The sequence below is a fragment of the Streptomyces sp. NPDC097619 genome (assembly GCF_040302735.1).
Taxonomy (GTDB): Bacteria; Actinomycetota; Actinomycetes; order Streptomycetales; family Streptomycetaceae; genus Streptomyces.
The window spans coordinates 1-49,953 of the sequence record NZ_JBEOSD010000048.1 but is presented as its reverse complement, the minus strand read 5'-3'; the positions used below and the strand labels follow the sequence as shown (position 1 = coordinate 49,953).

The following is a 49,953-nucleotide window of genomic DNA, read 5'->3' as shown; positions in this document are numbered from 1 at the left end:
TGTGACTGGAGTTCAGACGTTGTGCTCTTCCGATCTGGCTGCCTATGTTGGTCCCATGGACGCCGTGCCCGACAGGGATGCCCCCACCCCCAGCACCACCGTCACCCCCGCCGCCGCCCCGGCCGCACCCACCGGTGCCGCCCCCGGCCCCGAGGACCTGCCCCGCTCCGCCACCGGCCCCGACGGCTCCGCCGTGATCAGGGTCCTCAGCTACAACATCCGCTCCCTCCGCGACGACGAGGACGCCGTGGCCCGGGTCGTCCGGGCCTGCGCCCCCGACCTGGTCCTCGTCCAGGAAGCACCGATCTTCTTCCGCTGGCGCAAGCACGCCGCCCGCCTCGCCGCCAAGAGCGACCTCGTGGTCCTCTCCGGCGGCGGCACCGCCGCCGGGCCCCTGCTGCTGTGCTCCCTGCGCGCCACCGTCGAACGCACCGAGGACGTCCTGCTGCCCCGCACCCCCGGACTCCACCGGCGGGGCTTCGCCACCGCCGTGGTCCGCTTCGGCGGGGCCCGCCTCGGCGTCCTCTCCACCCACCTCTCCCTCCAGGCCGCCGAACGTCGCACCCAGGCCGGGATGCTCCTCGACCGGCTCGCCGGCCTCGGCGCCCCGCACGCGGTGGCCGCCGGGGACATCAACGAGGAGCCCGGCGGCGGGGCCTTCCGGCTGCTGGCCGACAGCCTCCAGGACTGCGCGGCCGTACGGCCCTGGGGCGGCTCGCCGACCTGGCCGGCCACCGCACCCCGCAAACGCATCGACGCCGTCTTCGCCACCCCCGGCATCGAGGTCCTGGGCTGCGGGGTACCCGCGCTGCCCCGCGCCGACCTGACCGCCGCCACCGACCACCTGCCGGTCCTCGCCGCCCTCCGCCTCCCCGCCGGCTGATCCGTTCCCGGTCCCGGAACGACGACCGGCCCCGCCCCCTCCTCGAAGGGGAGCGGGGCCGGTGAAGCCCTCCGCGGAAGGGGTCAGACCACCGCGCCGCGGCCCGGGTCGTCCCCGTCCACGTCGTCGTCGTGCTGCATCCGCGCCACCAACGTGGCGAAGCCCCCCAGGAAACCGCCCACCCCGAGGGTGGTCAGCCACCAGGTCATCTCCCACTGGAGCAGCACCGCCAGCAACAGCAGCAGCGGACCGCCCACCACCGCCAGCCAGGCGAACTTGGCCGTGGTGTCGGCCTCCGGCAGCGGCGGCGGCTCCGGCGGCACGAAGTGCCCCTCGTCGCTCGCGTCGAGGTCCTCCTCGGAGGGCTCGGCCAACGAGTGGTCCCGCGGGCCCACCCCCGGCGCGAACACCACGGAGCTGCCCAGCGGCGGCTTCGCCGCGCCCGGGTCCTCCGGTTCCTTCTCCTTCGTGGCCCCGGCCGCCGGGAGCGGGTTGACGTCCGCCTCCGGCAGCAACAGGTCCTCGATCGGCTTGAACGGCTTGGAGCCCGGCGGGTCCGCCGGCTCCTCCCCGTACCCCGCGACGATGGCGGCCCAGGCCGCCTCCTCGTCGAGCGGTTCACCGCTCCCGGACGTCTGGGGATCGCGGTCCTCGTGTTCAGCCACCGGTGGCCGTCCCCTCCCTGCCGACACTCGGAGAGAGGCGGCCGATGAAAGCGAAACTGTCCTCGAAGATCTGCCCTGCGTCATGGTCCAACGTCGCGACGTGGTAGCTGTGTTCCAGCAGGGTCTCCGTGACATCGGTGGAGGAGATCCGGCTGAGCACCCGCGCCGAGTCCGCCGGCGGCACCACGTGGTCCTGCGGGCTGTGCAGCAGCAGCACCGGCTGCGTCACCTGCGGCAGTTCGGCGTCCACCAACCGCAGGAAATCGCGCAGCGAGTGCGCGGCCCGGGTCGGCACCCGGTCGTACCCCACCTCGGCCACCCCCTCCTTGGCGATGTCACTGGCGATGCCCGGCGTGGACCTTATGAAGTGCTTCGCCACGGGCAGCGCCACCGCCAGCGGGTCGTGCACCTTGTTCGCCGGATTGACCAGCACGATCCCGCGGACCGCGTCCCCGTGCCGGGCGGCCAGCCGCAGGGTCAGCGCACCACCCATCGACAGACCGAACACGAACACCTCGGAGCAGCGCTCCAGCAGCTCCCGCAGCGCCCGGTCCACCTCGGCGTACCAGTCCTGCCAGCCGGTCAGCTGCATGTCCTCCCAGCGCGTGCCGTGCCCTGGGAGCAGCGGCAGGGACACCGTCAGGCCCCGCTCGGCCAGGTACTCGGCCCAGGGGCGCAGGGACTGCGGGGAACCGGTGAAACCGTGGCAGAGGAGCACGCCGACCTTTCCGCCCTCGTGGCGGAACGGCTCGGCTCCAGGGAGGACGGGCACGCGGGATCTCCTGTTCGATCGGGCACGGATGCAGGCACGGATGGAGGGGTGCGCGCAGTGTGTACTTCACGGTACGCGACCGGGCCGACACCGACCAGGGTCGTCGTGCCCGACGGTGCCCGTCCGCGCCCCGCCACGGGCCGGACGTGGGCGGGAGGGCGGGCCCCTCAGGGGTTAAGGTCTGTTCGACGGACACAGGAAGGCATTCGAGTTGATCTACGGCGCAATGAAGTTCTCCATCGGGGGATCCCTGAAGCTCGCCTTCAGGCCCTGGGTGGAGGGCCTCGAGAACATTCCCGCCGAGGGGCCGGCGATCCTCGCGAGCAACCACCTCTCCTTCTCCGACTCCTTCTTCCTCCCCGCGGTGCTGGACCGGAAGGTCACCTTCATCGCCAAGGCGGAGTACTTCACCTCCCCCGGGGTCAAGGGCAAGCTGACGGCCGCCTTCTTCAAGGGCGTGGGCCAGCTCCCCGTGGACCGGTCCGGGGCCCGCGGCGCCGGCGAGGCCGCGATCAAGAGCGGCATCGAGGTCATCGAGCGCGGTGAGCTGTTCGGCATCTATCCGGAGGGCACCCGCTCCCCGGACGGCCGCCTCTACCGCGGCAAGCCCGGCGGGCTGGCCCGGGTGGCCCTGGCCACCGGCGCCCCGGTGATCCCGATCGCCATGATCGACACCGAGAAGATCCAGCCCCCCGGCAAGGTCGTCCCCAAGCTGATGCGCCCCGGCATCCGGATCGGCAAGCCCCTGGACTTCAGTCGCTACCACGGCATGGACGGGGACCGCTTCATCCTGCGCTCGGTGACCGACGAGGTCATGTACGAGATCATGAAGCTCTCCGGCCAGGAGTACGTGGACGTCTACGCCACGGCCGCCAAGCGCCAGATCGCCGAGGCCGAGAAGGCCGCCAAGGCGGAGAAGGCCGAGCAGGCCAAGGCCGAGAAGGCCGAGAAGGCCGAACTGGCGAAGACCGAGAAGGCCGCGCAGGCGGAGGCGAAGGCCGAGCAGGCCGAGAAGGCGGAGACGGACCCGGACCGCTAGGTCGGGCGGGTCCGGCGGTACGTCCGGGGGTGGGGGATGGCCAAGCGCGAGCGGGTCGTGAGGATGTCGGTCGAGCAGCCGCTGTGGCGCGCCCTGACCGCCTACCGCGTCCTGACCATGGTCTACGCGGTGCTGCTGTTCGCCTCCGCGTACCGGCAGTTCCAGCGGCCGGCCGTGGCCGTCGGCTACCTGGCGGTGCTGGCGGTCTGGACCCTGGCCACCCTGCCCCGGGTGGCCTCCGCGACGGCCTGCACCCGCCGGTTCCTGGGCTGCGACCTGGCCCTGGCCCTCGTCGGGATCCTGCTGACCCCGCTCGTGGACTCGACGGAGCGGATCACCTCGGGCGGTCCCACCCTGCCCTCCATCTGGACGGCCGGCTCCGTGCTCGCCTTCGCCCTCAAGGGCGGCTGGCGCTGGGCCCTGTTCGCCTCCACCTTCGTCGCCGTCGCCAACGTCGCCCAGCGCGGGGAGATCACCCGGGACACCGCGCACAACGTCCTGCTCGTGTGGGTGGCCTCCATCGCCATCGGCTACGTGGTCGAGGTGGCCCGCGCCAGTGAGGCCACCCTCGCCCGCGCCCTGGAGATCGAGGCCGCCACCCGCGAGCGGGAGCGCCTGGCCCGCGACATCCACGACGGGGTCCTCCAGGTCCTCGCCATGGTCCAGCGGCGCGGCACCGAGATCGGCGGCGAGGCCGCCGAGCTGGGCCGGATGGCCGGGGAGCAGGAGGTGGCCCTGCGCACCCTGGTGACCGGCGGTCTGCTGCCGGCCTCCCGGGTCTCCGCGGACGCCTCCCGGGGCGCCCTGGTGCGGGCCGTGGAGGAGGACGGTCCGGAGGAGCCGGAGGGCGGCACCGATCTGCGGACCCTGCTCGCCCCGTACGCCTGCTCCCGGGTCACCTTCGCCGAGCCCGGTGCGCCGGTGCCGCTGCCCGGTCCGGCCGCCCGCGAGCTGGCCGCGGCGGTGGGCGCGGCCCTGGACAACGTCCGCCGGCACGCCGGCGAGGAGGCCCGGGCCTGGATCCTCGTGGAGGACGAGCCCGACGAGGTGATCGTCACGGTCCGCGACGACGGGCCGGGCATCCCGGCCGGACGGCTGGAGCAGGCCGCGGGGGAGGGGCGCCTCGGGGTGGCCCAGTCCATCCGCGGCCGGCTGCGGGACCTGGGCGGCACCGCCGACTTGGTCTCGGTGCCCGGACAGGGCACGGAAGTGGAACTGAAGGTGCCGAAGGCGCCCAGGGGGAGGACGCACACCCGATGAACGAGCACGACACGGCCGCGGAGGCCGCCCCGGTCCGGGTGATGGTGGTCGACGACCACCCGATGTGGCGGGACGCGGTCGCCCGCGACCTGGCGGCCGCCGGCTGCGAGGTGGTGGCCACCGCCGGTGACGGCCCCCAGGCCGTCCGCCGGGCGCGCGCCGTCCGCCCCGAGGTCCTGGTGCTGGACCTGAACCTGCCCGGCATGCCCGGGGCGCAGGTCTGCCGGGAGCTGGTCGGCTCCGACCCCGCGCCGCGGGTGCTGGTGCTGTCCGCGAGCGGGGAGCACGCCGACGTGCTGGAGGCCGTGAAGGCCGGGGCCACCGGCTACCTCCTGAAGTCCGCCGGGGCCGAGGAGCTGATCGACGCCGTCCGCCGCACCGCGGCCGGCGACCCGGTGTTCACCCCGGGCCTGGCGGGCCTGGTGCTGGGCGAGTACCGGCGGCTGGCGGCGGGCCCGGCCCCCGCCGCCCCCGACGAGCCCACCGCCCCCCGGCTCACCGACCGGGAGACCGAGGTGCTCCGCCTGGTCGCGAAGGGGCTGTCGTACAAGCAGATCGCCGAGCGGCTGGTGATCTCGCACCGCACCGTGCAGAACCACGTCCAGAACACCCTGGGCAAGCTCCAGCTGCACAACCGCGTCGAGCTCGTCCGGTACGCCATCGAGCGCGGACTCGACGACGAGTAGTTCCCCGTACGAGTGAACGGGTGGGGCCCAACCCCCCGCCCGCCTCGCGGAGTTCACCTTCCCTCACCCTCCGGTGTGATCCCCGGCGCCCCTAGCGTGACCGGCGTGCGGCCCGCCCCAGGGCCCCGCTCGGTGCTGTGGTGAAGGGAAGGTCCATTGAAGGTCGGAGTGCTGACCGGCGGCGGCGACTGCCCCGGTCTCAACGCGGTCGTCCGCGGGCTCGTCCGCAAGGGCGTCCAGGAGTACGGGTACGGGTTCGTCGGGTTCCGGGACGGCTGGCGCGGCCCCCTGGAGTGCGACGCCGTCCCCCTGGGCATCCCGGAGGTCCGCGGCATCCTGCCGCGCGGCGGGACCGTCCTCGGCTCCTCGCGCACCGACCCCTTCGCCGCCCCGGACGGCGTCCGCCGGATCCGGGAGAACCTCGACAAGCACGAGGTGGAGGCGCTGGTCGTGATCGGCGGGGAGGACACCCTCGGGGTGGCGGCCCGGCTGCACGCCGAGTACGGGCTGCCCTGCGTGGGCGTGCCGAAGAACATCGACAACGAGCTGGCCGCCACCGACCGCACCTTCGGCTTCGACACGGCCGTCGGCATCGCCACCGAGGCCATCGACCGCCTCCACACCACCGCCGAGTCCCACATGCGGGTGCTGGTCGTGGAGGTCATGGGGCGCCGCACCGGCTGGATCGCCCTGCACTCCGGACTCGCGGGCGGGGCCAACGCCATCCTCATCCCCGAGCAGCGCTTCGACCCCGGCCGTGTCTGCGCCTGGGTGGAGTCCCGCTTCCGGTCCAGCTACGCGCCGATCGTGGTGGTCGCCGAGGGGGCGCTGCCCGTGGAGGGGCAGATGGTCCCCCGGCCGGGCGCCCCCGACCCCTTCGGCCACGTCAGGCCCTCGGGCATCGGGGAGCGGCTGGCCGCGGAGATCGAGTCCCGGACCGGCGAGGAGGCCCGCACCACCGTGCTCGGGCACGTCCAGCGCGGCGGCACCCCCAGCCCCTTCGACCGGTGGCTGGCCACCCGGTTCGGCCTGCACGCCGTGGACGCCGTCCGCGACCGGGACTTCGGCACGATGGTGGCCCTGCGCGGGGACGACGTGGTGCGGGTCCCGCTCTCCTCGGTGACCGCGAAGCGCCGCACCGTGCCGCCGGCCCTCTACCGGGAGGCCGGGGTCTTCTTCGGGTGATCCGCGGGGCGGCCGGCCCGAGGGGCCGCGCTCCCGCCCGGCCGGCGGCCGTCCCCCGGCCGCCGGACACCGCCGGGCGCACCCGGAGCACGGGCCTTATCGTGACAAAAGGTTCGAGTCCCTTGGTCCGAGGTGCGCGCCGTCCGGGCGCGCGCCGCCGCGAGGCGGGAGCACACGTGGAGATCCTGGCGTTCGGGGTGACCGCCGACGAGAAGCCCCTCCTGGAGGAGGCCTTCCGCGACGGTCACGAGGTCCGCTGCGTGGAGGTCTTCCTCAGCGAGGACACCGCGCCCATCGCGGCCGGGTACGAGATCGTCTCCTCCAGCGTCAACGCCGACCTCAACGGCCGGGTCCTGCGGACCCTGCACGCGGGCGGCACCCGGATGATCGCGCAGCGCTCCACCGGCTTCAACAACATCGACCTGGACGTGGCCCGCCGGCTCGGCATGACCGTCAGCCGGGTCTCGTACTACTCGCCCTACTCGGTCGCCGAGTTCGCGTGGACCCTGGCCATGGCCGTGAACCGCAGGATCGTGCGGGCCTCCAACCGCACCCGCGACTTCGACTTCCGCCTCAACGGCCTCCTCGGCCGCGACATGCGCGGCCGCACCGCCGGGGTCCTGGGCACCGGCAAGATCGGCGAGGCCTTCGCCCGGATCGCGCACGGCTTCGGCATGAACCTGCTCGGCTGGGACGTCACGCAGAACCCGGCCTGCCTCGACCTCGGCATGGAGTACGTGGACAAGGACCGGCTGCTCGCCGAGTCCGACCTGATCAGCCTGCACGTGCCGCTGCTGGACTCCACCCGCCGCATCATCGACTCCGCCGCCCTGAAGACCATGAAGGACGACGCGATCCTGGTGAACTCCAGCCGCGGCGGCCTCGTGGACACCGACGCCCTGGTCGACGAGCTGCGCGCGGGCCGCTTCGAGGGAGTGGGCCTGGACGTGTACGAGGCCGAGGCCGGCGTGTTCTTCCTGGACAAGTCCCTGGAGGCGGTCCCCGACGACACCCTCGCCCGACTGATCACCTTCCCGAACGTGGTCGTCACCTCTCACCAGGCGTACTACACCCACGACGCGGTGGGCCAGATCATCGCCACCACCGTCGCGAACGTCGCCGACTACCTCTCCGGGCGCCGCTCCGAGAACACCCTCTCGCCCGCCGCGTGACGTTCGGCCCCCGTTCAGCCGGGGCCCCTACGCTCGCGGCGTGCAGATACCGCAGTGGGTCCAGTGGGTCTTCCTGGTCTGGGGGCTGGTCATGCTCCTGGGCACCGCCGACCACCTCCGCCGGGCGGTCCGGGCCCGCCCCGGCAGCCCGGACCGCAGCGGCCGGATCGCGGAGGCCGCCGACTGGGGCGGCTCCACCGCCTTCGCCCTCGGGGTGGCCGCCGAATCCCTGCCCGCCGCCCTCGCCGGCATGGTCGTCTACGGGGCCTTCTCGCTGCGCCGCCGGCTGCGCGGCCGCCCGCGGCGCCGGACCGCCGTCCGGCACCGCGGCTGACCCCTGCCGGCCCACCCCGTCGACCCCGACGGGGTGGGAGCCGGGTGGGTCAGGCCGGGGCCGTGCGGATCAGGTCCGGGCCGCCGGCGCCCGCAGCCCCGACACCAGCTCCCGCACCAGCTCCGCCCCGCGCAGGGTCAGCACCGACTCCGGGTGGAACTGGAGCCCGGCGAAGCCCCCGGCGGCCGAGCGCAGCGCGTGCACCTCGCCGGTGGCCGGGTCCCGGGACACCTCCACCCCGCGGGCGGCCAGCGCGGCCTCCGCCGCCGCGTCGCAGGCGGCCGTGAAGGTGTTGTAGAAGCCGACTGTCTCCTCGTTGCCGAAGAGGTCGATCCGGATCTGCGCCCCCTGGGCCGGCTCCGCCTTGCGGACCAGCGGCAGCCCCAGCGCGTCCGCGAGCAGTTCGTGGCCCAGGCAGACCCCGAGCAGTCCGTGCCGGTGCTCCTCCAGGAGGGCGGCGGCCAGCGGCCGGAGCAGCCGCATCCGCGGATCGGCCGGGTCCGCGGGGTCCCCGGGGCCGGGCCCCAGCACCACCGGGCCGGTCCCCGCGGCGTGCGCGCGCACCGCCTCGGCGAGCCCCGGCTCGTCCCAGCGCCGCACGGTCACGGTCAGCCCCGCCGAGCGCAGCACGTGGGCGAGCATGGCGGTGAAGGTGTCCTCGGCGTCCACCACGAGGGCGTGCCCGGCGGAGCCGGGGGCCGCCGCCGTCCGGTCCCGCATCCGCAGCCAGAAGGGCGCCAGGTCCGCCCGGCGGGCCGCCAGGGCCGCCGCCACCCGCGGGTCGCGGCCCAGGGCGGGCGCCTGCCGGGGGTCCGGTCCCGGCGCGGCCTCCCGCACCCCCAGGGCGGTGAGTACGGCGGCCGCCTTGGCGTGGGTCTCGGCCACCTCGCCCGCCGGGTCGGAGTGCCGCACCAGGGTGGCGCCGACCGGTACCCGAAGCCGTCCGTCCACGGCCACGTCGGCGGTCCGGATCAGGATGGGGGAGTCCAGGCTCTGGGTGCCGTCGGCCTCCTGCCGGAGCAGGGCCAGCGCGCCCGCGTAGTAGCCGCGACCGACCCCGTCCGGTCCGAGGGGTTCGTGACGTTCGATGACGCGGCAGGCGTTCTGCACGGGGGAGCCGGTGACGGTGGCGGCGAACATGGTCTCCCGCAGCACCTCCCGCACGTCCAGCGAGGACCGGCCGCGCAGCTCGTACTCGGTGTGCGCCAGGTGGGACATCTCCTTCAAGCGGGGCCCGACGACGACCCCGCCGCGGTTCCCGACCGTGCACATCATCTTCAGCTCCTCGTCCACCACCATGGAGAGCTCCTCGGTCTCCTTGCGGTCGGCGAGGAAGGCGAGCAGGGACTCGGCGGTGGGGCCGCCCGCCGGGTAGCGGTAGGTGCCGCTGATCGGGTTCATCACCACGGTGCCCTCCCGGCCGGCCCCGCCGCCGGTCATCCGGACGTGCACCTCCGGGCTGGCCCCGACGAGGGTCCGGTCCCCGGTGTGGACCACGTACGTCCAGTAGGCCCCGCGCTCGGCCGCGAGCAGCCGCCGGAACAGGGCGAGGGCGTCGGCCGGGCCGAAGTCGGGGATCCGCCCGGCGTAGGTGCGGCGGATGACGAAGTTGGCGCCCTCGCCGCGGCCGATCTCCTCGCGCACCACCCGCTCCACGATCCGGGCGTACTCCTCGTCGGGGACGTCGAACCCGCCGTCCTCCACCCGCACCCGGTGTCCGGGCAGCGCGGCCATCACCTCCGCGAGGGGCAGGACGTGCGACTCCTCGGCGGTGAGCACGGCCAGCGGGGTGCCGTCGTCCCGCACGTCGAAGCCGCGTTCGCGGATCTGCCGGAAGGGCACCAGGGCCAGGGTCGGGGCGGGCCCCACGGGCAGCTCGGCCAGGGAACCGGCCTCGTGGACCGGGCCGAGCAGCAGCTCGACCAGGTCGTGGTCCCGGCCGGGGGTGCGGCGGCGCAGCAGGGCGAAGGGCGGGCAGCCGGGGCGGGCGAGCCGGTCCAGCAGTGCCTCGGTGGTGCGGCCGGGGGTCTTCGGGGAGGTCATCGGGCGTTCCTTCCGGGATGTCCGGTGGGGAGGAACGGCCCGGCCGATGGCACGGAAAAGGCCGCCCCTCGGGCGGCCTGTGCGTCGGTGTCTCGGGTACGCGCAGTCAGTGGGCCGCCGGAAGAGCGGGCCACCACCAGTTCTGGTTCGAGTGCGCGTACATGGCGGCGATCGTAGCCCATGGCCCGGCCCGGCGGTGTGCGGATTCCGGACGCCGTCTCGGGATCCTGAGAACTCCGTCTCACCCAGCGGTCACGGGCGAATCGGACGGTGGTGAACCCGTAGGGTGGTCCCGTGACCGTGAACAGTGAGACCCACGCCCCCGCCTTCAAGGCGACCTGGCGAGACCTTCCCGCGGCGCAGCAGCCTGTGTACCCCGATGCCGAGGCTCTGCGCGATGTGATCGCGGACCTCGAATCGTATCCGCCGCTCGTCTTCGCGGGCGAGTGCGACCAGCTGCGCACCCGCCTGGGAGCGGTCGCCCGGGGCGAGGCCTTCCTGCTCCAGGGCGGCGACTGCGCCGAAGCGTTCGACGCGGTGTCCGCCGACCACATCCGGGCCAAGCTGAAGACGCTGCTCCAGATGAGCGCCGTCCTCACCTACGCCGCCTCGGTGCCGGTGGTCAAGGTCGGCCGCATCGCCGGCCAGTACTCGAAGCCCCGCTCCAAGGACACCGAGACCCGCGACGGCGTCACCCTGCCGACCTACCGCGGCGACTCCGTCAACGGCTTCGCCTTCGACGAGGCATCCCGGATCCCGGACCCCGAGCGCCTGAAGCGGATGTACAACGCCTCCGCCTCCACGCTCAACCTGGTCCGCGCCTTCACCACGGGTGGCTACGCCGACCTGCGCCAGGTGCACGCCTGGAACCAGGACTTCGTGAAGTCCTCCCCGTCGGGCCAGCGCTACGAGCAGCTCGCGCGGGAGATCGACAACGCCCTCAACTTCATGAAGGCGTGCGGCACCGACCCGGCCGAGTTCAAGGCGGTGGAGTTCTACGCCTCGCACGAGGCGCTGCTGCTGGACTACGAGTCGGCGCTGACCCGCGTGGACTCCCGCACCGGCAAGCTGTACGACACCTCCGGCCACATGGTGTGGATCGGCGAGCGCACCCGCCAGCTGGACCACGCGCACATCGAGTTCTGCTCGCAGATCGCGAACCCGATCGGCATCAAGCTGGGCCCGACCACCACGGTGGACGAGGCGCTCACCTACATCGACCGCCTCGACCCCGAGCGCGAGCCGGGCCGGCTGACCTTCGTGGTCCGCATGGGCGCCGACAAGGTCCGGGACAAGCTCCCGGAGCTGGTGGAGAAGGTCACCGCCTCGGGCGCGACCGTCGCCTGGGTGACCGACCCGATGCACGGCAACACCTTCGAGGCGGCGTCCGGCCACAAGACCCGCCGCTTCGACGACGTGCTCGACGAGGTCAAGGGCTTCTTCGAGGTCCACAAGGCGCTGGGCACCCACCCGGGCGGCATCCACGTGGAGCTGACCGGTGACGACGTCACCGAGTGCGTGGGCGGCGGCGACGAGATCTTCGTCGACGACCTGCACCAGCGCTACGAGACGGCCTGCGACCCGCGGCTCAACCGCAGCCAGTCGCTGGACCTGGCCTTCCTGGTCGCGGAGATGTACCGCGATCAGTAGGGAGCTTCCTACGACGGTGGGGCGCGGATCGATGTGATCCGCGCCCCATCGTCGTTTTCCGGTCTTTCACGGCCGGAACCTGCCGGGTAAGGTTAGGTTAGCCTCACCGAAAGACGGGAAGGCATACCGTACGTTTCCCACTGCCTGCCCGGGAGGTGAACCGCGTGTACGTCTGCTCTTGCTTCGGCATCACCGACAAGCAGGTCAAGGAGCACGCGGAGGCCGGAGCCTGCACCCCCCGGCAGATCGCCTCGGCGACCAAGGCCGGCACGGACTGCGGTTCCTGCGTCCGGGCCATCCAGGGGATCCTCGGACGGGGCGGTTGCCCCCGTCGCCAACTGCTGGACCAGGGGCGCACCGGGGCCGTCCTCGCCGCCGATCCGGTGCCGGATGTCGTGGCGGCCGGACCGGAGCTGGCCCCCGCCGCCTAGGGCGCGCCCCGCCGGGCGCGCGGCCCGCGTCAGCTGGGCTGCTCGACCAGCTGCGCGATGTACAGCGGCTCGCCGAGGCTCTCGATGAGCTCCAGCTGCGTGTCCAGGTAGTCGATGTGGTGCTCCTCGTCGGCCAGGATCTCCTCGAAGAGGTTGGCCGAGGTGAAGTCGCCCTTGCCGCGCATGACCTCGATGCCCCGCTTCAGGCGGTCGATGGCCTCGACCTCGACCTGCCGGTCCGCCTGGAACATCTCCGTGAGCGTCTGGCCGACGCGCACGTGGAAGAGTCGCTGGTAGTTCGGCAGCCCGTCCAGCATCAGGATGCGCTCGGTGATCTTGTCCGCGTGCTTCATCTCGTCGATGGATTCTTCACGCGTGTACTTGGCGAGCTTGGTCCAGCCCTTGTTGTCCTGGATGCGGTAGTGCAGCCAGTACTGGTTGATCGCCGTGAGCTCACCGGTGAGCTGTTCGTTCAGGAACTCGAGGACTTCGGGGTCGCCCTGCATCGCAGAGGCTCCTTCCACATTCCAAAAGAGTGACGGGCAGTGGGCGCATCCTTGCACCGCGTCGCGAAGTGCGTCCAGTAAGTGTTTCCTTAGTGGGAGATGGCTGGAGTTGCCCCGAATCGGGGTCCGGGATCGGGACCTGCCTGGTCACGACCACCCCGGCCCGTCTGTCACCATGGAGACATGGGTCAGCCGGAAAGCCGGGAATCTCCGGGAGTGGATCAGCTGGAGCTTCCCCCGGGGCAGCGGCTCCAGCGGGGCTGGCCGGTCACCCACTACGGGCCCGTACCCAAGTTCAAGCCGGACCGCTGGGAGTTCAGGGTCTTCGGCGCCACCGCGGACGGCGAGAAGCACTGCTGGAACCACGAGGAGTTCGGGGCCCTGCCCTTCTCCACGGTCGTGGCCGACCTGCACTGCGTGACCAAGTTCAGCATGATCGGCGCCGAATGGGGCGGGGTCTCCGCCCGCACCCTCCTCGAACTGGCCCCGCCCGCCGCCGACGCCACCCACGTCATGGTGTGGGCCGAGTACGGCTTCAGCTCCAACATGCGCCTGTCGGACTTCGCCGCCGAGCGCACCGTCTTCGCCACCCACCAGGGCGGCGAGCCCCTGACCGCCGAACACGGCTTCCCGCTGCGGCTGGTCGTGCCGCACCTGTACGCGTGGAAGGGCCCCAAGTGGGTCCGCGGCGTGGAGTACATGACCGCCGACCGCCGCGGCTTCTGGGAGGAGCGCGGCTACCACAACATCGGCGACCCCTGGCGGGAGCAGCGCTTCTCCTATCAGGAGGTGCCGGGCGACGGCCCGGAGTTGTAGACCCCCGAAACGGTCAGAAGGAGTCCCTGAGCTCCTTCAGCCGGGCCACGTCCGCGGCGTGCCCCTCCTTGCCGCCCGGGGTCTCGATCACCAGCGGCACCCCGGCCGTCTCCGGGTGACCGAACAGCTCCCGGAAGGCCCCCTCGCCGATGTGCCCGGCGCCGATGTTGGCGTGCCGGTCCTTGTGCGCGCCCACGCCCTCCTTGGAGTCGTTGGCGTGGATCAGCTTCAGCCGGCCCGGCCCCACCGTCTCCGTCAGCAGGTCCAGGGTCTCCTTCACCCCGCCCGGCGCCGACAGGTCGTGTCCGGCGGCGAACACGTGGCAGGTGTCGAGGCAGATGCCCAGCTTCGGATGGGCGTCCAGGGCCTCGAAGTACGGGCCGAAGTCCCAGGTCCGCGAGCACAGCGAGGAGCCCTGGCCGGCCGTGGACTCCAGCAGCAGGAACGGGTCGTCCTCGTGGTCCAGCTCCTCCAACAGCGGCAGCATGTGCTGCCTGACCTGCGCGAACGCCAGCTCGCGGGGGCGGCCCCCGGTGGCCGAACCGGTGTGCACCACCACGCCGAGCGCCCCGATCGCCCGCGCCCGGCGCAGCGAGTGCCGCAGCGACTCCACCGACTTCTCCACCGTGGCCTCGGTGTGCGAGCCGAAGTTGATCAGGTACGGGGCGTGGACGTACGCCGGGACGCCCTCCTCGGCGCAGGCGGCCCGGAACAGCTCGTCCTGTGCCGGGTTCCCGGTGGGCGTGGCCCAGCCCCGCGGGTTCGCGACGAAGACCTGCACGGCCTCCGCCCCCATCTCGCGGGCGTAGGACAGGCCCACGGTGGCCAGGCCGCCGGCGACGGGCACGTGCCCGCCGACCGGATTGCGGAGGGCGGCGCTGTCGTTGCTGCTCACGTGCGGGTCACAGTCCCTTGAGTCGGATGGTGATCGTGCTGCCCTCGGGGGCGTTCTCGCCGCCCTTCACGGACTGGGCGGCCACGTCGTCGCTGAAGCTGAGGAACGGCCGGTCGACCTTGACCGCGAACCCGGCGGCCTCCAGCAGCCGCTTGGCCTCCTTGACCTCCCGGCCGGTGACGTCCGGCACCGCGACCATGCGCGGGCCCTCGGACACGGTCAGGGTCACGGAGTCGCCGGCGGCGGCCCGGGCCCCCGCGGTCAGGGACTGACCGGCCACCGAGCCCGCGGGCTGCGGGGAGTTCACCTGCTCGGGGGCGACCGAGACCTTCAGCCCCAGGTCCTCCAGGACCCGCCGGGCCTGCTCCTGCGGGGTGCCGACCACCGAGGGCACGGTCACCGGGCGGCCCTTGCTGACCACGAGGGCCACGGCCGTGTCCGGGGAGCGGGAGCTGCCTGCCGCGGGATCGGTGGAGATCACCGCGCCCGCCGGGACCTCCTGGCTGAAGGCGCGGGTCACCACCCCGGGGGCGAGTCCGGCCCCGGCCAGCTCCGCCTTCGCCGCCGCCAGCGGCAGCCCCTTGAGCTTCGGCACGGTGACGGTCTCGGGCCCGCGCGACACCACCAGGGTCACCGCGCCGTTGCCGCGGATCCGCGCGCCGCCCTCCGGGTCGGTGCCCATCACCGTGCCCCGCTCGTACGCGTCGCTGAACTCCTTGCGGGTGCCCTTGACCGCCAGCCCCTCACCGGTCAGCCGTTCCCGGGCCGCCGCCTCCGTCTTGCCGAGCAGGCTCGGCACCCGCGTGAACTGCCCGGAGCTGATGTACCAGACGCCGGTGCCCAGCCCGAGCGCCAGCACCGCCGCCACGAGCACCAGCAGCGGGCTCCGGCCGGGAAGCGCGGGCCGCCGGCCGCGCCGGCCGGGCCGCACCGGGGGAGCGGGCGGCTCCGCGGGCGCCGTCGAGAGGCGGGCCGTGTGGTGCACGGACGGCCCCGGAGCGGGCCGCGGCACCACGCTGGTGCGGTCCTCGGCGGCCGACCGCTCGGCGGACCGGGCCTGCGGGGGCAGCGCGTCGAGCTGTTCCTCCGTGGCCGCGGCCCGGGCCGCGCGGGCCAGCCCGAGCAGGGCCACCGCGTCGGCGGGCCGCAGCTCCGCCCGGCGGGCCGTGGCCGCGGCCACCAGCGCGTCCAGCTCGGCGGGCAGGCCGGGCACGGTCGCGGAGGGCGCGGGCACGTCCTCGTTGAGGTGCCGGTACAGCACCTGCGCGGGGCTGTCCCCGGAGTGCGGCTTGGTGCCCGTGAGCATCTCGTACAGCACCACGCCGCAGGCGTACACGTCGACGCGGGTGTCGGTGGCGCCGTTCTCGATCTGTTCCGGAGCCAGGTAGGAGACCGTGCCGAGCACCGCTCCGGTGGTGGCCGTCTCGCTGCCCACCGCCCGGACCAGCCCGAAGTCGGCCACCTTGACCCGGCCGTCGTCCCCGATGAGCACGTTCTCGGGCTTCATGTCCCGGTGCACGAAACCGGCCCGGTGCGCCGCCCCCAGCGCGGCGAGCACCGGCTCCAGGATGTCCAGGGCGGCCCGCGGCTGGAGCGCCCCGCGCTCGCGCAGCACGTCCCGCAGGGTGCAGCCCGGCACGTACTCCATCGCCAGGTACACGAACGGGCCGTCCGCACCCTGGTCGAACACGGCCACCACGTTGGGGTGCGCCAGCCGCGCCACCGACTTCGCCTCGCGGATGAACCGCTCCACGAAGGCCGTGTCGGCGGCGAGCGCCGGATGCATCACCTTCAGCGCGAGCACGCGGTCGAGGCGGGTGTCCACGGCCCGGTAGACCGTGGCCATCCCGCCGACCGCGATACGGGCGTCGATGCGGTACCGGCCGTCGAGCAGGCGCCCGACGAGGGGGTCTTCAAGGGTCGTGTCCACCGGTGAAGTCTACGAGCCCCCCTCGGGCCCCCGACCTGCCCGTCCCCCGCTTGCAGCCGACCTGTGACGGGGACCCGGTCCCCGCGGGCGCCGGTGCCGGGCCCCGGGATCGGGCAGGGGCCGGCCGGGCCGGGGCTCAGAAGGCGGGTCGCTCCGGATCCAGCACCGCCCGCCCCTCCACCGGCGAGGACGCCTCCGCGAAGTGCCGCCGCGGGATCCGCCCCGCCCGCCGGGCCAGCCGCCCCGCCTCCACCGCGTGCCGCATCGCCTCCGCCATCAGCACCGGCACCTGCGCCCGGGTCACCGCCGAGGCCAGCATCACCCCGGCGCACCCGAGCTCCATCGCCAGCGCCGCGTCGGAGGCGGTGCCCGCGCCCGCGTCGAGGATCACGGGGACCGATGCCCGTTCCACGATCAGCTCGAAGTTGTGCGGGTTGCGGATGCCCAGCCCGGAGCCGATGGGGGAGCCCAGCGGCATGATCGCCGCGCAGCCCACGTCCTCCAGCTTCCGGGCCAGCACCGGATCGTCGTTGGTGTACGGCAGCACCGTGAAGCCCTCGTCGACCAGGGTCTCGGCGGCGTCGAGCAGCTCCTCCCCGTCGGGCAGGAGGGTCCGCTCGTCCGCGACCACCTCCAGCTTGACCAGTTCGGTGCCCAGGGCCTCGCGGGCCAGCCGGGCGGTGAGCACGGCCTCGCCGGCGGTGAAGCAGCCCGCCGTGTTCGGCAGCACCTCGATGCCCAGCCGTTCCAGGACGGACAGCACCGAACCCTGCACGGTCGGGTCCAGCCGTCGCATGGCCACCGTGGTGAGCTGCGTGCCGGAGGCCACCAGCGAGCGCTCCAGCACGTCCAGGCTCGGGGCCCCGCCGGTGCCCATGATCAGGCGGGAGGAGTAGGTCCGGCCGCCCAGCAGGAACAGGTCGTCGGCCATCGCTCAGCCCCCCTGCACCGCGGTGAGGACCTCGACCCGGTCCCCGTCCGCGACCTCGGTCAGTGGCCAGCGGCCGCGCGGCACCACCGTCTCGTTGAGGGCGGCCGCCACCCCGGAGGGGGCGGAGGTCAGACCCGCGACGACGGCGTCGAGGGTGGTGCCGGCCGCGACCTCGCGCGGCTCGCCGTTGACGGAGATGGTCATGCGAAGGACTCCTCACGGGCGGCGGCGAACCGCCGCGGACTGAACGGACGGGCCAGGTCCGGGACTTCACCGGTGGCCAGGACCTCGGCGAGCACCTCACCGGTCAGCGGGGTCAGCAACACCCCGTTCCGGTAGTGCCCGGTGGCCAGGTGCAGGCCCGGCAGGGTGGACGGGCCCAGCAGCGGGGCGTTGTCGGGGGTGGCGGGCCGCAGCCCGGCCCGGGTCTCGGTGAGCGGCAGTTCGGTGATGCCGGGCACCAGCTCGTGCGCGTCGCGGAGCAGTTCGTACACCCCGCCCGCGGTCACCGTGGTGTCCCAGCCCTGCTCCTCGCTGGTGGCCCCGACCACCAGCTCGCCGTTCTCGCGGGGCACCAGGTAGATCTGGCCGCCGCGGACCACCGCCCGTACCGTCCGGCTCAGGAACGGCGCGTACGCGGGCGGCACGGTCAGCCGCAGCACCTGCCCCTTCACGGGACGCACCGGCGGCAGGGCCTCCGGGGGCACCCCCGCCAGCCGCCCGCTGAGGGAGCCCGCGGCCAGCACGGTCTGATCGGCGGCCACCACCGTGCCGTCGGCGAGTTCGGCCCCGGTGGCCCGGTCCGCGGCCACCGTCAACCGGACGGCGGCGCTCCGGTGGAAGAGGACCCCGGCCCGCTCGCAGGCCACGAGCAGCGCCGCGGCCAGCCGCCGTGGATCGACCTGGTGGTCCCCGTCCACCCGCAGCCCGCCCCGCACCCCGGGCGCGAGCATCGGCTCCAGCCGGCGGCACTCCCGGCCGGTCAGCCACTGGGCCTCCAGCCCGCAGCGCTGTTGGAGGGCGTGCAGCTCGCGCAGGTGCGCCCGGTCGTCGGCGTCGAGCGCCACGGCGAGGGTGCCGCACTCCCGGAAGCCGATGTCGAGCCCCCCGGACGCCTCGGCCAGCTCCTCCGCGAACCGCGGATACCGCTGCGCGGAGGCCAGGTTGAGACCCAGCAGGGTCTCCTCCCCGTAGTGCAGCTCGGTGACGGCGGCCAGCATGCCCGCCGCGACCTGCGCGGCCCCGCCGCCGGGCGCCGGGTCCGCCAGGGCGGTCCGCAGTCCCCGCTGCGCCGCCCGCCAGGCCGTCACCAGACCGATGATCCCGCCCCCGATGACGAGGACGTCCGACCCCGGGTTCCCCGGTGGTCGTCGTACGGATGCGTGCATGGGCGTCCAGCCCCTCCCTTCGCCGGCATGACCCGGATCAGGTTCGTACGGTCGGAGGCCGGTCAGCCTCCCTCTCAGCCCGGTGCGCCCGGACTCCCGCGATGGATGTGTCGGCCAGCCTAGCCCCCGCCCTCCGCGCCGTTAAGGCACCCCGGCCCGGACCTCCCCCCGCACCCCCGCCGCGCACCCCCTCCCCGCCTCTCCCTCACGGCCCGTCAGCCCGACTAGGGTGACGGGGTGAGCGAGCAGCGGACAGAGCAGGCCCGGGACGCGGGTACGGACCGGCACGTCGTGGTCGTCGGCGCGGGCATGGCCGGGGTGCAGACCGCCGTGGCCCTCCGGGAACGGGGCTTCACCGGCCCCGTCACCGTGCTCGGGGCCGAACCCCACCAGCCCTACGACCGACCCCCGCTGTCCAAGGCGGTCCTCCTCGGCAAGGCCGAGGACTCCGCCTTCGACGTGGACTTCGCGGAGCTGGACGTCACCCTCCGCCTCGGGGTCGAGGCCACCGGCCTCCGCCCGGCCGAACGTGTCCTGGACACCTCCGCCGGCCCCGTCCCCTACGAGGCCCTCGTGCTGGCCACCGGGGCCGAACCGCTGACCCTGCCCGGCTCCGAAGGGGTCCCCGGGGTGCACCTGCTGCGGACCCTCGACGACGCCGCCCGGCTCCGTCCGGTGCTCGCGGCCAAGCACCGGATCGTGGTGGCCGGGGCGGGCTGGATCGGCGCCGAGTTCGCCACCGCCGCCCGCGAGGCCGGCTGCGAGGTCACGGTGGTCGAGGCCGCCGGGCAGCCGCTCGCCGGGGCCCTCCCCGCCGAGGTCGCCGCCCCCATGGCCCGCTGGTACGAGCAGGCGGGCGCCGTCCTCCTCACCGGCACCCGGGTGGCCGCCGTGCAGGAGGGCCGGGTCCTGCTCTCCGACGGCCGGGAACTGCCCGCCGACGCCGTCGTCGTCGGCATCGGGGCCCGCCCCGCCACCGGCTGGCTCGCCGGGTCCGGGATCGAGCGCGGCCCGGACGGCTCCGTCACCGCCGACGCCCGGCTGCGCACCTCGCTGCCCGGGGTGTACGCCGTCGGGGACTGCGCCTCTTTCCCCTCCGCCCGCTTCGGGGAGCGGCTCCTCGTCCACCACTGGGACAACGCCCTCCAGGGGCCCCGCACGGTGGCCGCCGACGTCCTCGCGGACACGGCCGGCGCGCCGGCCGCCGGCGCCGCGGTGGTCGGGGTGCCCGTCGAGGCCCCGGACTACGACCCCGTGCCCTACTTCTGGTCCGAGCAGTTCGGCCGCTTCGTGCAGTACGCCGGCCACCACCGCCCCGAGGACACCCTGCTGTGGCGGGGCGACCCGGCCGAGGACACCTGGTCGGTGTGCTGGCTGCGCGGGGGGATCCTCACCGCGGTGCTCGCCGTGGGCCGCCCGCGCGACCTGGCCCAGGGCCGCAAGCTGATCGAGGCGGGTGCCCGGGTGGACCCGGACCGGGCCGCCGACCCGGCCGTTCCGCTGAAGTCGGTGGCGCTGCCCGAGCCCGTCTGACCACGGGAGCGGACCCGGGCGGACCCCGTCGGGCCGGGGCGGCGGGGACCCGTCCGCCCGCCTCGGGTACCGGCTGTCCGTTCGGGATGGCAGGCTTGTCCACGTGACCGAGATCGACGCAAAGACCGATGCCCTCGTACCCGGCTGGCTCTACCTCCCCGACATCGCCGAAATGCTCGGCGTCGAAGTGACCCGGGTCCGCCAGCTGGTCAAGGAGGGCCAGCTCCTCGCCATCCGCCGGGGCGAGAACCGCTCCCTGCAGGTGCCCGCCGCCTTCATCGACGGGGACAAGGTGACCAAGGGCCTCAGCGGCCTCCTCACCGTGCTCCGGGACGACGGCTTCTCCGACGAGGAGATGCTGGAGTGGCTGTTCACTCCGGACCCGACCCTGCCGGGCACCCCCGCCCAGGCGCTGAGCGAGAATCGCGGCACGGAGGTCAAGCGCCGGGCTCAGGCGCTCGCCCTCTGACCTGATCCGCTCCACGCGGTGCGCGGTCCGCCCCGGCCCGCGCACCGCCCGCCCCGGGGGGTTGTTCCGATGTCCCAGCCAGCTGCGGTGACCGCAGACCTCCGTGCCCGGCTCGCCGGCGCCCGGCTCTACCTGTGCACCGACGCCCGCAAGCGCCAGGGCGACCTGCCCGAGTTCCTCGACGCGGTCCTCGCCAACGGCGTGGACGTCGTCCAGCTCCGCGACAAGGGCATGGAAGCCGGTGAGGAGCTGGAGCACCTCGCCGTCTTCGCCGAGGCCGCCCGCCGGCACGGCCGGCTCCTCGCCGTGAACGATCGCGCGGACGTGGCCCACGCCATCGGCTCCGACGTGCTGCACCTGGGCCAGGGCGACCTGCCCGTGCCCGCCGCCCGCGCCGTCCTCGGATCCGCGGTGCTCATCGGCCGGTCCTGCCACGCCGAGTCCGAGGTGGCCGCGGCCGCCGCCGAGCCGGGTGTGGACTACTTCTGCACCGGCCCCTGCTGGCCCACCCCCACCAAGCCCGGCCGGCACGCCCCCGGCCTGGACCTCGTCCGGTACGCGGCCTCCCTGGAACAGGACCGCCCCTGGTTCGCCATCGGCGGCATCGACGAGGGCAACCTCGACGAGGTCCTGGACGCCGGGGCCCGCCGGGTGGTCGTGGTCCGTGCCCTCACCGAGGCCGCCGACCCGGCCGCCGCCGCCGCTTCCCTGGCCCGCCGGATCCGCGCCCGCACCGCCTGATCCGCCCGGTCCGGCCCCGAGGGCGCCCGGAGGAGCGGGTCCGCACACCTGCTCCCGGCCCTTCCGGAGGGTCTGGTTCCGGGGCGTTTTCCGGCCCGAGTGTCCAAAGTGGTGTCCGAAAGGTGGACGCGTCTTTGGAGGATCATGGACCGCGTCTAACCTGCCGGTATGGCCCTAGGTACCGCTTCCACCCGCCCGGACCGCGCTCGCACGGTCCGCGAGATCCTGGCGTCCGGGGAGCCCTCGTACTCCTTCGAGTTCTACGCGCCGCGTACCGAGAAGGGCGAGCGCAGCCTGTGGAACGCGCTGCGCCGCGTCGAGGCCGTCGGGCCGAGCTTCGTCTCCGTGACCTACGGGGCGGGCGGTTCCACCCGCGTCGGCACCGTCAAGTCCACCCGGGACATCGCCGCCGACACCATCCTCACCCCGGTCGCCCACCTCACCGCCGTGGACCACTCCGTGGCCGAGGTGCGCCAGGTGCTCCGGCAGTACGCCGACGCCGGCATCCGGAACATGCTCGCCGTGCGCGGGGACCCGCCCGGCGACCCGATGGGGGAGTGGGTGCAGCACCCCGAGGGCCTGCTGTACGCCGCCGACCTGGTCCGCCTGATCAAGGAGTCCGGGGACTTCTGCGTGGGCGTCGCCGCCTTCCCCGAGATGCACCCCCGCTCCACCGACTGGGACACGGACATCCGGCACTTCGTCGACAAATGCCGTGCGGGTGCGGATTATGCGATCACACAGATGTTCTTCCACCCGGAGAGCTACCTGCGGCTGCGCGACGCGGTCGAGAAGGCCGGCTGCGACACCCCGATCATCCCTGAAGTCATGGCCGTTGTGAACGCCCGGACCCTGGACCGGCTGCCGCAACTCAGCACCGCGGTCTTCCCCGCGGACGTGAAAGAGCGCATCCTCGCCGTCAAGGACGATCCGGCCGCTGTACGCTCCATTGGCATCGAGTTCGCCACGGAGTTCTGCGCGCGACTGCTGTCCGAGGGTGTCCCGGGGCTGCACTTCATCACGAACAACTCCACGGCGACTCTCGAAATCTACGAGAACCTGGGCCTGCACCAGCGGGCCTAGCCCGGCCGTACCCGTGGGCGGCCGTACCGAGAGGGGCCATGCATGGGCTTGACGGTCCTCTACATCGCGTTCGGCTTCGTCGCGTTGTGGCTGCTCGCCGAGGTGCTGCTGCAGAACAAGGCCCGCCTGCGCTGGCGGTTGCTGGCGTTCGCGGGCTTCTCGGGAGTGGTCGCCGGGGTGCTCCTGCCCTCGGTGATCGTGATCGGGGTCGGCGCGGCCGCCTTCGCGGTCGGCCAGACCCTCGTCACGCTGTCCTTCCGGCGCGGCTTCGAGGCGGGCTGGGCGCTGCGCCGCCGGTCCGGCGCGAAGGGCGGCAAGCCGGGCAAGGGCGCCAAGGGCGGCAAGGGCACGGGCGGGAAGAAGAAGCCCGCGCGCCGGGAACCGGCCCTGGAGGTCTCCGGGCTGGAGTACGGCCCCGGGGAGCCGGCCGCGGCCGGGGACCCGAGCGGTCCCGCCGACACCGCCGTGTTCGCCGCCGTGGACGCCGACCCGGCCGCCGGCACCGGCTCCTGGGAGCCCGAGGGACAGCCCGCCTTCGCGGACGCGGGTGCCCCGCAGGGCGGCTACCAGTACTCCGGCTACTACGACCCGCAGGGCCGGGAGAGCCCGGAGCCGTACGCCGACAGCCCGTACGCCGCCTCCTACGAGGGCGGCTACGCCGAGCAGCAGTACCCGCAGCAGGGCGGCTACGACTACGGCACCGGCCCGCAGCCCGTCCACCCCGGCTACCAGGACCCGTACCCGGGCACCGACGGCCAGGGCCACCCGTACGCCGCGCAGCACGACGGCTACCTCGGAGCCGGCCAGGAGACGTACGCCAACCACCAGGACCCGTACACCAGCCACCAGTACGCCATGGACACCCCGCCGGGCGGGGTGTGGGTGCCGCAGCAGCGCGACGTGCACCAGCCCCAGGCCCAGCCGTACGGGCAGCAGCCCGCGGCCGAGGGCGAGCAGGCGTACCCGTACCAGGGCACGGGCGAGTACGAGCAGTACCGGTACTAGAACCGGGCCCGAGGCGTCACGACGGAGGGGGCGGCCGCCCGTGGTGAGGACCGCGAGCGGCCGCCCCCTCCGCGCGTCCGCCACGGATCCCCGACCACCGGCCGGGGCCCGTCGGCCGGGGTCCGCCGTCAGCGGGAGCCGCGGAAGTCCGCGCCCTCCACGATCAGCCCGGCCACCAGGGCCCCGGTCATCCCGGCGTGGGCCAGCCCGCCGCCGGGGTGCGCCCCGCCGCCCGCCAGGTACAGGCCGGGCAGGGAGGTGGTGTTCGCCGGGTGCAGCAGTCGGCCGCCCGCCGAGCCGGCCAGGGCCGGGGCGGGCACCTGGCCCCCGGGGGCGCCGGTGTGGGCGGCCACGTCGGCGGGGGTGCGGGTCTCGTGCCACAGCAGGCGGTCCCGCAGACCGGGCACCTCGGCCTCGGCGGCCGCGAGCAGGGTCGCGGTCAGTCGGCCGTCGGGGTCCCCGCTGCCGGCGGGCACGACCGCGGTCAGGGTGACGGCCTCGTGGTCGGGGTCGGGCCGGGTCCCGGGGTCGTCCGGGCGGACCACGGTCACCTGGGCCGGTCCGGTCCCGCCGGCGCCGTGCACCAGGGTGCGGTGGGCGGCGCCGGCCGGCCGGGGGCCGCGCAGGGCGCAGAAGACGGTGAGCCGGGAGGGTCGGGGTTCCCCGGGGCCCTTGGCGCCCTCCGGCCACAGCGCGCGGTCGGGCAGCAGACCGGCGAGCACCCGCGGGTCCACGCCCGCCACCACGGCGTCGGCGGGCACCTCGGTGCCGTCGGCGAGCAGCAGCCCGCTCGCCTTCCCGTCGGATTCCAGGACCCGGTCGACCGCCGAGCCGAAGCGGAACTCCACTCGCCGCTCCCGGCAGCGGTCGTGGACGGCGTCGGCGAGGACCCTCAGGCCGCCCCGCGGGTACCAGCTGCCGAAGGTCTGCTCCATGTAGGGCAGGACGGCGGCCGCGGCGGGGGAGGCGGCGGGGTCCAGTCCGTAGGCGAGGACGCGGTGCTCCAGCAGGGAGCCGAGGGGGCCGCCGAGCTCGTGCCGGGCCACCTCGGCGAGGGTGGGCGGGCGGCGGCGCAGCAGTCCGCCCTTGCGCAGGGCGGGGTACGGGTCCCGGGCGAGGACCTGCCAGTCCGGCCACAGGGGTTCTTCGAGCAGCGGGCGGCGGGTGGCGTCCCAGGCGTCGCGGGCCCGGTTCAGGACGGCCGCCCAGCGGTCCCCGGCACCGGTGCCGAAGGCCGCGTCGAGGGCGGTGGCGGCGCCGCCTCGGGAGGCGCCGGGCAGGGAGACCACGGTCCCGTCGGGCAGGACGTGCCGGACGGCCGGGTCCACCTGCTCCAGGGGGACGAGGTCCTCCAGGGGCTTCCTGCCGGTCTTCACGAACAGGTCGCGGTAGACGGCGGGCAGATGGAGGAGGGTCGGGCCGGTGTCGAAGGCGAAGCCTTCGCGGGCGAAGCGGCCGACCGCCCCGCCGTGGGTGTCGGACCGCTCGTACACCGTCACCGTGTGCCCGGCCACGGCGAGCCGGGCGGCCGTCGCCATCGCGCCCATACCGGCGCCGATCACCGCAATTCTTGCCATGACCGCGACTGTAGCGGCCGGGGCGGGCCGGTCCGGCCGCCGGGTCAGCCGCCGGGTGGGCCGCCCGGGCCGCCGGGCCCGCCGGGTCCGCTCCGGGCCGCGTGGGCGATCCGGCGTTCCTCCTTGCGCTGGGCCCGACGGCGCAGGAACCGACGGATCCGGCTCCACATGAACACCAGCAGGGCCAGTCCGATCAGCAGCAGCGCACCGGCGATGATCGCGGCGGCCACGGGGTGGAACATGGCGAAGGTGATGATCCCGGCCACGCCCAGGTCCTCGGCGGTGCTGGCGGCGATGTTGGTGACCGGTTCGGGGGAGGTGTTGATGGCCATGCGGGTGCCGGCCTTCACGAAGTGGCTGGCCAGCGCGGTGCTGCCGCCGACGGCCCCGGCGGCCAGGTCGGAGAGGGAGCCGCTCTGCCCCGCGAGCAGGGCGCCGACCACGGCTCCGGACACGGGTCGGATCACCGTGTGCACGGCGTCCCAGGCGGAGTCCAGGTACGGGATCTTGTCGGCGACGGCCTCGCACAGGAACAGCGCGGCGGCCACCAGGAGCACGTCGGTGCGCTGGAGGGAGGCCGGGACCTCGTCGGTGATGCCCGTCGCGCCGAAGATGCCGAGCAGCAGGACCACGGCGTACGCGTTGATCCCGCTGGCCCAGCCGCTGGTGAAGACCAGGGGGAGCACACTCACCGGATCATCATGCCGCACGGAGGTGCCTGAGGGGTGCCCGTCCGTGGCGGACGGGCACCCCTCAGGTCAAAGACGGCCGGGCGCTACTGGCCCTGTTCGTCGCGGCGGCGCTGCCACCGGTCCTCGATGCGGTTCATCACGGAGCGGCGCTGACGCCCCTGGCCCCCGCGGGCCGCGCCGGGCGCGGCCTGTTCTCCCGGCTTGGGCGCCTTGCGCCATCCGGTGACCGCGAGTACCGCACAGCCGAGCATGACGAGGAATCCCACCACGCTGATCCAGAGGAGGTTCGGCGCGACCATTCCGGTCATGAGGAGCGCGATACCCACCAGAAAGCCTGCGACTGCCTGGTAGACCCGTCGTCGGGTGTACGTACGCAGCCCGCTTCCCTCAAGCGCTGTCGCGAACTTGGGATCTTCGGCGTACAGCGCTCGCTCCATCTGCTCGAGCATTCGCTGCTCGTGCTCCGAGAGCGGCACGGGAGTCCTCCTCATCCGTCGGTCGCGAAGGGTGGCGACCGGGGGTCCCCTCCAGGATAGGCAGGGATGCGCCCCCGTGAAACCCGCCCCTCTACGCCACGTTCTCTCTTTAGGGCACTGCTCCGGGAACTGAGCACTGCGCCTGACCGTACCGTCGGGGGGCGGTCGCTGAGGCGCTTATTCCCCGACCACCGCTCCGCCATGCGGGCCGGTGTCCCCCGATCATACGGCGCGGACCGGCGTAACGGAGGTTCTGTGGCCTACTCCATCCGGGACAGCGCCGCAGATCAGGCGTGCTTGGTCCCCAGGACGTGCAGCTGGGTGGCCACGGCGTGGAAGGCGGGCAGCTCGGCGGCGGCCTCCTCCAGCTTCAGGAGGGCCTCCACGGCGCCCGGCTCGGTGTCCACGAGGACCCCCGGGACCAGGTCGGCGAAGACCCGGACCCCGTGCACGGAGCCGACCTCCAGGCCGGCTCCGGCGACGAGCTCGGAGAGCTGCTCGGCGGTGAAGCGCCGGGGTACCGGGTCCCCGGAGCCCCAGCGACCGGCCGGGTCGGTGAGGGCGGTGCGGGCCTCGGTGAAGTGTCCGGCGAGGGCGCGGGCCAGGACGGCCCCGCCGAGGCCGGCGGCGAGCAGGCTGAGGACGCCGCCGGACCGCAGGGCGGCGACGGCGTTGGCCGCGCCCTCGGCCGGGTCGTCCACGTACTCCAGCACGCCGTGGCAGAGGACCACGTCGTAGCTCTCCCGGCCGACGACGTCGAGCAGGCCCTGGGCGTCGCCCTGGACCCCGGTGACGAGATCGGCGACCCCGGCCTCGGCGACCCGGCGTTCCAGGCCGAAGAGGGCGTTGGGGCTGGGGTCGACCACGGTGACCCGGTGGCCGAGCCGGGCGAGCGGCACCGCGAACCTGCCGGTGCCGCCGCCGGTGTCCAGCACGTCCAGGGCCTCCCGACCGGTGGCCTTGACCCGGTTGTCCAGGGCCTCCTTCAGGACCTCCCACACCACGGCGGTGCGGAGGGAGGCACGGGGGCGGGAAGTGTCCGACACGGCTGATGACTCCTCGGCGCGGAACCGCCAGGGGCGGCGGGGTGGGAAACGGATCTCGCGCCCACCCTATTGCCTCCGGCGGCCGGGCCGGTCATCCCGCGTCGGGGCGCTCCGTACGGGGCGTCGGAAGGGTCGGGGGCAGGGCCAGCATCCGCTCCACCAGGCGGAGGAACATGCCCGCGGAGCGGAGCAGGTCGTCGGCTTCGCGGGGCCCGGCGGCCTCGCGTATGCCCGCTTCCGCGCGGGCCCGGCGGGCCGCTCCGGAGGCGAACAGGGCGCTCCACTCGGCGAGCTCGGGGGCTATCTCGGGCAGCAGCTCCCAGGCGCTGCGGATGGCGGGCCTGCGGCGGCGGCCCGGGGGCTCCGGTCGGGCCCGGGCGGCGAGGACCGCCGCGGCGGTGCGCAGGGCGGCGAGGTGGGCGGTGGCGTAGCGCTCGTGGGGCGGTTCGAGGCGGGCGGCCTCGTCGAGGCCGTTCCGTGCCTTGGTGAGCAGGTCGAGGGCGGCCGGCGGGGCCGTGGCCCGGCGGAGGACGGGGTGGACATCGGCGGCGGGTGTTGCCATGACGTACCTCCTGTCATCTTCCTGACTACTTCTCAACTTTCTGGCGGTGCCGTTGCCTCCATGGTGAAGGTGCCCACTGACAATGCACCTGAACTGCGCTTTTCCTCACAGAGTGGGGGCGGTTTTGACGGGGCGGAGGGTTGCGCCCTAGTTTTTGTACTGACCAGTCAGTTCAAAGGGGAGGGACAGGGGAGTGGACATTCCGCACGGCGCGGCCGTCAGGGCCCGGGACTTCGGACTCAAGGGTCCGCGGGGCTGGGCCTTCCGGAGCGTGGACCTGGACGCGGAACCCGGCACGCTGATCGCCGTCGAGGGCCCCTCGGGCTCCGGGCGGACCTGTCTGCTGCTGGCCCTGACCGGCCGGATGAAGCCGACCGAGGGCCACGCGGAAGTCGGGCGCTTCCGACTGCCGAAGAAGATGGCCGCGGTCCGGCGGATCGCGGGCCTCGGCCCGGTCCCCGGGGTCACCGACCTGGACGCCTCCCTCACGGTGGGGGAGCACCTGCGCGAGCGGGCCCTGCTCCAGGGCCGGTACGACGCCCCGGTGCGCGGCCTGTTCCGCTCCCCGGCGGAGCGGTCCCGGCAGGTCGCCGCGCGCGTGGACGAGGCCCTGGCCGCGGTCGGCCTGGACCCGGCGGCCCTGCCCCGGGGCCCCCGCACCCCGGTCCGGGAGGTGGAGCGGCTCGATGAGCTGCGGCTCTCCCTGGCCCTGGCCCTGATCGGCCGTCCCCGGCTGCTGGCCCTGGACGACACGGACCTGAAGCTCTCGGACCCCGAACGGGCCGAGGCGTGGGCCCTGCTGCGCTCGCTCGCGGACCGGGGGACCACCGTCCTGGCGGTGTGCAGCGAGGCGCCCGAGGGCGCCCTGGTCGTCCGCACCGGGCCCGCGGCCCGTCCGGAGACCGTGGCGACCGCCGCGGCGGTCCCGGCGGCGGAGGAGCCGCCGAAGGTCCTCCTCCCCAAGCGGGTCCGCAAGGCCCGGGCCACCGCCGCGGCCGGGGGGAAGCCCGAGGGCGCGGTCGGCACCGCGAGCGCCGACGGGGCCGTGGCCACCGAGGAGGACCGGCCGGGCGGAGGCCCCGGACGCGCCGGGAGCGCCGAGGACGCCGAGCGCCCGGAGGAGACCGACGGCACCGGCACCACCGAGACCGCCCGGAACACCGAGCACGACGACGACACCGCAGACACCGCAGACACCGCAGACGTCACCGACACCGCGGACGCCTCGGACACCGCGAACCCCGGGGAGTCCGGGGCGGCCGAGCGGGCCGACGGGGCGGAGAAGGCCGGAACGGCCGGAAAGGGGGCAGGCGATGCGCTCGCCTAGGCTGGCCGTACTGGAGCTGCGGAAGTTCGGGCGGGGCAGGCTGCCCCGGGCCGCGCTGGTGGCGCTCCTCCTCCTGCCGCTGCTCTACGGCGCCCTGTACCTGTGGTCCTTCTGGGACCCGTACAGCCGCCTGGACAAGGTGCCCGTGGCCCTGGTCAACGAGGACACCGGGACCACCGTCGACGGCAAGCGGATCGAGGCCGGCGACGAGATCACCAAGGGCCTCCACGAGAGCCGCACCTTCGACTGGCGCGAGGTCAGCGCCGCCGAGGCCAAGAAGGGCCTGGAGGACGGGCGTTACTACCTGAGCCTCACCATGCCCACCGACTTCAGCGCCAAGATCGCCTCCAGCTCCGGCGACGACCCCACCACCAGCGCCCTCCAGGTGCGCACCAACGACTCCAACAACTACGTCGTCGGCTCCATCTCCAAGACCGTCTTCTCCGAGGTCCGCGCCTCCGCCTCCAGCAACGCCTCGCGCGGCTTCCTCGACAAGATCTTCATCTCCTTCTCCGACATCCACGGCAAGACCAAGGAGGCCGCGGACGGCGCGGACCGCCTCAGCGACGGCATCGGCGAGGCCAAGAAGGGCTCCAAGGACCTGGCCGCGGGGCTGGACACCGCCAAGGAGAAGACCGGCGAACTGACCGCCGGGCTCCGCAAGCTGGAGCGCGCCGCCGTCAAGCTGGAGGCCGGCTCCGACAGCGTCGCCGACGGCAACGAGGTCCTGGCCGGGAAGGTCAACTCCTACGCCGACAAGGCCCGCCCGATCCTCAGCGAGAACGTCAAGGAGATCGCCGCCGGCGCCGAACTCGTCGCGGACACCGCCCGGACCGTCCGCAAGCACCTCGACACCTTCGTCAAGGCCGCCCCCGCCGCCGAGCGCGCCGCCAAGGCCGCCGCCGAGGACCTGGACGCCGTGTACGAGCAGCTGTGCACCGGCGGCGAACAGAACGCCGCCTGCCCGCAGCTGAAGAAGGCCAAGGACTCCGCCGCCGAGGCCGCCGAGCTCGCCACCGACGTCAACGACCTGGTCAAGACCTCCGGCGGGGACCTCGACAAGCTGGAGGAGCAGCTCAAGACCCTGGAGAAGCAGGCCCGCAACCTCGCCGCGAAGGCCCCCGGCCTCGCCGGTGAGCTCGACGAGGCCGTGGCCAAGGTCGACGCCCTCAGCACCGGCGCCCGCAAGGTCGCCACCGGCATGGCGCAGCTCCACACCGGCATCAGCAAGGCCGGCAACGGCTCCGCGGGCATCGACGACGGCGTCGGCCGGCTCGGCGACGGCGCGCACAGCCTCGACGGCGGCATGTTCAAGCTCGTGGACGGCTCCGGGGAACTCGCCGGCGGCCTCCACGACGGGGTCGCCAAGATCCCCGACTACGACAAGCAGCAGCGCGACCAGCGCACCGAGGTGATGGCCGATCCGGTCCAGCTCGCCGCGCAGTCCCTGCACAAGGCCCCGAACTACGGCACCGGCTTCGCCCCGTACTTCATCCCGCTGTCCCTCTGGGTCGGCGCGATGGTCGCCTACATGCTGGTCCAGCCGCTGAACCGGCGCGCCCTGGCCGCCGGCGCCTCCCCCTGGCGGATCGCGCTGGCGGGCTGGCTGCCCGTGCTGGCCATCGGCACCCTCCAGGTGGGCGCCCTGATGTCGGTCCTGCACTGGGGACTCGGACTGGAGATGTCCGCGCCCGCCCTCACCGTGGCCTTCCTGGTGCTCGTCACCGGCTGCTTCGCGGCCATCGTGCAGTGGCTCAACGCCAAGTTCGGGGCGGCCGGCCGCATCCTGGTCCTGGTCGTGCTGATGCTCCAGCTGACCTCGGCGGGCGGCACCTACCCGGTGCAGACCAGCCCCGGATTCTTCAACGCCATCCACCCCTACCTGCCCATGTCGTACGTGGTGGAGAGCCTGCGCCGGCTCATCACCGGCGGCGACCTCACCCCGGTCTTCCAGGGCGGCGCGGTGCTCGTCGCCTTCACCGCCGGCGCCCTGGCCCTCACCGCCCTCGCCGCCCGCGGCAAGCAGGTGTGGACCATGGACCGGCTGCACCCGGATCTGAGCCTGTAGACCTGTGAGAATCAGCGCCATGGACAGCACCAGCACCACGCGGCGGCAGGCCACCCGGCAGAAGCTGTACGAGGCCGCCGTCACCCTGATCGCGGAGCAGGGCTTCTCCGCCACGACGGTGGACGAGATCGCCGAGCGCGCCGGGGTCGCGAAGGGCACGGTCTACTACAACTTCGCGAGCAAGACCGTGCTCTTCGAGGAGCTGCTGCGGCACGGAGTCGGACTCCTCACCGCCTCCCTGAAGGAGGCCGCCGAGGGCACCGAGGCCCGCGGCGGCACCAGGGTCGAGGCCCTGGACGCGATGATCCGGGCCGGGCTCGTCTTCATCGACGCCTACCCCGCCTTCACCCAGCTGTACGTGGCCGAGCTCTGGCGCACCAACCGGGCCTGGCAGTCCACGCTGATGGTGGTGCGCGGGGAGGCGGTGGCGGTCGTCGAGACGGTCCTGCGGGAAGGCGTCGAGCGCGGTGAGCTGAGCTCCGAGATCGACGTGCCGCTGACGGCGGCGGCGCTGGTCGGCATGGTGCTGGTGGCCGCCCTGGACTGGCAGTCCTTCCAGCGCGAACGGTCCCTCGACGACGTGCACTCGGCGCTGTCGCTGCTGTTGCGGGGCAGGGTCAGCGGGGGCTGACTCCGGCCGGTCCGGCCGGGCCCGTTCCCCCGGGGTCCCGCCGGACCGGCGGCCCGCTCGTCGAGACGGGAACGGCAGAGGGCCCGGTCCCGTCCGCCGCCCCGTGTCGGCGGTCGGGGTGCCGGGCGCCCCTTCCGTGGCCACCACTCTTCCGTCCTCGCAGGTGGGAGCCCATCCGTGCGGATACTCAGATGTGCCTCTGAGTACGGATACTCAGTTCTACGCCGCAGGTGGGGTGGGGTGGCACCGCCGACCGGGCGAGCCCGTGCCCGCGCGTGCGGGGGCCTCCTCCCCGTCCCGCCCCTCCCCGAAACCGAGTGCCGCGCCCCGGCCCCGCCGGTGTGCGAGGCGGGCCGGGGCCCCGGGGGTGGGAGGCCCCCGGGAAGCCCGGGTGGGTCAGGACGGGCGGCGGAGCGGGAGACGGAGGCGGTCGCGGGCCTTGGCGGCCCGGGCCGTGAGGGCCGCCCACCGGTCGGCGGCGCCCCACAGGACGCGCACCGCGGACCGCGGGAAGAGTCGCGCCCGCAGTCGGGCCCGTCGTCCCACCCCGGCCAGCAGCCCGGCCCGGGCGAGCAGGACGTCCTCCCGAAGCCCGGAGACCCCGGGAGCCGTCGGCGCGTACAGGTGGCGCTCCACCGCCCCGGCGACCCGGTGCACGGCGGCCGCGTGCTCCCCGTCGAGTCGTCCCTCGCGGACGATCCGTTCGGCGGCCCGCCGCGGGGACAGCGCCTCGTCGGGCGGGATCCCCACGTCCCAGGCGGCGTCGGTGAGCTCCTGCCAGACCGGCATGACCCCGCCCTCGCGGGGTCCGCCCCCCGGCCGGCCGGAGCCGGTCGCGGCCGGGGGACCGGCCGCCGCGGACGGGGCGCGGGCGGAGAGCCTTCGGCGTCGGGCCGCCAGCCGCCACAGCAGCGGCAGGGCCGCGAGGAGGAGCAGCGGGACGGCCACCGCCAGGCCCACCAGGACCCGGGTCCACCAGGGCGTGCCCCGGTCGGTGGCGCCGGCCGCGGTCCGCGGGTCGGGCCCGCAGTCGCCGAGCCGCCGCATCTGCGGGGTGCACGCGGCCGAGGAGCTCGGCGCGGGCACGGCGCCGGCGGTCTCGTTGCGCGGGGCCTCCGTGGTGGGGCCGGCGGTCCGGCCCGGGGTGACGGTGCGGACCGAGTAGCCGGGGGTGCTGCCCCGGGACGGGGTGGGCTCGAAGCGGATCCAGCCCGCGCCCTCGAAATACAGCTCCGGCCAGGCGTGCGCGTCGCGCAGGCCCACCGAGACCGTGCCGTCCGGCTGCTGCGTGCCCGGGGTGAAGCCCACCGCGACCCGCGCCGGGATCCCCAGCTCGCGGGCCATCGCGGCCATCGAGAAGGAGAAGTGCACGCAGAAGCCCCGCTTGTCCTTCAGGAAGCGCGCGATGGCCTGCGAGCCGGTCCCCGAGGAGACGTTCGTGTCATAGGTGAAGCCGCCCGTGGAGGAGAACCACTCCTGGAGGGCCACCGCCCGCGCGTAGTCGGTGCGGGCGGTCCGGGTGACGAACCGGGCGGTCTGCCGCACCACGTCGGGCAGGTTGTCGGGCAGCGCGGTGTAGGGCCGCAGCTCGGCCGGGGCCGGCGGGGCCGCCTCCAGCTGGGCCGGGGTGGGCTCCACGCGCAGGCTGCGCACGGTGTACCGGGCCCCGCGGGTGTCCTGGTCGTGGTCGCCGACGACGGTGCGGCCCTCGGGCTCGTACCGCCAGTCCCCGTCGATCTCGATCCGGGTGGCCGGGTACGGCATCGGCAGGTACGTCTGCCCGTACCAGCCCGCCGCGGACAGGCTGGTCCGCACCTCGGTGGTCTTCACCTGCGGGCCCAGCCCGGCCGGGGCCGGGAGCTGGTCCGGCACCGCGGTGATCTTGCGGTCGGAGGTCTTCCAGGAGGTGCCGTCGAAGGAGTCGAGGGCCACGATCCGCAGGTACTGGCCGGAGGGGTCGGTGCCGTCGGTGCGGTAGCGCAGCACCTCGCGGTTGTCCGGCTGGTTGAGGTTGTCCCGCAGGGAGACCAGCGGGTTGACGGCGGAGATGGTGCCCCCGCCCAGGACGGAGCCCTCGCCGCCGTCGCCGGCGCCGAGCATCCCGCCGTCCAGGCCGGGCAGCACCAGCGGTACGGACACGGCGATGCCCAGGGCCGCGGCGCCGAGCCGGCGGCCGGTCCGCGCGGGCGCCGAGACCCCGCCGGAGCCCAGCCCGGCGTTCGAGCGGCCGCGTCCGGCCGCGCCGAACACCCGCCCCCACTGGGCGAGCCGGTCCCGGCTCTCCGCGAGGAGCAGCAACAGGTAGCCCGCGGCGGCCAGCAGGAAGAAGCCCCAGGCGGCGCCGCCGTCGGTGAGGCCCGCCGCCACCGAGTACAGGGCGAGCAGCGGCAGACCGGCCGCGGCGGCGCTGCGGAAGGTCACCGCGAGCAGGTCCACCAGCAGGCCGATGGCCAGGACCCCGGAGACGAGCAGCAGTCCGATGCCGTCGGTCAGCGGGGCGGGGCTCGCGTAGTGGCTCACGTCCTGCACGCCCTGCTCGTACAGGGCGGCCAGGTCCCGCAGGACCCCGGGGCCGGGCAGGACCCCGGCCAGGGCCCGCTCGCCCGCGTAGAACAGCGTCAGCAGGACCACCGAGACCAGCAGCTGGGCGGCCACCGTCAGGGTGCGGGGCAGCGGCACCCGCCGGGCCAGGGCGCCCGCGCCGGACTGCGCGGCCAGCAGCAGCGCCGCCCGCAACAGCCAGGTGTCCGGGTGCACCAGCGGGATCAGCGAGCAGGCCGTCATCAGGACGGCCAGCAGCGCGAACAGTGTCAGTCGTGCCCGGCCGCTCATGACCAGCCCCCCGTACCCGAGGCGGAGCCGTGGCCGCCGCGTTCGTCCGCCGCCTGTCGCCACGCCTCGCCGAAGCCGGTGCCCGGCGGCACCGCCAGCACCGTCCAGCCGGATTCGCGCAGCCGGTTCAGGTGCTCGCCGTCCTTCGGGCCGGCCGCGGCGGGCGCGCCGTCCGCGGGCTCCTCCCAGGTCGTCGGGTCCAGGACGAAGGCCAGCGCGGCCCCGCCGCGCTGCCGCATCCGCGCGGCCAGTTCCGCCTGCTGCTCGTCGAGCCCGCCGAAGAAGGCCACGATCAGTCCCTCGTTCCCGCCGCGCAGGGCGTCGCCCGCGCGGGAGAGCCCCGCCCCGTCGGAGTGCCCGACCACGGCCAGGGCGTCCATCAGCAGTCCGGCCGCTTCCGCGGACTCCGGACCGCCGGAGGTGAAGCCGCCCTCGCCCTCGGCGGGCACGGACAGCCCGGCGTCCGTCAGGAGCCGTACCGAGAAGCCGCGTTCCAGCAGGTGCACCAGGACCGAGGCCGCCCCCGACACCGCCCATTCGAAGGCCGAGTCGGGTCCCGCGCCCCGGTAGCCGACCCGACGGGTGTCGAGCAGGACGGTGGCCCGGGAGCGCTGCGGCTGCTCCTCGCGGCGCACCATCAGCTCGCCGTAGCGGGCGGTGGAGCGCCAGTGCACCCGGCGCAGGTCGTCGCCGTAGCGGTAGCCGCGCGGGATCACGTCGTCGTCCCCGGCCAGCGCCAGGGACCGCTGCCGGCCCTCGCCGTAGCCGGAGGACTCGCCGGTCAGCCGGACCGCGGGCAGGGGTTCGGTGCGCGGCACCACCGTCAGGGTGTCGTACGCGCTGAAGGAACGGGTCAGCTCCACCATCCCGAAGGGATCGGCCAGCCGGAGCTGGAGCGGGCCCAGCGGGTAGCGGCCGCGCAGGTCGGAACGGACCCGGTAGGACACCTCCCGCTTGCCGCCCGCCTCGACCCGGTCCAGGACGAAGCGGGGCCGCGGCCCCAGTACGTACGGGACGCGGTCCTGGAGCATCAGGAGCCCGGTGGGCAGCCGGGAGACGTTGTCCATCCGCAGTCGCACCCGTGCCTCGGCGCCGGCCGGGACCCGCAACGGGGTCAGCCGGCGGCTCGCCGCGACCCGGTAGCGGGTCCGGTGCAGGGCCACCGCGCACAGCAGCGGCAGCACCATCAGCAGCACGCCGACCCGCAGCAGGTCGCCCTGGCCGAGCACGTACGCGCAGGCGGCGGCCGCGCCGCCCGCGGCCAGGAAGGACCGGCCGCGGGTGGTGGTGCCCGACAGGGCCTCGCGGAGCCCGGCCCGCTCGCCGGAGTCGGGTCTCCCGGCGGGGGCGGGGGACGCCCCGGCCGCCATCAGAAGCCCCGGACGCCGGGCGCGCGCTCACCGGCGCGGGCGGGGGAGCCGATGCCCCCGCCGCCCGCGGCCGCGGTGGGTACCGGGGTGCGCTGGAGGATCTCCGCGACCACCTGCTCGGCGGTGCGGCGGTTCAGCTGGGCCTGCGATGTGGGCAGCAGGCGGTGCGCGAGGACCGGGGCGGCCAGCGCCTGCACGTCGTCGGGCAGCACGTAGTCCCGGCCGGCCAGCGCGGCGGCGGCCTTCACGGCGCGCAGCAGGTGCAGGGTGGCCCGCGGGGAGGCGCCGAGCCGCAGGTCGGGGTGGGTGCGGGTGGCGGAGACCAGGTCGACCACGTAGCGGCGGACCGGCTCGGCCACGTACACCTCGCGGACGGCGTCTATCAGCTTCACGATGTCGTCGGCGTGGGCCACCGCCTGGAGCCCGTCCAGGGGCGAGGTGCCGCCGTGCACGTCGAGCATCTGGAGCTCGGCCTCGGGGCTGGGGTAGCCCACCGAGACCCGGGCCATGAAGCGGTCGCGCTGGGCCTCGGGGAGGGGGTAGGTGCCCTCCATCTCCACCGGGTTCTGGGTGGCGACGACCATGAAGGGGCTCGGCAGCCGGTAGGTCTGCCCGTCGGAGGTGACCTGCCGCTCCTCCATGGACTCCAGGAGCGCCGACTGCGTCTTGGGGGAGGCGCGGTTGATCTCGTCCCCGATGACGATCTGGGCGAAGATCGCGCCCGGCTTGAACTCGAACTCGTGGCGCTGCTGGTCGTAGATGCTGACGCCGGTGATGTCCGAGGGCAGCAGGTCGGGCGTGAACTGGATGCGCTGCACGGAACAGTCGATGGACTTGGCCAGGGTCTTGGCCAGCATCGTCTTGCCCACCCCGGGCACGTCCTCGATCAGGAGGTGCCCTTCCGCGAGCAGCACGGTCAGCGCGAGCCGGACGACCTCGGGCTTGCCCTCGATCACGCTCTCCACCGACCGGCGCACCCGGTCGGCGGTGGTGGTCAGATCAGCGAGGCTGCTCGCACGATCGTCATAGGTGGTCACCCGGCCCTCCTCGGCCCTTTCCCGGGCCGACACCTCTGCGCATGACCGGCCCACCCCGAAAAAACTGCGGACACCGGCCGAAAGGGATTCGTTTCCCCGGGGGCGTCACACCGCATTCTTGACGGCGGAACGCCCCCGTGTCACTCAGGAACGGGGATCGATCTCCCGGAGCAGGCCCGTGCTCACGTCGAAGACGAAGCCTCGCACGTCATCGACGTGGAGGAGGAACGGGGAGGTCCGGACGCGCTGCAGGGACTGCCGGACGTCCTGGTCCACGTCCCGGAAGGCCTCCACGGCCCAGGCGGGGCGCTGGCCCACCTCGTCCTCCAGTTCGTGCCGGAAGTCCTCCGTCAGCGACTCGAGTCCGCAGCCGGTGTGGTGGATGAGGACCACGGCGCGGGTGCCGAGCGCGCGCTGGCTGATGGTGAGGGAGCGGATGGTGTCGTCGGTGACGACCCCGCCCGCGTTGCGGATGGTGTGGCAGTCGCCGAGCCGGAGGCCGAGTGCGGCGTGCAGGTCGATCCGGGCGTCCATGCAGGAGACCACGGCCACGCCGAGGACCGGGCGGGCGTCCGTGCCCGGGTCGGTGAAGGCGGCGGCGTAGCGGCGGTTCGCCGCCAGCAGCCGGTCGGTGACGGAGCCGGTCCCGGTGGGGGAGTCGGCGGACGGGGCGGCGGGAGCGGTCATGTCCACGACCGTACGGCGCGGGCCCGGCCGGACCAGGGGCCGGGGCGGACAAAGAGCGGGCTCCGGCTTTGGTGTGAGCTGACCCACACGTGGGCGAGTTACGCCGTCGAACGGGTGATAAGCGGCTTTTGCCCGTGCGGACCCGGAGCCCGCACGGCACGCGGGCCGGTTCGTTGACCGGGCCGACCCGTGGACTAAAGTGGCGCGAACCGGCCGCGGCCCGGGCCTCGGCCCCCGCCCGGTCCCGAACACCCCCGTGCGCGGCGCGTATCGCGCAGGTCGCGCCACTGTCTGAGAGGGCGCATGAGCGAGACCCGACACGTCCCGGTGATGCTCCAGCGGTGCCTGGACCTGTTGGCCCCGGCGCTGGAGAGGCCCGGTGCGGTGGTCGTCGACTGCACCCTCGGCCTCGGCGGCCACAGCGAGGCCCTGCTGACCCGCTTCCCCGAAGCCCGACTGATCGCCCTGGACCGGGACAAGGAGGCCCTGCGCCTCTCCGGCGAGCGGCTCGCCCCCTTCGGCGACCGGGCCACCCTGGTCCACGCCGTCTACGACGAGCTCCCCGAGGTCCTGGCCCGCCTGTCCGTTCCGAAGGTCCAGGGCGTCCTGTTCGACCTCGGGGTCTCCTCCATGCAGCTGGACGAGGCCGACCGCGGCTTCGCCTACGCGCAGGACGCCCCGCTGGACATGCGCATGGACCAGACGACCGGCATCAGCGCCGCCGAGGTCCTCAACACCTACCCGCCGGGCGAACTGGTCCGCATCCTGCGCGCCTACGGCGAGGAGAAGCAGGCCAAGCGGATCGTGTCCGCCGTGGTCCGCGAACGCGAGAAGGAGCCCTTCTCCACCAGCGCCCGGCTCGTCGAGCTCATCCGCGACGCCCTCCCGCAGGCCGCCAAGCGCACCGGCGGCAACCCGGCCAAGCGCACCTTCCAGGCCCTGCGCATCGAGGTCAACGGCGAGCTGTCCGTCCTGGAGCGGGCCGTGCCCGCGGCCGTGCGGGCCCTGGCGGTCGGCGGCCGCATCGCCGTGCTCTCCTACCACTCCCTGGAAGACCGGCTGGTCAAGCAGGTCTTCTCGGCGGGAGCCACCAGCACCGCCCCGCCGGGCCTCCCGGTGGTGCCCGAGAAGTACCAGCCCAAGCTGAAGCTGCTGACCCGCGGCGCGGAACTGCCGACCGAGGAGGAGGTCGCCGAGAACCGGCGCGCCGCCCCGGCCCGCCTCCGCGGGGTCCAGCGGATCCGCGAGGAGGAGCTGTGACCGAGCCCGAGCGACCGGAGCACCGGGAGGCCGAGTGACCAAAGGGGCCGTGCCCACGCGCGGCGGCCGCCTCGGGGGGGTGCTCCGGGCCCGGCCCGCGGGTCCCGCCGGGCCCGCGCGCACCCCGTTCGTCCTGTTGGTGGTCGTCCTGCTGGCAGGCGGACTGATCACCCTGCTGTTGCTGAACTCGGCCCTGAACGAGGGCTCCTTCCACCTCAGCAAGCTGAAGAAGGAGACCACCGCCCTCACCGACGAGCAGCAGGCCCTCCAGCGCGACGTGGACGCCTACTCGGCCCCCGACGCCCTGGAGCGCCGCGCCCGCGAGCTGGGCCTGGTCCCCGGCGGCGGCCCGGTCTTCCTCCGCCCCGACGGCAAGGTCGACGGGGTGGCGAGCACCGCCTCCGCCCCGCCGCCCGTGCCCGCCGAACCGGCCGCGGCGGGCCCCGCCGCCCCGCCGCACGCCGCCGACCCGGCCGTCGCCGGCTCCCCGGCCCCGACCGCCTCCGCGCCCGCCGCGAGCGGTTCCGCCCGCCCGGCCCCCGTCCCGTCCGCACCGGCCGCCCCCACCGGCCCGTCCGCCGCCCCCGACGCGAAACCCACCCCGAACCCCGGCAGGTGACGACGTGACCGCCCAGCAACCGCCCCGCCCCGCCCGGGCGACCCAGGCCGGGCGACCCCCGGTCGCCCCGCGTGCGGAGGGGACGCGGTGAGCCCCCGGGACACCCCCCGCCGCCGCACGGTCCCCGGACCCGGCCGTCCGCGCGGCACCGAACGGGCCCGGCCCGGCGGCCGCCGCCCCGCGACCCGCCCCGCGGGCATCACCCTGGGCAGCCCCCGCCCCCGGCTCCGCCTGGTGGGCATCGGCCTGACCCTGGTCATGCTCGCCTTCGTCGTCCGGCTCCTCCAGGTCCAGGCGGTGGACGCCTCCGAGTACTCCGCCCAGGCCGAGAAGAACCGCTACGCGACCTACACCCTCGCCGCCGAACGCGGCCGGATCACCGACCGCTCCGGGATCGCCCTGGCCACCAGCGTCGACGCGTACGACATCACCGCCGACCCGACGATGTTCACCCCCAAGGAGAGCAAGGCCCCGGACGCCCCCGAGCAGGCCGCCGCGCTCCTCGGACCCATCCTCGGCAAGGACCCGAAGGAACTGACCGCCCGGCTGCGGACCCCCCACACCAAGTACGTGGTCCTGGCCCGCCGCCAGACCCCCCAGGTCTGGAACCAGATCAAGGACCTCAAGAAGGCGTTCGCCGACAAGGCCCGGGACGACAAGCGCGGCAACGGCCCCGGGGCCAACGTCCTCGCCGGCGTCTTCAACGAGCCCAGCAGCAAGCGGGTCTACCCCAACGGCACCCTCGCCGCCGGGATGATCGGGTACGTCAACTCCGAGGGCAAGGGCGCCGGCGGCCTGGAGTCCGCCCTCGACGAGAAGCTCGCGGGCCAGGACGGCGAACTGCGCTACGCCCAGTCCGGCGGTCGCCGGGTGCCCACCGCGGGCTCCCGCGAGAAGCCCGCCGTGCCCGGCTCCGACATCGAGCTGACCATCGACCGCGACATCCAGTGGGCCGCGCAGAACGCCATCACCGAGCAGGTCACCGCCTCCAAGGCCGACCGCGGCTACGTGATCGTCCAGGACACCCGCACCGGCGAGATCCTCGCCATGGCCAACGCCCCCGGCTTCGACCCCAACGACCTCACCAAGGCCCGGTCCGCCGCCATGGGCAACGCGGCCCTCCAGGACGTGTACGAACCGGGCTCCACCGCCAAGGTCATCTCCATGGCCGCGGTCCTGGAGGAGAAGGCCGCCAACCCCCTCACCCGGGTCACCGTCCCCAACCGGCTGCACCGCGGCGACCGCCTCTTCAAGGACGACATCGACCACCCGACCTGGTACCTCACCCTCAACGGGGTGCTCGCCAAGTCCAGCAACATCGGCACGATCCTGGCGACCGGACAGCTCGGCAAGACCCAGTCCGACGCCAACGACGTCCTGTACTACTACCTGAAGAAGTTCGGCATCGGGGACCCCACCGGCCTGGACTACCCGGGCGAGTCCCGCGGCCTCCTCGCCAAGCCCCGCGACTGGTCCACCTCCCAGCAGTACACGATCCCCTTCGGCCAGGGCCTGTCCGTCAACGCCCTCCAGGCCGCCTCCGTGTACTCCACCGTCGCCAACGGCGGGGTCCGCATCGAACCCACCCTGGTCCGCGGCACCAAGGGTCCGGACGGGCGGTTCCTGCCCGCCCCCGAACCCCACCGCACCCGCGTGATCAGCGAGGGCACCGCCAAGACCCTCGCCCAGATGCTCGAATCCGTCGTCGACGACCAGGAGGGCACCGGCACCAAGGCCCGCATCCCCGGCTACCGCGTCGGCGGCAAGACCGGCACGTCCAACCGGGTGGATCCGGCCACGGGCCGCTACAAGGGCTACACCGCCTCCTTCGCCGGCTTCGCCCCCGCCGACTCCCCCCGGCTCACCGTCTACTGCGCCATCCAGAACCCGACCAAGGGCAGCTACTTCGGCGGCCAGATCTGCGGCCCCATCTACAAGAAGGTCATGGAGTTCGCGCTCAAGACCCTCCAGATCCCGCCCACCGGGTCCGCTCCCGCCGGGCTGCCCGTCACCTTCACCCCGTAAGGCGCCACCGTGACCACGATCACCCAGGACCCCGGGAACCGCCGTACTCCCGAGCCCTCGATTCCCGGCGGGCCCGGAACGCCCGGTACGCTCACCGCCGTGCCCCACGCTGATCAGCCCAGAACCGCCCAGAAGGACACCCCGGCAGCGCCGCCGGGGGTTCCCCGGCCCGCCACCCCGCGCCCGATCCCCCTGGGCGACCTGGCCGGCCTGCTGGGCACCACGCCCACCGGCGCCCCGAACGGACCGGCCCCGGACCTGGTCACCGGCATCACCCACGACTCCCGCGCGGTCCGCCCCGGCGACGTCTACGCGGCCCTGCCCGGAGCCCGCGTCCACGGCGCGGAGTTCTCCGCCCAGGCCGCCGCGCTCGGCGCCGTGGCCGTGCTGACCGACCCCGCGGGCGCCGAACGCGCCGCGGCCACCGGACTGCCGGTCCTCGCCGTCGAGGACCCGCGCGGCCGGATGGGCGACCTCGCCGCCGAGATCTACGGCCGGCCCGGCCGCGACCTGCTCCAGCTCGGCATCACCGGCACCTCCGGCAAGACCACCACGGCCTACCTGGTCGAGGGCGGACTGCGCGCCGCGGGCCGGACCACCGGCCTCGTCGGCACCGTCGAGATGCGGATCGGCGACGAGCGGATCAAGTCCGAGCGCACCACCCCCGAGGCCACCGACCTCCAGGCCCTCTTCGCCGTCATGCGCGAACGCGGCGTCGAGGCCGTGGCCATGGAGGTGTCCAGCCACGCCCTGGTCCTCGGCCGCGTCGACGGCTGCGTCTTCGACGTGGCGGTCTTCAACAACCTCAGCCCGGAGCACATGGAGTTCCACTCCGGCATGGAGGACTACTACCAGGCCAAGGCCCAGCTCTTCACCGAGCGCCGGGCCAGGGTCGGCGTGGTCAACCTCGACGACGAGTACGGTCGCCGGCTGGCCAAGGAGGCCACGATCCCGGTGGTCACCTTCTCCGCCGAGGGCGACCCCGCCGCCGACTGGCGCGCCGAGGACGTGGTCACCGGACCCGTCGGCTCCACCCTGACCCTCCTCGGCCCCGAGGGGCAGCGGATCAGCGCCGCCGCCCCCCTGCCCGGCCCCTTCAACGTGGCCAACACCGTGGCCGCCGTGGTCACCCTGGCCACCGCCGGCATCGACCCGCAGACCGCCGCCGACGGCGTGGCCGCCGTCCCCGGCGTCCCCGGCCGCCTGGAGAAGGTGGACGCGGGCCAGCCCTACCTGGCCGTGGTCGACTACGCCCACAAGACCGACGCCGTGGAATCGGTGCTCCGCGCCCTCCGCAAGGTCACCGAGGGCCGCCTGCACATCGTGATCGGCTGCGGCGGCGACCGCGACACCACCAAGCGCGGCCCCATGGGCGCCGCCGCCGCCCGGCTCGCCGACACCGCCGTCCTCACCTCCGACAACCCGCGCTCCGAGGACCCGCTGGCCATCCTGGCCGCCATGTTCGAAGGCGCCGCCTCGGTGCCCGCCGCCGAACGCGGCGAGGTCCTCCTCGACGCCGACCGCGCCTCCGCCATCGCCGCCGCCGTGGCCCGCGCCGAGCCCGGCGACACCGTGCTCGTCGCCGGCAAGGGCCACGAACTCGGCCAGGACACCAACGGCACGGTCCGGCCCTTCGACGACCGCGAGGTGCTGCGCACCGCGATCGAGAACTCCCTGCAACAGCACGCCCGACAGGCCGAGGTGACCCCGTGATCGCCCTCTCCCTCGCCGAGATCTCCGACATCACCGGCGGGCAGCTCCACGACATACCGGATCCGTCCGCCCTGGTGACCGGGGCCGTGGTCTACGACTCCCGCGAGGTCGAACAGGGCAGCCTGTTCGCGGCCTTCGCCGGCGAGCGCGTGGACGGCCACGACTACGCCGAGCGCGCCGTCGCCGCAGGGGCCACCGCCGTCCTGGCCACCCGCCCCGTCGGCGTGCCCGCGATCGTGGTCCCCGACGTGGTCGCCGCCCTCGGCGCCCTGGCCGGCTCCGTGGTCTCCCGGATCGGCGCCGACGTGGTGGCCCTCACCGGCTCCGCCGGCAAGACCTCCACCAAGGACCTGATCGCCCAGGTCCTCCAGCACCACGCGCCCACCGTGTGGACCCCGGGCAACCTCAACAACGAGATCGGCCTGCCCGTCACCGCGCTGCGCGCGACGGCGGACACCCGGCACCTCGTCCTGGAGATGGGCGCCCGCGGCGTCGGCCACATCCGCTACCTCACCGGCCTCACCCCGCCGCGGATCGGACTGGTCCTCAACGTCGGCACCGCCCACATCGGCGAGTTCGGCGGCCGCGAACAGATCGCCCTGGCCAAGGGCGAACTGGTCGAGGCCCTGCCCGCGGAGGCCGAGGGCGGCGTGGCCGTCCTCAACGCCGACGACCCGCTCGTCCGCGCCATGGCCTCCCGCACGAAGGCCCGCACGGTCTTCTTCGGAGAGGACCCGGAGGCCGAAGTACGCGCCGAGGACGTGCGCCTGACGCCCGACGGACGACCTTCCTTCACGCTTCACACACCCACCGGGTGCAGCGCGGTGACCTTGCGGCTGTACGGTGAGCACCACGTGTCGAACGCGCTCGCCGCGGCCGCCGTCGCCCATGTGCTGGGCATGTCCGTCGAGGAGACCGCCACCGCGCTCTCCGGAGCGGGCACGCTCTCCCGCTGGCGCATGGAGGTCACCGAGCGGGCCGACGGCGTGACGGTCGTCAACGACGCCTACAACGCGAACCCCGAGTCCATGCGGGCCGCCCTGCGCGCACTCGCCGCCATGGGCGGAGCCGCCAGGGAACGGGGGGGACGGACGTGGGCGGTGCTCGGTCCCATGGCCGAGCTCGGGGACGACTCGCTCGCCGAGCACGACGCGGTCGGACGGCTCGCCGTCCGGCTCAACGTGAGCAAGCTCGTCGCGGTCGGGGGCAGGGAAGCCTCCTGGCTGCAACTGGGCGCCTATAACGAGGGTTCGTGGGGTGAGGAGTCGGTGGTCGTGTCCGACGCACAGGCGGCGGTCGACCTGTTGCGCAGTGAACTGCGCCCGGGAGACGTCGTGCTGGTGAAGGCTTCCAGGTCGGCCGGGCTGGAGCGGGTCGCGGCCGCGCTCCTCGACGGCGCTGCCGAGGGCGAGGTCTCCGGCCGATGAGGCAGATCCTGTTCGCCGGTGTCATCGGCATGTTCCTGACGATCGTCGGCACCCCGCTGCTCATCAAGCTGCTGGCCCGCAAGGGCTACGGCCAGTTCATCCGCGACGACGGCCCCCGCGGCCACGCCGGGAAGAAGGGCACGCCCACCATGGGCGGCATCTCCTTCATCCTGGCCACCCTCGCCGCGTACGGGCTGACCAAGCTGATCACGGGCAGCCAGCCGACGTACTCCGGCCTGCTCGTGCTGTTCCTGATGGCCGGCATGGGCCTGGTGGGCTTCCTCGACGACTACATCAAGATCGTCAAGCAGCGCTCGCTGGGCCTCCGGGCCAAGGCCAAGATGGCCGGACAGCTCATCGTCGGCGTGGCCTTCGCCGTGCTCGCCCTCCAGTTCAAGGACGCCCGCGGGCTCGCCCCGGCCTCCACCAAACTGTCCTGGGTCTCCGACTTCGGCTGGCAGATCGGCCCCGTGCTGTTCGTCATCTGGGCCCTGTTCATGATCCTCGCCATGTCGAACGGCGTGAACCTCACCGACGGCCTCGACGGCCTCGCCACCGGCGCCTCCGTCATGGTCTTCGGCGCCTACACGTTCATCGGCGTCTGGCAGTACCAGGAGTCCTGCGCCAACGCGCAGACCCTCACCAACCCGGCCGCCTGCTTCGAGGTCCGCGACCCGCTCGACCTCGCCATCGTGGCCTCCGCCCTGATGGGCGCCTGCTTCGGCTTCCTGTGGTGGAACACCTCGCCCGCCAAGATCTTCATGGGCGACACCGGTTCCCTGGCCCTCGGCGGCGCCCTCGCGGGCCTGGCCATCTGTTCCCGCACCGAGCTCCTGCTCGCGCTGCTGGGCGGCCTCTTCGTCCTCATCACCATGTCCGTGGTCATCCAGGTCGGCTCCTTCCGCCTCACCGGCAAGCGCGTCTTCCGCATGGCCCCGCTCCAGCACCACTTCGAACTCAAGGGGTGGTCCGAAGTCCTGGTCGTGGTCAGGTTCTGGATCATCCAGGGCATGTGCGTGATCGTGGGCCTCGGTCTCTTCTACGCCGGATGGGCAGCCGACAAGTGAGCACCACGCAGGACTGGCAGGGCAAGCACGTCACCGTCGCCGGCCTCGGCGTGAGCGGCATCAGCGCCGCCCGCGCCCTGGCCGGCCTCGGCGCCGTCGTCACCGTCGTCGACGCCGGGGACGGAGACGCCCAGCGCGAACGCGCCGCCGAACTCGCCCCCCTGGGCGTCCGGGCCCGCCTGGGCGACGCCGAGACCCTCCCCGAGGGCACCGAACTCGTCGTCACCTCGCCCGGCTGGAAGCCGGACGGCCCGCTCTTCCGGGCCGCCGCCGAGGCCGGCGTGGACGTGGTCGGCGACGTCGAGATCGCCTGGCTGCTGCGCGGCCTCGACGGCCGCGAGCCCGCCCCGTGGCTGGCCGTCACCGGCACCAACGGCAAGACGACCACCACCCGGATGCTCGCCGCCATCCTGCGCGCCGCCGGACTGCGCACCGCCGCCGTCGGCAACATCGGCACCCCGATCATCGACGTGGTCCTCGGCGACGAGGAGTACGACGTCCTGGCCGTGGAGCTGTCCAGCTACCAGTTGCACTGGGCGCCCTCGGTGCGCGCCCACTCCGCGGCCGTGCTGAACCTCGCCCCCGACCACCTCGACTGGCACGGCTCCATGGAGGCGTACGCAGCCGACAAGGGCCGCGTCTACGAGGGCAACACCGTGGCCTGCGTCTACAACGTGGCCGACCGGGCCACCGAGGACCTGGTCGTCGAGGCGGACGTGGTCGAGGGCTGCCGGGCCATCGGCTTCACCCTGGGCGCCCCCGGCCCCTCCATGCTCGGCGTGGTCGACGGGCTCCTGGTGGACCGGGCGTTCGTCGAGAACCGGCAGAAGAACGCCCAGGAACTCGCCTCCGTCGAGGACGTGGACCCGCCCGCCCCGCACAACATCGCCAACGCCCTGGCGGCCGCCGCCCTGGCCCGCGCCTTCGGCGTGGCCCCCAAGGCGGTCCGCGAGGGCCTGCGCTCCTTCCGCCCCGACGCGCACCGGATCGCGCACGTGGCCGAGGTCGGCGGGGTCACCTACGTCGACGACTCCAAGGCCACCAACACCCACGCCGCGGAAGCCTCCCTGGCCGCCTACGAGCCGGTGGTCTGGATCGCCGGCGGCCTGGCCAAGGGCGCCTCCTTCGACGAGCTGGCCGAGCGCTCCGCGAAGCGGCTGCGGGCGGCCGTGCTCATCGGTCAGGACCGCGCCCTCATCCGGGAAGCGCTGGCGCGACACGCCCCGGAGGTCCCGGTGGTGGACCTCGACCGGACCGACACTGGGGCGATGGCCGCGGCGGTCCGGGAGGCGGCCCGCCTCGCGGAGCCCGGCGACACGGTCCTGCTGGCCCCGGCCTGCGCCTCGATGGACATGTTCGCGAACTACGGCCGTCGCGGTGACGCGTTCGCCGAGGCCGTCCGCGAACTGGCCGCCGAGGACGCGTAGGTCCGGGCGGGGTCTGTCCCGCCGGCTGCTCGTACGAGTGGAGGGGAACAGACATGCAGCGCGTGGCGGTGGACGGTGACCGGGGGTCCTCCCCGCCGAAGCCCCGGGGGCGCAGACGCCCGGTGCGGGCACCGAGGTTCTCGCGGCCCCGTGGCCCCTCCGGGCGCGGGCCGCTGGAGCGGTACCGGCGCAACTACCGGCAGTTGAAGCGGACCTGGGACCGGCCCCTGACCGCGTATTACCTGATCTTCGGCAGTGGGCTGCTGATCACGGTGCTCGGGCTGATCATGGTGTACTCCGCCTCGATGATCAAAGCCCTCCAGCTGGGCCTGTCCGCCTCGTACTTCTTCCAGAAGCAGTTCCTGGCGGCCGCGATCGGCGCCGTGCTGCTGCTCGCGGCGGCCCGGATGCCGGTGAAGCTGCACCGCGCCCTCGCCTACCCCGCGCTGGCCGCCACGGTCTTCCTGATGGCGCTGGTCCAGGTCCCCGGGATAGGGGTCTCGATCAACGGCAACCAGAACTGGATCTCGCTGGGCGGCCCGTTCATGCTCCAGCCCAGCGAGTTCGGCAAGTTGGCCCTGATCCTTTGGGGCGCCGACCTGCTGGCCCGCAAGGGCGACAAGCAGCTGCTGAGCCAGTGGAAGCACCTCCTGGTGCCCCTGGTCCCGGTGGCCTTCCTGCTGCTCGGCCTGATCATGCTGGGCGGGGACATGGGCACCGCGATCGTGCTCACGGCCATCCTGTTCGGCCTGCTGTGGGTGGCGGGCGCCCCCACCCGGCTCTTCGCCGGGGTGCTCGGACTGGCCGCGGTGGTCGGGGCGGTCCTCATCAAGACCAGCCCGCACCGCATGGAACGGCTCGCCTGCATCGGCGCCACCGACCTCGGCCCCGAAGGGGACTGTTGGCAGGCCGTGCACGGGATCTTCGCCCTGGCCTCCGGCGGTTGGTTCGGTTCGGGACTGGGCGCGAGTGTGGAAAAATGGGGACAACTGCCCGAAGCCCACACCGACTTCATCTTCGCCATCACCGGGGAGGAACTGGGACTGGCGGGGACGCTGTCGGTACTCGCCCTGTTCGCGGCTCTAGGCTATGCGGGTATCCGCGTGGCCGGACGTACGGAAGACCCCTTCGTCAGGTATGCCGCGGGAGGCGTGACCACCTGGATCACGGCCCAGGCCGTGATCAACATCGGTGCGGTGCTCGGTCTGCTGCCGATCGCCGGGGTCCCGCTCCCGCTGTTCTCCTACGGGGGGTCCGCCCTGCTTCCGACGATGTTCGCGGTCGGACTGCTCATCGCCTTCGCGCGGGAGGAGCCGGCCGCGCGCGCGGCGCTCGCGATGCGGCGGCCGGGAACCGGCTGGAAGCGGGCCGGGCTGAGATGGAAGTCGATGAGACGGCGCGACAAGAAGCGCCCGTCCGGAGAGCGGTGAATTTCGGTGCATGTCGTACTCGCCGGTGGGGGGACCGCCGGCCACATCGAGCCGGCGCTCGCCCTCGCGGATGCCCTGCGCAGGCAGGACCCGACCGTGGGCATCACGGCCCTCGGCACGGAACGCGGTCTGGAGACCCGTCTGGTGCCCGAGCGGGGCTATGAACTGGGGCTGATCCCCGCCGTTCCGCTGCCCCGCAAGCCCACCCCGGAACTGATCACCGTCCCCGGGCGGCTGCGCGGCACCATCAAGGCCGCCGAGCAGATCCTGGAGCGGACCAAGGCCGACTGCGTGGTCGGCTTCGGCGGCTACGTGGCCCTGCCCGGCTACCTGGCCGCCAAGCGCCTCGGTGTGCCGATCATCGTCCACGAGGCCAACGCCCGCCCCGGCCTGGCCAACAAGATCGGCTCCCGGTACGCGGCCGCCGTCGCGGTCTCCACGCCCGACAGCAAGCTGCGCAACGCCCGCTACGTGGGCATCCCGCTGCGCCGCACCATCGCCACCCTGGACCGGGCCGCCGTCCGACCCGAGGCCCGCGCGGCCTTCGGCCTGGACCCGACGCTGCCGACCCTCCTGGTGTCCGGCGGCTCGCAGGGCGCCCGCCGCCTCAACGAGGTGGTCCAGCAGGTCGCCCCGGCCCTCCAGCGCGCCGGGATCCAGATCCTGCACGCCGTCGGCCCGAAGAACGAACTGCCGCGTGTCGACAACATGCCCGGGATGCCCCCCTACATCCCGGTACCGTACGTGGACCGGATGGACCTCGCGTACGCCGCCGCCGACATGATGCTGTGCCGTGCGGGCGCGATGACCGTCGCCGAACTCTCCGCCGTCGGGCTGCCCGCCGCCTACGTACCGCTGCCGATCGGCAACGGCGAACAGCGGCTCAACGCCCAGCCGGTGGTCAAGGCCGGCGGTGGCCTGCTCGTCGACGACGCGGAACTGACCCCCGAATGGGTCCAGAGCCAGGTCCTCCCGGTGCTCGCGGACCCGCACCGGCTGTACGAGATGTCCCGCGCGGCGGCCGAGTTCGGCCGTCGGGACGCCGACGAACTGCTGGTGGCCATGGTCCACGAGGCGATCGCGGCACACCGGGCCCGCTGACGCGGCCCGCTCACACGCAGGAGGCGACCACGTGGCCGGACCGACGACCGCACAGCGCGGAGGCACCGGGGCCGCCGCCCGGCCACCCAAGTCGCCCCGGCGGGACCGGCCCCGCCATCGCGCGGGACCGGTCCCCACCGGCCCGGGACCGGTGCGCGCGAC

Annotated in this window: 46 protein-coding genes and 1 riboswitch; of the genes, 27 read left to right on the top strand and 19 right to left on the bottom strand. The window is 74.0% G+C overall.

Annotated features, from left to right (window positions below):
- The first annotated feature begins 55 nt into the window (after positions 1-55).
- Positions 56-883, top strand: coding sequence for an endonuclease/exonuclease/phosphatase family protein (locus ABTZ17_RS16020; protein ID WP_352196221.1), 828 nt, complete (start codon positions 56-58; stop codon positions 881-883).
- An 83-nt stretch (positions 884-966) separates the two neighbouring features.
- On the opposite strand, the gene ABTZ17_RS16015 is transcribed toward ABTZ17_RS16020, so the two are convergent.
- Together ABTZ17_RS16015 and ABTZ17_RS16010 are read right to left on the bottom strand one after the other, a co-directional pair.
- Complete coding sequence (locus ABTZ17_RS16015; RefSeq protein WP_352196220.1) at positions 967-1,548, bottom strand: hypothetical protein; 582 nt, start codon at positions 1,546-1,548, stop codon at positions 967-969.
- Positions 1,541-2,320 (bottom strand): alpha/beta hydrolase, encoded by a 780-nt coding sequence (locus ABTZ17_RS16010; protein ID WP_352196219.1) that lies wholly within the window; start codon positions 2,318-2,320, stop codon positions 1,541-1,543. The genes ABTZ17_RS16015 and ABTZ17_RS16010 overlap by 8 nt, the downstream gene beginning before the upstream one ends.
- Positions 2,321-2,546: 226 nt before the next feature.
- Between ABTZ17_RS16010 and ABTZ17_RS16005 the strand changes: the two genes are divergently transcribed.
- The 6 genes from ABTZ17_RS16005 to ABTZ17_RS15980 all read left to right on the top strand — a co-directional run bounded on the left by ABTZ17_RS16005 (position 2,547) and on the right by ABTZ17_RS15980 (position 7,996).
- A complete protein-coding gene (locus tag ABTZ17_RS16005; protein ID WP_352196223.1) occupies positions 2,547-3,359 on the top strand; it encodes a lysophospholipid acyltransferase family protein in 813 nt (270 codons plus the stop codon).
- A gap of 36 nt (positions 3,360-3,395) precedes the next feature.
- Complete coding sequence (gene macS, locus ABTZ17_RS16000; protein ID WP_352196218.1) at positions 3,396-4,619, top strand: MacS family sensor histidine kinase; 1,224 nt, start codon at positions 3,396-3,398, stop codon at positions 4,617-4,619.
- Positions 4,616-5,305, top strand: coding sequence for a response regulator (locus tag ABTZ17_RS15995; protein ID WP_352196217.1), 690 nt, complete (start codon positions 4,616-4,618; stop codon positions 5,303-5,305). Before macS ends, ABTZ17_RS15995 begins: the two co-directional genes overlap by 4 nt.
- Before the next feature lie 156 nt (positions 5,306-5,461).
- Positions 5,462-6,490 carry a 6-phosphofructokinase gene (locus tag ABTZ17_RS15990; RefSeq protein WP_352196216.1) on the top strand — a complete coding sequence of 343 codons (1,029 nt, stop codon included), beginning with the start codon at positions 5,462-5,464 and terminating at the stop codon, positions 6,488-6,490.
- Between the two features lie 176 nt (positions 6,491-6,666).
- A complete protein-coding gene (locus tag ABTZ17_RS15985; RefSeq protein ID WP_352196215.1) occupies positions 6,667-7,662 on the top strand; it encodes a 2-hydroxyacid dehydrogenase in 996 nt (331 codons plus the stop codon).
- A gap of 40 nt (positions 7,663-7,702) precedes the next feature.
- On the top strand, positions 7,703-7,996 hold the full coding sequence (locus ABTZ17_RS15980) for a hypothetical protein (RefSeq protein ID WP_352196214.1): 294 nt from the start codon (positions 7,703-7,705) through the stop codon (positions 7,994-7,996).
- Between the two features lie 69 nt (positions 7,997-8,065).
- Here the strand turns inward: ABTZ17_RS15980 and ABTZ17_RS15975 are convergent, their stop codons facing one another.
- Positions 8,066-10,039: an anthranilate synthase family protein gene (locus ABTZ17_RS15975; RefSeq protein WP_352196213.1), complete on the bottom strand. Its 1,974-nt coding sequence runs from the start codon at positions 10,037-10,039 to the stop codon at positions 8,066-8,068.
- A gap of 106 nt (positions 10,040-10,145) precedes the next feature.
- Positions 10,146-10,202 carry a trp operon leader peptide gene (locus tag ABTZ17_RS15970; RefSeq protein WP_352196222.1) on the bottom strand — a complete coding sequence of 19 codons (57 nt, stop codon included), beginning with the start codon at positions 10,200-10,202 and terminating at the stop codon, positions 10,146-10,148.
- 131 nt (positions 10,203-10,333) lie between these two features.
- Between ABTZ17_RS15970 and ABTZ17_RS15965 the strand changes: the two genes are divergently transcribed.
- Together ABTZ17_RS15965 and ABTZ17_RS15960 are read left to right on the top strand one after the other, a co-directional pair.
- Positions 10,334-11,689, top strand: a complete 1,356-nt coding sequence (locus ABTZ17_RS15965; protein ID WP_352196212.1) for a class II 3-deoxy-7-phosphoheptulonate synthase — start codon at positions 10,334-10,336, stop codon at positions 11,687-11,689.
- 155 nt (positions 11,690-11,844) lie between these two features.
- Positions 11,845-12,120 (top strand): (2Fe-2S)-binding protein, encoded by a 276-nt coding sequence (locus tag ABTZ17_RS15960; protein WP_502994694.1) that lies wholly within the window; start codon positions 11,845-11,847, stop codon positions 12,118-12,120.
- Positions 12,121-12,149: 29 nt separating this feature from the next.
- Here the strand turns inward: ABTZ17_RS15960 and bfr are convergent, their stop codons facing one another.
- The gene (gene bfr, locus ABTZ17_RS15955; RefSeq protein ID WP_352196210.1) at positions 12,150-12,626 is read right to left on the bottom strand and encodes a bacterioferritin; all 477 of its coding nucleotides are present in this window, start codon (positions 12,624-12,626) and stop codon (positions 12,150-12,152) included.
- Positions 12,627-12,809: 183 nt separating this feature from the next.
- Between bfr and ABTZ17_RS15950 the strand changes: the two genes are divergently transcribed.
- Positions 12,810-13,442, top strand: coding sequence for a sulfite oxidase-like oxidoreductase (locus ABTZ17_RS15950; protein ID WP_352196209.1), 633 nt, complete (start codon positions 12,810-12,812; stop codon positions 13,440-13,442).
- Positions 13,443-13,455: 13 nt separating this feature from the next.
- Here ABTZ17_RS15950 and ABTZ17_RS15945 read toward each other — a convergent pair whose 3' ends face one another.
- The 5 genes from ABTZ17_RS15945 to thiO all read right to left on the bottom strand — a co-directional run bounded on the left by ABTZ17_RS15945 (position 13,456) and on the right by thiO (position 18,586).
- Positions 13,456-14,337 (bottom strand): deoxyribonuclease IV, encoded by an 882-nt coding sequence (locus ABTZ17_RS15945; RefSeq protein WP_352196208.1) that lies wholly within the window; start codon positions 14,335-14,337, stop codon positions 13,456-13,458.
- A 7-nt stretch (positions 14,338-14,344) separates the two neighbouring features.
- Entirely contained in the window at positions 14,345-16,267 is a 1,923-nt protein-coding gene (gene pknB, locus ABTZ17_RS15940; RefSeq protein ID WP_352196207.1) for a Stk1 family PASTA domain-containing Ser/Thr kinase, read from the bottom strand.
- 136 nt (positions 16,268-16,403) lie between these two features.
- The gene (locus tag ABTZ17_RS15935) at positions 16,404-17,198 is read right to left on the bottom strand and encodes a thiazole synthase (protein WP_352196206.1); all 795 of its coding nucleotides are present in this window, start codon (positions 17,196-17,198) and stop codon (positions 16,404-16,406) included.
- 3 nt (positions 17,199-17,201) lie between these two features.
- Positions 17,202-17,402: a sulfur carrier protein ThiS gene (gene thiS / locus ABTZ17_RS15930; protein ID WP_352196205.1), complete on the bottom strand. Its 201-nt coding sequence runs from the start codon at positions 17,400-17,402 to the stop codon at positions 17,202-17,204.
- Positions 17,399-18,586: a glycine oxidase ThiO gene (gene thiO / locus ABTZ17_RS15925; protein ID WP_352196204.1), complete on the bottom strand. Its 1,188-nt coding sequence runs from the start codon at positions 18,584-18,586 to the stop codon at positions 17,399-17,401. Before thiO ends, thiS begins: the two co-directional genes overlap by 4 nt.
- A riboswitch (TPP riboswitch) is annotated at positions 18,584-18,696 on the bottom strand. (Overlaps the previous gene by 3 nt.)
- A 127-nt stretch (positions 18,697-18,823) precedes the next feature.
- On the opposite strand from thiO, the gene ABTZ17_RS15920 reads away from it, so the two are divergent.
- The 5 genes from ABTZ17_RS15920 to ABTZ17_RS15900 all read left to right on the top strand — a co-directional run bounded on the left by ABTZ17_RS15920 (position 18,824) and on the right by ABTZ17_RS15900 (position 23,417).
- A complete protein-coding gene (locus ABTZ17_RS15920; RefSeq protein WP_352196203.1) occupies positions 18,824-20,119 on the top strand; it encodes an NAD(P)/FAD-dependent oxidoreductase in 1,296 nt (431 codons plus the stop codon).
- Between the two features lie 103 nt (positions 20,120-20,222).
- Entirely contained in the window at positions 20,223-20,588 is a 366-nt protein-coding gene (locus tag ABTZ17_RS15915) for an Rv2175c family DNA-binding protein (RefSeq protein WP_352196202.1), read from the top strand.
- Between the two features lie 69 nt (positions 20,589-20,657).
- A complete protein-coding gene (thiE, locus tag ABTZ17_RS15910; RefSeq protein WP_352196201.1) occupies positions 20,658-21,329 on the top strand; it encodes a thiamine phosphate synthase in 672 nt (223 codons plus the stop codon).
- 168 nt (positions 21,330-21,497) lie between these two features.
- The gene (metF, locus tag ABTZ17_RS15905) at positions 21,498-22,412 is read left to right on the top strand and encodes a methylenetetrahydrofolate reductase [NAD(P)H] (RefSeq protein ID WP_352196200.1); all 915 of its coding nucleotides are present in this window, start codon (positions 21,498-21,500) and stop codon (positions 22,410-22,412) included.
- Positions 22,413-22,454: 42 nt separating this feature from the next.
- Positions 22,455-23,417 carry a hypothetical protein gene (locus ABTZ17_RS15900; RefSeq protein ID WP_352196199.1) on the top strand — a complete coding sequence of 321 codons (963 nt, stop codon included), beginning with the start codon at positions 22,455-22,457 and terminating at the stop codon, positions 23,415-23,417.
- A gap of 128 nt (positions 23,418-23,545) precedes the next feature.
- Here ABTZ17_RS15900 and ABTZ17_RS15895 read toward each other — a convergent pair whose 3' ends face one another.
- The 5 genes from ABTZ17_RS15895 to ABTZ17_RS15875 all read right to left on the bottom strand — a co-directional run bounded on the left by ABTZ17_RS15895 (position 23,546) and on the right by ABTZ17_RS15875 (position 27,770).
- Positions 23,546-24,994 carry a phytoene desaturase family protein gene (locus tag ABTZ17_RS15895; RefSeq protein WP_352196198.1) on the bottom strand — a complete coding sequence of 483 codons (1,449 nt, stop codon included), beginning with the start codon at positions 24,992-24,994 and terminating at the stop codon, positions 23,546-23,548.
- Between the two features lie 44 nt (positions 24,995-25,038).
- A complete protein-coding gene (locus ABTZ17_RS15890) occupies positions 25,039-25,686 on the bottom strand; it encodes a DUF4126 domain-containing protein (RefSeq protein WP_352196197.1) in 648 nt (215 codons plus the stop codon).
- 83 nt (positions 25,687-25,769) lie between these two features.
- Positions 25,770-26,162 (bottom strand): SCO2097 family morphological protein, encoded by a 393-nt coding sequence (locus ABTZ17_RS15885; protein ID WP_352196196.1) that lies wholly within the window; start codon positions 26,160-26,162, stop codon positions 25,770-25,772.
- 287 nt (positions 26,163-26,449) lie between these two features.
- On the bottom strand, positions 26,450-27,208 hold the full coding sequence (locus ABTZ17_RS15880) for a methyltransferase (protein ID WP_352196195.1): 759 nt from the start codon (positions 27,206-27,208) through the stop codon (positions 26,450-26,452).
- Positions 27,209-27,299: 91 nt separating this feature from the next.
- Positions 27,300-27,770, bottom strand: a complete 471-nt coding sequence (locus tag ABTZ17_RS15875) for an SAV_6107 family HEPN domain-containing protein (RefSeq protein WP_352196194.1) — start codon at positions 27,768-27,770, stop codon at positions 27,300-27,302.
- Between the two features lie 193 nt (positions 27,771-27,963).
- Between ABTZ17_RS15875 and ABTZ17_RS15870 the strand changes: the two genes are divergently transcribed.
- Genes ABTZ17_RS15870 through ABTZ17_RS15860 form a run of 3 tightly spaced genes read left to right on the top strand, consistent with a single transcriptional unit; the run spans position 27,964 to position 31,796 of the window.
- Positions 27,964-29,097, top strand: a complete 1,134-nt coding sequence (locus ABTZ17_RS15870) for an ATP-binding cassette domain-containing protein (protein ID WP_352196193.1) — start codon at positions 27,964-27,966, stop codon at positions 29,095-29,097.
- A complete protein-coding gene (locus ABTZ17_RS15865) occupies positions 29,084-31,165 on the top strand; it encodes a YhgE/Pip family protein (protein ID WP_352196192.1) in 2,082 nt (693 codons plus the stop codon). Before ABTZ17_RS15870 ends, ABTZ17_RS15865 begins: the two co-directional genes overlap by 14 nt.
- 19 nt (positions 31,166-31,184) lie before the next feature.
- Positions 31,185-31,796, top strand: a complete 612-nt coding sequence (locus ABTZ17_RS15860) for a TetR/AcrR family transcriptional regulator (RefSeq protein ID WP_352196191.1) — start codon at positions 31,185-31,187, stop codon at positions 31,794-31,796.
- Positions 31,797-32,192: 396 nt separating this feature from the next.
- On the opposite strand, the gene ABTZ17_RS15855 is transcribed toward ABTZ17_RS15860, so the two are convergent.
- From ABTZ17_RS15855 to ABTZ17_RS15840, 4 genes are all read right to left on the bottom strand, one after another.
- Positions 32,193-34,628: a transglutaminase TgpA family protein gene (locus ABTZ17_RS15855; protein WP_352196190.1), complete on the bottom strand. Its 2,436-nt coding sequence runs from the start codon at positions 34,626-34,628 to the stop codon at positions 32,193-32,195.
- A complete protein-coding gene (locus tag ABTZ17_RS15850; RefSeq protein ID WP_352196189.1) occupies positions 34,625-35,998 on the bottom strand; it encodes a DUF58 domain-containing protein in 1,374 nt (457 codons plus the stop codon). The genes ABTZ17_RS15855 and ABTZ17_RS15850 overlap by 4 nt, the downstream gene beginning before the upstream one ends.
- A complete protein-coding gene (locus ABTZ17_RS15845) occupies positions 35,998-37,035 on the bottom strand; it encodes an AAA family ATPase (RefSeq protein ID WP_352196188.1) in 1,038 nt (345 codons plus the stop codon). Before ABTZ17_RS15845 ends, ABTZ17_RS15850 begins: the two co-directional genes overlap by 1 nt.
- Positions 37,036-37,179: 144 nt before the next feature.
- Positions 37,180-37,722, bottom strand: a complete 543-nt coding sequence (locus tag ABTZ17_RS15840) for a beta-class carbonic anhydrase (RefSeq protein WP_352196187.1) — start codon at positions 37,720-37,722, stop codon at positions 37,180-37,182.
- 303 nt (positions 37,723-38,025) lie between these two features.
- Here ABTZ17_RS15840 and rsmH point away from each other — a divergent pair, with 303 nt between their 5' ends.
- From rsmH to murG, 9 genes are all read left to right on the top strand, one after another.
- A complete protein-coding gene (rsmH, locus tag ABTZ17_RS15835; protein WP_352196186.1) occupies positions 38,026-38,982 on the top strand; it encodes a 16S rRNA (cytosine(1402)-N(4))-methyltransferase RsmH in 957 nt (318 codons plus the stop codon).
- Positions 38,983-39,031: 49 nt separating this feature from the next.
- Complete coding sequence (gene ftsL / locus ABTZ17_RS15830; protein WP_352196185.1) at positions 39,032-39,601, top strand: cell division protein FtsL; 570 nt, start codon at positions 39,032-39,034, stop codon at positions 39,599-39,601.
- An 87-nt stretch (positions 39,602-39,688) separates the two neighbouring features.
- Positions 39,689-41,626 carry a peptidoglycan D,D-transpeptidase FtsI family protein gene (locus ABTZ17_RS15825; RefSeq protein WP_352196184.1) on the top strand — a complete coding sequence of 646 codons (1,938 nt, stop codon included), beginning with the start codon at positions 39,689-39,691 and terminating at the stop codon, positions 41,624-41,626.
- Between the two features lie 9 nt (positions 41,627-41,635).
- Positions 41,636-43,339: a UDP-N-acetylmuramoyl-L-alanyl-D-glutamate--2,6-diaminopimelate ligase gene (locus ABTZ17_RS15820; RefSeq protein ID WP_352196183.1), complete on the top strand. Its 1,704-nt coding sequence runs from the start codon at positions 41,636-41,638 to the stop codon at positions 43,337-43,339.
- A complete protein-coding gene (locus ABTZ17_RS15815; RefSeq protein ID WP_352196182.1) occupies positions 43,336-44,766 on the top strand; it encodes a UDP-N-acetylmuramoyl-tripeptide--D-alanyl-D-alanine ligase in 1,431 nt (476 codons plus the stop codon). Before ABTZ17_RS15820 ends, ABTZ17_RS15815 begins: the two co-directional genes overlap by 4 nt.
- Positions 44,763-45,833: a phospho-N-acetylmuramoyl-pentapeptide-transferase gene (mraY, locus tag ABTZ17_RS15810; protein WP_352196181.1), complete on the top strand. Its 1,071-nt coding sequence runs from the start codon at positions 44,763-44,765 to the stop codon at positions 45,831-45,833. The genes ABTZ17_RS15815 and mraY overlap by 4 nt, the downstream gene beginning before the upstream one ends.
- Positions 45,830-47,260 carry a UDP-N-acetylmuramoyl-L-alanine--D-glutamate ligase gene (murD, locus tag ABTZ17_RS15805; RefSeq protein WP_502994693.1) on the top strand — a complete coding sequence of 477 codons (1,431 nt, stop codon included), beginning with the start codon at positions 45,830-45,832 and terminating at the stop codon, positions 47,258-47,260. Before mraY ends, murD begins: the two co-directional genes overlap by 4 nt.
- Positions 47,261-47,313: 53 nt before the next feature.
- Positions 47,314-48,690 (top strand): putative lipid II flippase FtsW, encoded by a 1,377-nt coding sequence (ftsW, locus tag ABTZ17_RS15800; RefSeq protein ID WP_352196179.1) that lies wholly within the window; start codon positions 47,314-47,316, stop codon positions 48,688-48,690.
- Between the two features lie 6 nt (positions 48,691-48,696).
- The gene (murG, locus tag ABTZ17_RS15795) at positions 48,697-49,791 is read left to right on the top strand and encodes an undecaprenyldiphospho-muramoylpentapeptide beta-N-acetylglucosaminyltransferase (protein WP_352196178.1); all 1,095 of its coding nucleotides are present in this window, start codon (positions 48,697-48,699) and stop codon (positions 49,789-49,791) included.
- The last annotated feature ends 162 nt before the right edge of the window (positions 49,792-49,953 follow it).

Coding starts and splice junctions, on each gene's coding strand:
- ABTZ17_RS16020 (WP_352196221.1), top strand. CDS start 56: ATGGACGCCGTGCCCGACAGGGATGCCCCCACCCCCAGCACCACCGTC.
- ABTZ17_RS16005 (WP_352196223.1), top strand. CDS start 2,547: ATGAAGTTCTCCATCGGGGGATCCCTGAAGCTCGCCTTCAGGCCCTGG.
- macS (WP_352196218.1), top strand. CDS start 3,396: ATGGCCAAGCGCGAGCGGGTCGTGAGGATGTCGGTCGAGCAGCCGCTG.
- ABTZ17_RS15995 (WP_352196217.1), top strand. CDS start 4,616: ATGAACGAGCACGACACGGCCGCGGAGGCCGCCCCGGTCCGGGTGATG.
- ABTZ17_RS15975 (WP_352196213.1), bottom strand. CDS start 10,039: ATGACCTCCCCGAAGACCCCCGGCCGCACCACCGAGGCACTGCTGGAC.
- bfr (WP_352196210.1), bottom strand. CDS start 12,626: ATGCAGGGCGACCCCGAAGTCCTCGAGTTCCTGAACGAACAGCTCACC.
- ABTZ17_RS15950 (WP_352196209.1), top strand. CDS start 12,810: ATGGGTCAGCCGGAAAGCCGGGAATCTCCGGGAGTGGATCAGCTGGAG.
- ABTZ17_RS15935 (WP_352196206.1), bottom strand. CDS start 17,198: ATGGCCGACGACCTGTTCCTGCTGGGCGGCCGGACCTACTCCTCCCGC.
- thiS (WP_352196205.1), bottom strand. CDS start 17,402: ATGACCATCTCCGTCAACGGCGAGCCGCGCGAGGTCGCGGCCGGCACC.
- thiO (WP_352196204.1), bottom strand. CDS start 18,586: ATGCACGCATCCGTACGACGACCACCGGGGAACCCGGGGTCGGACGTC.
- thiE (WP_352196201.1), top strand. CDS start 20,658: ATGTCCCAGCCAGCTGCGGTGACCGCAGACCTCCGTGCCCGGCTCGCC.
- metF (WP_352196200.1), top strand. CDS start 21,498: ATGGCCCTAGGTACCGCTTCCACCCGCCCGGACCGCGCTCGCACGGTC.
- ABTZ17_RS15900 (WP_352196199.1), top strand. CDS start 22,455: ATGGGCTTGACGGTCCTCTACATCGCGTTCGGCTTCGTCGCGTTGTGG.
- ABTZ17_RS15895 (WP_352196198.1), bottom strand. CDS start 24,994: ATGGCAAGAATTGCGGTGATCGGCGCCGGTATGGGCGCGATGGCGACG.
- ABTZ17_RS15875 (WP_352196194.1), bottom strand. CDS start 27,770: ATGGCAACACCCGCCGCCGATGTCCACCCCGTCCTCCGCCGGGCCACG.
- ABTZ17_RS15865 (WP_352196192.1), top strand. CDS start 29,084: ATGCGCTCGCCTAGGCTGGCCGTACTGGAGCTGCGGAAGTTCGGGCGG.
- ABTZ17_RS15860 (WP_352196191.1), top strand. CDS start 31,185: ATGGACAGCACCAGCACCACGCGGCGGCAGGCCACCCGGCAGAAGCTG.
- ABTZ17_RS15855 (WP_352196190.1), bottom strand. CDS start 34,628: ATGAGCGGCCGGGCACGACTGACACTGTTCGCGCTGCTGGCCGTCCTG.
- ABTZ17_RS15850 (WP_352196189.1), bottom strand. CDS start 35,998: ATGGCGGCCGGGGCGTCCCCCGCCCCCGCCGGGAGACCCGACTCCGGC.
- ABTZ17_RS15840 (WP_352196187.1), bottom strand. CDS start 37,722: ATGACCGCTCCCGCCGCCCCGTCCGCCGACTCCCCCACCGGGACCGGC.
- rsmH (WP_352196186.1), top strand. CDS start 38,026: ATGAGCGAGACCCGACACGTCCCGGTGATGCTCCAGCGGTGCCTGGAC.
- mraY (WP_352196181.1), top strand. CDS start 44,763: ATGAGGCAGATCCTGTTCGCCGGTGTCATCGGCATGTTCCTGACGATC.
- ftsW (WP_352196179.1), top strand. CDS start 47,314: ATGCAGCGCGTGGCGGTGGACGGTGACCGGGGGTCCTCCCCGCCGAAG.